The organism is Amycolatopsis stemonae (assembly GCF_054781455.1).
The window spans coordinates 221,060-275,608 of the sequence record NZ_BAAGUJ010000008.1; the positions used below are offsets into that span (position 1 = coordinate 221,060).

At 70.3% G+C, this 54,549-nt stretch carries 56 protein-coding genes and 1 tRNA gene (2 of these 57 only partly in view); 26 read left to right on the plus strand and 31 right to left on the minus strand.

The window, feature by feature from the left end; translation table 11 throughout:
* On the minus strand, positions 1 to 1,013 hold the 5' portion of the coding sequence (locus ACYVLJ_RS28535) for a TROVE domain-containing protein (RefSeq protein WP_460440975.1). It extends 565 nt beyond the left edge of the window; 1,013 of the gene's 1,578 nt are visible here — the first part of the coding sequence; it begins with the start codon at positions 1,011 to 1,013; its stop codon lies beyond the left edge, outside the window.
* A gap of 99 nt (positions 1,014 to 1,112) precedes the next feature.
* Positions 1,113 to 1,181 (minus strand) — tRNA-OTHER (locus tag ACYVLJ_RS28540).
* Positions 1,182 to 1,431: 250 nt separating this feature from the next.
* Between ACYVLJ_RS28540 and ACYVLJ_RS28545 the strand changes: the two genes are divergently transcribed.
* The 5 genes from ACYVLJ_RS28545 to ACYVLJ_RS28565 all read left to right on the plus strand — a co-directional run bounded on the left by ACYVLJ_RS28545 (position 1,432) and on the right by ACYVLJ_RS28565 (position 5,343).
* Positions 1,432 to 2,055, plus strand: a complete 624-nt coding sequence (locus tag ACYVLJ_RS28545) for a nucleotidyltransferase domain-containing protein (protein WP_460440976.1) — start codon at positions 1,432 to 1,434, stop codon at positions 2,053 to 2,055.
* Position 2,056: 1 nt separating this feature from the next.
* Positions 2,057 to 2,458, plus strand: a complete 402-nt coding sequence (locus ACYVLJ_RS28550; RefSeq protein WP_460440977.1) for a hypothetical protein — start codon at positions 2,057 to 2,059, stop codon at positions 2,456 to 2,458.
* Positions 2,459 to 2,531: 73 nt separating this feature from the next.
* Positions 2,532 to 3,425, plus strand: a complete 894-nt coding sequence (locus ACYVLJ_RS28555; RefSeq protein ID WP_460440978.1) for an LLM class oxidoreductase — start codon at positions 2,532 to 2,534, stop codon at positions 3,423 to 3,425.
* A 9-nt stretch (positions 3,426 to 3,434) separates the two neighbouring features.
* A complete protein-coding gene (locus ACYVLJ_RS28560) occupies positions 3,435 to 3,887 on the plus strand; it encodes a MarR family winged helix-turn-helix transcriptional regulator (RefSeq protein ID WP_451977545.1) in 453 nt (150 codons plus the stop codon).
* Between the two features lie 67 nt (positions 3,888 to 3,954).
* Entirely contained in the window at positions 3,955 to 5,343 is a 1,389-nt protein-coding gene (locus ACYVLJ_RS28565; protein ID WP_460440979.1) for a hypothetical protein, read from the plus strand.
* Here ACYVLJ_RS28565 and ACYVLJ_RS28570 read toward each other — a convergent pair.
* Both ACYVLJ_RS28570 and ACYVLJ_RS28575 read right to left on the minus strand, forming a co-directional pair.
* The gene (locus ACYVLJ_RS28570; RefSeq protein ID WP_451977540.1) at positions 5,340 to 5,558 is read right to left on the minus strand and encodes an acyl-CoA carboxylase subunit epsilon; all 219 of its coding nucleotides are present in this window, start codon (positions 5,556 to 5,558) and stop codon (positions 5,340 to 5,342) included. The two genes, ACYVLJ_RS28565 and ACYVLJ_RS28570, sit on opposite strands and share 4 nt — an antisense overlap.
* On the minus strand, positions 5,555 to 7,192 hold the full coding sequence (locus tag ACYVLJ_RS28575) for an acyl-CoA carboxylase subunit beta (protein WP_451977538.1): 1,638 nt from the start codon (positions 7,190 to 7,192) through the stop codon (positions 5,555 to 5,557). The genes ACYVLJ_RS28570 and ACYVLJ_RS28575 overlap by 4 nt, the downstream gene beginning before the upstream one ends.
* A 54-nt stretch (positions 7,193 to 7,246) precedes the next feature.
* Between ACYVLJ_RS28575 and ACYVLJ_RS28580 the strand changes: the two genes are divergently transcribed.
* Entirely contained in the window at positions 7,247 to 8,032 is a 786-nt protein-coding gene (locus ACYVLJ_RS28580) for a GNAT family N-acetyltransferase (RefSeq protein WP_460440980.1), read from the plus strand.
* On the opposite strand, the gene ACYVLJ_RS28585 is transcribed toward ACYVLJ_RS28580, so the two are convergent.
* From ACYVLJ_RS28585 to ACYVLJ_RS28605, 5 genes are all read right to left on the minus strand, one after another.
* Complete coding sequence (locus tag ACYVLJ_RS28585) at positions 8,013 to 8,726, minus strand: hypothetical protein (protein ID WP_460440981.1); 714 nt, start codon at positions 8,724 to 8,726, stop codon at positions 8,013 to 8,015. The genes ACYVLJ_RS28580 and ACYVLJ_RS28585 overlap by 20 nt on opposite strands.
* 84 nt (positions 8,727 to 8,810) lie before the next feature.
* Positions 8,811 to 9,458: a transcriptional regulator gene (locus ACYVLJ_RS28590; protein ID WP_460440982.1), complete on the minus strand. Its 648-nt coding sequence runs from the start codon at positions 9,456 to 9,458 to the stop codon at positions 8,811 to 8,813.
* Complete coding sequence (locus ACYVLJ_RS28595; protein WP_460440983.1) at positions 9,455 to 10,558, minus strand: sensor histidine kinase; 1,104 nt, start codon at positions 10,556 to 10,558, stop codon at positions 9,455 to 9,457. The genes ACYVLJ_RS28590 and ACYVLJ_RS28595 overlap by 4 nt, the downstream gene beginning before the upstream one ends.
* A gap of 34 nt (positions 10,559 to 10,592) precedes the next feature.
* Positions 10,593 to 11,384, minus strand: coding sequence for an SRPBCC family protein (locus ACYVLJ_RS28600; RefSeq protein WP_460440984.1), 792 nt, complete (start codon positions 11,382 to 11,384; stop codon positions 10,593 to 10,595).
* 31 nt (positions 11,385 to 11,415) lie between these two features.
* Positions 11,416 to 11,832: a MarR family winged helix-turn-helix transcriptional regulator gene (locus tag ACYVLJ_RS28605; protein ID WP_460440985.1), complete on the minus strand. Its 417-nt coding sequence runs from the start codon at positions 11,830 to 11,832 to the stop codon at positions 11,416 to 11,418.
* Between the two features lie 79 nt (positions 11,833 to 11,911).
* On the opposite strand from ACYVLJ_RS28605, the gene ACYVLJ_RS28610 reads away from it, so the two are divergent.
* Positions 11,912 to 12,469, plus strand: coding sequence for an NADPH-dependent FMN reductase family protein (locus tag ACYVLJ_RS28610; RefSeq protein WP_460440986.1), 558 nt, complete (start codon positions 11,912 to 11,914; stop codon positions 12,467 to 12,469).
* Here the strand turns inward: ACYVLJ_RS28610 and ACYVLJ_RS28615 are convergent.
* Positions 12,466 to 13,038: a TetR/AcrR family transcriptional regulator gene (locus ACYVLJ_RS28615; RefSeq protein WP_460440987.1), complete on the minus strand. Its 573-nt coding sequence runs from the start codon at positions 13,036 to 13,038 to the stop codon at positions 12,466 to 12,468. The genes ACYVLJ_RS28610 and ACYVLJ_RS28615 overlap by 4 nt on opposite strands.
* 86 nt (positions 13,039 to 13,124) lie before the next feature.
* Here ACYVLJ_RS28615 and ACYVLJ_RS28620 point away from each other — a divergent pair, with 86 nt between their 5' ends.
* Positions 13,125 to 14,309, plus strand: a complete 1,185-nt coding sequence (locus ACYVLJ_RS28620; RefSeq protein WP_460440988.1) for a Rossmann-fold NAD(P)-binding domain-containing protein — start codon at positions 13,125 to 13,127, stop codon at positions 14,307 to 14,309.
* Here ACYVLJ_RS28620 and ACYVLJ_RS28625 read toward each other — a convergent pair.
* Entirely contained in the window at positions 14,281 to 14,640 is a 360-nt protein-coding gene (locus ACYVLJ_RS28625; protein ID WP_451977515.1) for a winged helix-turn-helix transcriptional regulator, read from the minus strand. The genes ACYVLJ_RS28620 and ACYVLJ_RS28625 overlap by 29 nt on opposite strands.
* 82 nt (positions 14,641 to 14,722) lie before the next feature.
* Here ACYVLJ_RS28625 and ACYVLJ_RS28630 point away from each other — a divergent pair, with 82 nt between their 5' ends.
* Together ACYVLJ_RS28630 and ACYVLJ_RS28635 are read left to right on the plus strand one after the other, a co-directional pair.
* The gene (locus tag ACYVLJ_RS28630; RefSeq protein WP_460440989.1) at positions 14,723 to 15,574 is read left to right on the plus strand and encodes an NAD(P)-dependent oxidoreductase; all 852 of its coding nucleotides are present in this window, start codon (positions 14,723 to 14,725) and stop codon (positions 15,572 to 15,574) included.
* On the plus strand, positions 15,571 to 16,311 hold the full coding sequence (locus ACYVLJ_RS28635; protein ID WP_460440990.1) for an SDR family NAD(P)-dependent oxidoreductase: 741 nt from the start codon (positions 15,571 to 15,573) through the stop codon (positions 16,309 to 16,311). Before ACYVLJ_RS28630 ends, ACYVLJ_RS28635 begins: the two co-directional genes overlap by 4 nt.
* 15 nt (positions 16,312 to 16,326) lie before the next feature.
* On the opposite strand, the gene ACYVLJ_RS28640 is transcribed toward ACYVLJ_RS28635, so the two are convergent.
* Positions 16,327 to 17,103 carry an NAD(P)H-dependent oxidoreductase gene (locus ACYVLJ_RS28640; protein ID WP_460440991.1) on the minus strand — a complete coding sequence of 259 codons (777 nt, stop codon included), beginning with the start codon at positions 17,101 to 17,103 and terminating at the stop codon, positions 16,327 to 16,329.
* A 71-nt stretch (positions 17,104 to 17,174) separates the two neighbouring features.
* On the opposite strand from ACYVLJ_RS28640, the gene ACYVLJ_RS28645 reads away from it, so the two are divergent.
* Together ACYVLJ_RS28645 and ACYVLJ_RS28650 are read left to right on the plus strand one after the other, a co-directional pair.
* Positions 17,175 to 18,173 (plus strand): GlxA family transcriptional regulator, encoded by a 999-nt coding sequence (locus ACYVLJ_RS28645; protein WP_460440992.1) that lies wholly within the window; start codon positions 17,175 to 17,177, stop codon positions 18,171 to 18,173.
* A 19-nt stretch (positions 18,174 to 18,192) separates the two neighbouring features.
* Positions 18,193 to 19,059: a transglutaminase-like domain-containing protein gene (locus tag ACYVLJ_RS28650; RefSeq protein ID WP_460440993.1), complete on the plus strand. Its 867-nt coding sequence runs from the start codon at positions 18,193 to 18,195 to the stop codon at positions 19,057 to 19,059.
* Here the strand turns inward: ACYVLJ_RS28650 and ACYVLJ_RS28655 are convergent.
* The 4 genes from ACYVLJ_RS28655 to ACYVLJ_RS28670 all read right to left on the minus strand — a co-directional run bounded on the left by ACYVLJ_RS28655 (position 19,016) and on the right by ACYVLJ_RS28670 (position 22,442).
* A complete protein-coding gene (locus tag ACYVLJ_RS28655; RefSeq protein WP_460440994.1) occupies positions 19,016 to 19,915 on the minus strand; it encodes a LysR family transcriptional regulator in 900 nt (299 codons plus the stop codon). The two genes, ACYVLJ_RS28650 and ACYVLJ_RS28655, sit on opposite strands and share 44 nt — an antisense overlap.
* 124 nt (positions 19,916 to 20,039) lie before the next feature.
* A complete protein-coding gene (locus ACYVLJ_RS28660; protein ID WP_451977495.1) occupies positions 20,040 to 20,660 on the minus strand; it encodes a TetR/AcrR family transcriptional regulator in 621 nt (206 codons plus the stop codon).
* 15 nt (positions 20,661 to 20,675) lie between these two features.
* A complete protein-coding gene (locus ACYVLJ_RS28665) occupies positions 20,676 to 21,494 on the minus strand; it encodes a class I SAM-dependent methyltransferase (RefSeq protein WP_451977492.1) in 819 nt (272 codons plus the stop codon).
* Between the two features lie 96 nt (positions 21,495 to 21,590).
* Complete coding sequence (locus tag ACYVLJ_RS28670) at positions 21,591 to 22,442, minus strand: sigma-70 family RNA polymerase sigma factor family protein (RefSeq protein ID WP_460440995.1); 852 nt, start codon at positions 22,440 to 22,442, stop codon at positions 21,591 to 21,593.
* 64 nt (positions 22,443 to 22,506) lie between these two features.
* Here ACYVLJ_RS28670 and ACYVLJ_RS28675 point away from each other — a divergent pair, with 64 nt between their 5' ends.
* Positions 22,507 to 23,535: an alkene reductase gene (locus ACYVLJ_RS28675; RefSeq protein WP_460440996.1), complete on the plus strand. Its 1,029-nt coding sequence runs from the start codon at positions 22,507 to 22,509 to the stop codon at positions 23,533 to 23,535.
* On the opposite strand, the gene ACYVLJ_RS28680 is transcribed toward ACYVLJ_RS28675, so the two are convergent.
* Positions 23,536 to 23,871, minus strand: coding sequence for a VOC family protein (locus tag ACYVLJ_RS28680; protein ID WP_451977483.1), 336 nt, complete (start codon positions 23,869 to 23,871; stop codon positions 23,536 to 23,538).
* A gap of 37 nt (positions 23,872 to 23,908) precedes the next feature.
* Complete coding sequence (locus tag ACYVLJ_RS28685; RefSeq protein WP_460440997.1) at positions 23,909 to 24,934, minus strand: C40 family peptidase; 1,026 nt, start codon at positions 24,932 to 24,934, stop codon at positions 23,909 to 23,911.
* 81 nt (positions 24,935 to 25,015) lie between these two features.
* Between ACYVLJ_RS28685 and ACYVLJ_RS28690 the strand changes: the two genes are divergently transcribed.
* The 5 genes from ACYVLJ_RS28690 (at position 25,016) to ACYVLJ_RS28710 (ending at position 28,702) form a co-directional block, all read left to right on the plus strand.
* Entirely contained in the window at positions 25,016 to 25,816 is an 801-nt protein-coding gene (locus tag ACYVLJ_RS28690; RefSeq protein WP_460440998.1) for a biotin--[acetyl-CoA-carboxylase] ligase, read from the plus strand.
* A gap of 85 nt (positions 25,817 to 25,901) precedes the next feature.
* Positions 25,902 to 26,483, plus strand: coding sequence for a PH domain-containing protein (locus tag ACYVLJ_RS28695; RefSeq protein WP_451977474.1), 582 nt, complete (start codon positions 25,902 to 25,904; stop codon positions 26,481 to 26,483).
* Complete coding sequence (locus ACYVLJ_RS28700) at positions 26,483 to 27,412, plus strand: hydroxymethylglutaryl-CoA lyase (RefSeq protein ID WP_460440999.1); 930 nt, start codon at positions 26,483 to 26,485, stop codon at positions 27,410 to 27,412. Before ACYVLJ_RS28695 ends, ACYVLJ_RS28700 begins: the two co-directional genes overlap by 1 nt.
* Before the next feature lie 100 nt (positions 27,413 to 27,512).
* The gene (locus tag ACYVLJ_RS28705) at positions 27,513 to 28,442 is read left to right on the plus strand and encodes a TNT domain-containing protein (protein ID WP_460441000.1); all 930 of its coding nucleotides are present in this window, start codon (positions 27,513 to 27,515) and stop codon (positions 28,440 to 28,442) included.
* Positions 28,442 to 28,702, plus strand: a complete 261-nt coding sequence (locus ACYVLJ_RS28710) for a hypothetical protein (RefSeq protein WP_003105220.1) — start codon at positions 28,442 to 28,444, stop codon at positions 28,700 to 28,702. The genes ACYVLJ_RS28705 and ACYVLJ_RS28710 overlap by 1 nt, the downstream gene beginning before the upstream one ends.
* Positions 28,703 to 28,725: 23 nt before the next feature.
* Here ACYVLJ_RS28710 and ACYVLJ_RS28715 read toward each other — a convergent pair whose 3' ends face one another.
* Together ACYVLJ_RS28715 and hisN are read right to left on the minus strand one after the other, a co-directional pair.
* Positions 28,726 to 31,968: a GH92 family glycosyl hydrolase gene (locus ACYVLJ_RS28715; RefSeq protein WP_460441001.1), complete on the minus strand. Its 3,243-nt coding sequence runs from the start codon at positions 31,966 to 31,968 to the stop codon at positions 28,726 to 28,728.
* Positions 31,969 to 32,103: 135 nt separating this feature from the next.
* Entirely contained in the window at positions 32,104 to 32,889 is a 786-nt protein-coding gene (gene hisN / locus ACYVLJ_RS28720) for an FIG domain-containing protein (RefSeq protein ID WP_460441002.1), read from the minus strand.
* Positions 32,890 to 32,931: 42 nt separating this feature from the next.
* On the opposite strand from hisN, the gene ACYVLJ_RS28725 reads away from it, so the two are divergent.
* Both ACYVLJ_RS28725 and ACYVLJ_RS28730 read left to right on the plus strand, forming a co-directional pair.
* Positions 32,932 to 33,627, plus strand: coding sequence for a response regulator transcription factor (locus ACYVLJ_RS28725; protein WP_451978149.1), 696 nt, complete (start codon positions 32,932 to 32,934; stop codon positions 33,625 to 33,627).
* Between the two features lie 3 nt (positions 33,628 to 33,630).
* Entirely contained in the window at positions 33,631 to 34,914 is a 1,284-nt protein-coding gene (locus ACYVLJ_RS28730) for an ATP-binding protein (RefSeq protein WP_451977459.1), read from the plus strand.
* On the opposite strand, the gene ACYVLJ_RS28735 is transcribed toward ACYVLJ_RS28730, so the two are convergent.
* The 8 genes from ACYVLJ_RS28735 to ACYVLJ_RS28770 form a co-directional block, all read right to left on the minus strand.
* On the minus strand, positions 34,911 to 35,333 hold the full coding sequence (locus tag ACYVLJ_RS28735; protein WP_460441003.1) for a Pvc16 family protein: 423 nt from the start codon (positions 35,331 to 35,333) through the stop codon (positions 34,911 to 34,913). The genes ACYVLJ_RS28730 and ACYVLJ_RS28735 overlap by 4 nt on opposite strands.
* Positions 35,334 to 35,336: 3 nt before the next feature.
* Positions 35,337 to 35,969: a response regulator transcription factor gene (locus ACYVLJ_RS28740; protein ID WP_451978146.1), complete on the minus strand. Its 633-nt coding sequence runs from the start codon at positions 35,967 to 35,969 to the stop codon at positions 35,337 to 35,339.
* A 122-nt stretch (positions 35,970 to 36,091) separates the two neighbouring features.
* Positions 36,092 to 36,736, minus strand: a complete 645-nt coding sequence (locus ACYVLJ_RS28745; protein ID WP_451977453.1) for a response regulator — start codon at positions 36,734 to 36,736, stop codon at positions 36,092 to 36,094.
* A gap of 19 nt (positions 36,737 to 36,755) precedes the next feature.
* Positions 36,756 to 37,610, minus strand: a complete 855-nt coding sequence (locus ACYVLJ_RS28750; protein WP_460441004.1) for a Rossmann-fold NAD(P)-binding domain-containing protein — start codon at positions 37,608 to 37,610, stop codon at positions 36,756 to 36,758.
* On the minus strand, positions 37,607 to 38,911 hold the full coding sequence (locus tag ACYVLJ_RS28755) for an MFS transporter (protein WP_460441005.1): 1,305 nt from the start codon (positions 38,909 to 38,911) through the stop codon (positions 37,607 to 37,609). Before ACYVLJ_RS28755 ends, ACYVLJ_RS28750 begins: the two co-directional genes overlap by 4 nt.
* Before the next feature lie 240 nt (positions 38,912 to 39,151).
* Positions 39,152 to 39,679 carry a GtrA family protein gene (locus ACYVLJ_RS28760; RefSeq protein WP_451977445.1) on the minus strand — a complete coding sequence of 176 codons (528 nt, stop codon included), beginning with the start codon at positions 39,677 to 39,679 and terminating at the stop codon, positions 39,152 to 39,154.
* A gap of 38 nt (positions 39,680 to 39,717) precedes the next feature.
* Positions 39,718 to 40,215: a GtrA family protein gene (locus ACYVLJ_RS28765; protein WP_451977442.1), complete on the minus strand. Its 498-nt coding sequence runs from the start codon at positions 40,213 to 40,215 to the stop codon at positions 39,718 to 39,720.
* 10 nt (positions 40,216 to 40,225) lie between these two features.
* Positions 40,226 to 42,397 carry a sigma-70 family RNA polymerase sigma factor gene (locus ACYVLJ_RS28770; protein WP_460441006.1) on the minus strand — a complete coding sequence of 724 codons (2,172 nt, stop codon included), beginning with the start codon at positions 42,395 to 42,397 and terminating at the stop codon, positions 40,226 to 40,228.
* Positions 42,398 to 42,664: 267 nt separating this feature from the next.
* Between ACYVLJ_RS28770 and ACYVLJ_RS28775 the strand changes: the two genes are divergently transcribed.
* The 5 genes from ACYVLJ_RS28775 (at position 42,665) to purE (ending at position 47,910) form a co-directional block, all read left to right on the plus strand.
* Positions 42,665 to 43,504, plus strand: coding sequence for a GGDEF domain-containing protein (locus ACYVLJ_RS28775; protein ID WP_460441007.1), 840 nt, complete (start codon positions 42,665 to 42,667; stop codon positions 43,502 to 43,504).
* 71 nt (positions 43,505 to 43,575) lie between these two features.
* A complete protein-coding gene (locus ACYVLJ_RS28780; protein WP_451977434.1) occupies positions 43,576 to 44,928 on the plus strand; it encodes a glycosyltransferase 87 family protein in 1,353 nt (450 codons plus the stop codon).
* Entirely contained in the window at positions 44,903 to 46,099 is a 1,197-nt protein-coding gene (locus ACYVLJ_RS28785; protein WP_460441008.1) for a glycosyltransferase family protein, read from the plus strand. The genes ACYVLJ_RS28780 and ACYVLJ_RS28785 overlap by 26 nt, the downstream gene beginning before the upstream one ends.
* 114 nt (positions 46,100 to 46,213) lie before the next feature.
* Complete coding sequence (locus ACYVLJ_RS28790; RefSeq protein ID WP_451977428.1) at positions 46,214 to 47,398, plus strand: 5-(carboxyamino)imidazole ribonucleotide synthase; 1,185 nt, start codon at positions 46,214 to 46,216, stop codon at positions 47,396 to 47,398.
* Between the two features lie 14 nt (positions 47,399 to 47,412).
* Positions 47,413 to 47,910 carry a 5-(carboxyamino)imidazole ribonucleotide mutase gene (purE, locus tag ACYVLJ_RS28795; RefSeq protein WP_451977425.1) on the plus strand — a complete coding sequence of 166 codons (498 nt, stop codon included), beginning with the start codon at positions 47,413 to 47,415 and terminating at the stop codon, positions 47,908 to 47,910.
* A 73-nt stretch (positions 47,911 to 47,983) separates the two neighbouring features.
* Here purE and ACYVLJ_RS28800 read toward each other — a convergent pair whose 3' ends face one another.
* Positions 47,984 to 50,536, minus strand: coding sequence for an NACHT domain-containing protein (locus ACYVLJ_RS28800; RefSeq protein ID WP_460441009.1), 2,553 nt, complete (start codon positions 50,534 to 50,536; stop codon positions 47,984 to 47,986).
* Positions 50,537 to 50,816: 280 nt separating this feature from the next.
* Positions 50,817 to 52,493, minus strand: a complete 1,677-nt coding sequence (locus tag ACYVLJ_RS28805) for a class I adenylate-forming enzyme family protein (protein WP_460441010.1) — start codon at positions 52,491 to 52,493, stop codon at positions 50,817 to 50,819.
* A gap of 105 nt (positions 52,494 to 52,598) precedes the next feature.
* On the opposite strand from ACYVLJ_RS28805, the gene ACYVLJ_RS28810 reads away from it, so the two are divergent.
* Positions 52,599 to 53,756 carry an acyl-CoA dehydrogenase family protein gene (locus tag ACYVLJ_RS28810; protein WP_460441011.1) on the plus strand — a complete coding sequence of 386 codons (1,158 nt, stop codon included), beginning with the start codon at positions 52,599 to 52,601 and terminating at the stop codon, positions 53,754 to 53,756.
* A 97-nt stretch (positions 53,757 to 53,853) separates the two neighbouring features.
* Here ACYVLJ_RS28810 and ACYVLJ_RS28815 read toward each other — a convergent pair whose 3' ends face one another.
* Positions 53,854 to 54,549: the 3' portion of a tyrosine-type recombinase/integrase gene (locus ACYVLJ_RS28815; RefSeq protein ID WP_460441012.1), read on the minus strand. The gene runs 558 nt beyond the window's last position; only the last 696 of its 1,254 coding nucleotides appear in the window; the start codon falls outside the window, past its right edge — the gene reads right to left on this strand; its stop codon occupies positions 53,854 to 53,856.

Consider the following 54,549-nt stretch of genomic DNA (forward strand, 5'->3'; position numbering starts at 1 on the left):
TGCTCCAGCGCCCACGCCCACCGCAGCGACGGCGCCGCCCGGTAGGCCGACAGGAACCGCATCGGCAGCTGCCGCGACTTCGCGACCTGGGCGGGATCGGCGAGCCGCGCGGCGACGCCCTGCGCGACCTCGTCCGAGACGCCGGCCTCGTCGAAGTTGCGCAGGTTGCGCAGGGTTGCCATGTAGCCCATCGACGGGATCAGCGCCTCCCAGACGCGCGCGTCCAGCGGGCCCTGCAGCCAGCCGGCGACCGACTCCCACGTCATGCCCGCCGCGCGGAGGACGTCCGCGGCGTCCGGCCGCGCGAACAGCTCGCGGCGGCGCGGCACGTCCCACGCCATCAGCTCGGCGCGGGCGCGCAGCACGCTCAGTTCGGCCGGCAGCGGGTTTCCGCGGTCGTGGCGCTCGTCGAGGATGTGCTTGAACAGCGCTGTGTCGCCGTTCGCCGGGTGGGTCAGCTCGAGGACGTCGGCGAACCGGAACGCCCGGGCGGCCGAGTCCCACTTGACGTACGCGCGCTCGTCGTAGAGCCTCCGCGCCGCATCGGCGACGCCGCGCTTGACCGGCTTCGGGATGTTCCTGCCGTGCACGGAAGTCCAGTAGGCGAGCAGCTCCCCGGGCTCGTCGGCCCGCTGCAGGACGTCGGCGACGACCTGACGGCCGAGCCCGTCGAGCCCGGCATCGAGGCGCGCCTTGGCGAACTCGGCCGCGCCGGCGAGCGACGCGCTGCGCAGGTTCGCCTCGGTCCGCAGCCAGCGCAGGAACCGGGCCGTCCACTGTGGATCCTCAAGGGTCGCGACATGGACGAGCTCGGCGTAGCGCGTGTCGCGCGCGCCGGCGGACTCGTAGTAGGTGTGCTCGCCGACCATGGTGGTGACGGCGAGCAGGAAGAGCTCGGACCGCGCGTCGCGCGCGTAACCGGCACCACCCTGGTGGGTGACGCCGGACGGCGTGGCCTCACTGCGGACCGGCGACGTCGCTGCGGGCGCGCGTGCGGTGGTGAACTTGCTCATTTTCTCCCCCTCTCGCGGGGAGCCGCGGCCACAGCGATGCCCGAGATCGAAGTCGGTGAAGGTACGTAGCTGCTCTGGCCACTGAGCTACCGGACCACGTGGTCCGGGAGGGATTCGAACCCCCGACCCGCCCATTAAGAGTGGAAGTAACCTTCGCCTGCGCACCGGGCATCGGTGAAGCCGCGGCTCCCGAGTTCGTGCTCGCACCGGGAGTGCGTCTTGAAGCTGGTGTGCCCGAGATCGAAGTGGTGAAGGCTTTCGGGAGTCGAACCCAAGGGATACCGGAGAAGTAACCCTCACCGCCGCACCGGGCGAAGACCACGGTAGCCGTCGTGCCGGGGTAGCGGAAACCAATTTCCGGCAACGGGCTAACCCGTACTATAGTTGATGTAGACGTACTAAAATACGGGTGAGGGCGATGGAGCTGAACAGGCCGCTGGCCACGGTGACGCCAACTCTGGACGGCGATGTGCTCGCCGTCCTGGCCGGTTTCGGCGGGACGTTCACGACCGGGCAACTGCACCGCGTGCTGGGCAAGCACTCGGAAGAGGGGATCCGGAAGGTCCTCCAGCGGCTGGTCCGGCAGGGCGTCGTGCACGCTGATCGGGTCGGCAACGCTTTCGCGTACCGGTTCAACGGCGACCATCTCGCCGCGGAGTACATCACCGGGCTGGCGGGCCTGCGGGGAAGGCTGCTGGAGAGGATCGAATCCACTTTGGAGTCTTGGCGGCCACGTCCGAAGTACGCCGCGGTGTTCGGGTCGGCCGCCCGGGGCTCCATGACGCTCGAAAGTGACATCGACCTGCTCCTGGTTCGGCCGGACGATGCGGACGAAGATCGCTGGGCCCTTCAGGTCGACGGCTTGGCTGCCGATGTTTCCCGGTGGACCGGCAATGACACCCGGATCCTCGAATTCACGGTGGCCGAGGTCGTGGCACGGGGCCGCGACGAGCCCGTGCTCGGCGACGTCCTGCGCGACGGTCTCACCGTGGCCGGTCGCCACGCCTGGCTGGCCGGGCAGATCCGGAAGAGAAAGAGCTGAAGTGCGCACGAAGAGATGCACCGCCGAAATCCAGCGTGGCCGCTTGGCCAAGGCGGAGCAGTTCTGGGAGGTGGCAGGCTTGGTGCGCGACCTCGCGGACGAGCACGACCCCAGCGAGATCGGCGACGCGTACGTGACCCTTTGCGTGCATGCGGGAATCGCCGCCGCCGACGCGCTGTGCTGTGCCGGTCTCGGCGAGCATGCGCAAGGCGAGAAGCACGACGACGCGGTCCAGCTCTTGGCGAAGGTGGACGTGGAGGCGAGCCGCGCTCTTCGCGCGTTGCTGGGACTGAAGACCAAGGCGGGCTACAGCCACACGTCGGCCACGGCCGAGGAGTTCAAGCGCGCGGGCCGGAGCGCCGAAGCGCTCGTCATACGAGCTCGCCGGCGGACGATGGGCTAGCGCCGCCCGCAAGTAGTTCGTGCTAAGAACTATGTATAGTCAGTTCGTAGCACGAACTAAACTGGGAGGAACCATGGTCCACTTCGGTATCGGCGTGTCCACGGCGGTCGCCGCCGTTCCGGACAGCCTGAAGCTCGCCGTCCAGGTCGATCGGGCCGGGCTCGACCTGCTCACCGTGTCCGATCACCCCTACCACGCCGACCGGCTCGACGCCTACGCCGAACTTGGGGTACTGCTGGGGCGGACGACGCAGATCTCCGGCCTGGTCAGCGTCACCAACCTGCCGACGCGCCCGGCGCCGATGCTCGCGCGCACCATCACGAGCCTGAACGCTCTGACCGGCGGCCGGATCGTGCTGGGCATGGGGGTCGGTGGCCTCTGGGACGACATCGCGCGGCTCGGGTTCACCAAGCTGACTCCCGGCCAGGCCGTCCGGGCCTTCGAAGAGGGGATCCGGCTCGTCAAGATGCTCGGCGGGGGTGGCGGGCCCGTCACCTTCGACGGCGAATTCCACCAGGTCACGAACCTCGAGCCCGCCGCGGCGAAGATCCCGCCCGTGTGGACCGGGTCCGTCGGGCCGAAGTCCCTGGCCGTCACCGGGCGGGTCGCCGACGGGTGGATGCCCGGGCACGCCGCCGACTGGCTCAGCGAGCGCTACCGCACCTCGCGCCCGGTCATCGACAAGGCCGCCGTCGACGCCGGGCGCGATCCCGGCGAGGTCGTCACCGTCTACAACTTTCCCGGACGCATCACCGCGGAGCCGCTGCCGAAGACCCGCGCCGACGACGGGCGCTGGATCGGCGGCTCGCCGGACCAGTGGGTCGAAGAATTGACCGGCGCGGTGCTGGAGCACGGCGGCGCCGGGTTCGTCCTGTTCGGGCCCGGCGGCAGCACGCCCGACGAGACCGCCGCCGCGCGCTGGGCCGGGGAGATCGTGCCCGCCGTGCGCGAAGCCGTCGCGAAGTAGGCTGGCGCGATGGGGAAACGCGGGGAGGACCTCGGTGTCGTGGCCGGGCTTGTGCGGGCGTCGTTCCTGGTGAACGCCGTCTACGCCGAATCGGCGCGCGAGTACGGCCTGACCGTGCCGCAGGGGCAGCTGCTGTGTGTGCTGATGGGCCGGCCGTACGGCATGGGCGACCTCGGCGCGACGCTCGGCCTCGAGAAGTCCAGCCTCACCGGTCTGGTCGACCGCGCGGTCCGGCGCGGGCTCGTCCGCCGCGAGCCCGACCCGGACGACCGCCGCGCGGTCCAGGTGGTCCTGACGGACGAGGGCCGCGAACTGGCGGAGGAGTTTTACGCGGCAACGTGCCGGCGCGTGGACGAACTCGCGGCGGGCCTGTCCACCCCGGACCGCGACCGGCTCGCGGCGCTGCTGGGCCGGGTGGTGCGGGACAACGAAGTGCCGACTGTTTTCCTCGACGTCATCTGATCCCGACTTTCGTCGGGCCATCGCCGGGTGACAGTGGGAGCACCAGGTTCCCTGCCCGAGGAGCACCATGAAGCGCCTCATCCCGTTCGCCGCCGCTGTCCTTTTCGCCGGATTGGCCGCCGCTCCCGCACACGCCGCCGCCGTGCACCGCGTCCTGTTCGACAACACCAAGGCCGAGACCGCGGGCAACGCCGACTGGATCATCGGCACCTCGCAGCCCGACCCGACGGCGCAGAACTCCGCGCCGCAGAAGGAAACCGACTGGACCGGCGCGCTCTCGGCGTGGGGTGTCGCGCTGCAGAAGACCGGGCAGTACAGCCTCAAGACGCTGCCCGCCGGCAACACCATCACCTACGGCACCGGTGGCGCGCTCGACCTCCAGAACTTCGACGAATTCGTGCTGCCCGAACCGAACGTCGTGCTGAGCGCGGCCGAAAAGTCCGCCGTCATGCGGTTCGTCCAGAACGGCGGCGGGCTGTTCCTCATCTCCGACCACACCGGCAGCGACCGCAACAACGACGGCTGGGACTCCCCGGCGATCATCAACGACCTGATGACGAACAACGGCGTCGACAACACCGACCCGTTCGGCTTCTCGGTCGATCTCAAGAACATCTCCAGCGACCACCCGGTGGCCATCAGCGACAGCACGAACCCCGTGCTCAACGGTCCTTTCGGCACGGTCAAGCACAGCCTGATCGCCAACGGCACGACGTTCACCCTCAAGCCGGCGGACAACGCGAACGTCAAGGGGCTCGCGTACCTCAGCACGTCGTCGCCGGGGAATTCCAACGCCTTCTTCGTGACCAGCACGTTCGGCTCCGGCCGCGTCGCGATCTGGGGGGACAGCTCGACCATCGACGACGGCACCGGCCAGTCCGGCAACACGCTCTACAACGGCTGGACGGACCCGACGGCCGACAACGCGGCGCTCGGCCTGAACGCGACGGCATGGCTCGCCGGCGGCGGCACGACCACCCCGCCGCCGCCCCCGGGCACCTGCACCGCCGGACAACTGCTCGCCAATCCGGGCTTCGAGTCGGGCGCGACGGCCTGGACGGCTTCGGCGAGCGTGATCGGCCAGCACGGCACCAGCGAACCCGCCCGCACCGGGACGTGGAGCGCGTGGCTGGACGGCTACGGCTCGGCGCACACGGACACCGTCAGCCAGACGGTGACGCTGCCGAGCGGGTGTTCGGCGTACACGTTCTCGTTCTGGCTGCACGTCGACACGGCCGAGACAGGCACGACCGCCTACGACAAGCTGACGGTCAAGGCGGGCAGCACGACGTTGGCGACGTACAGCAACCTCAACGCGGCCAGCGGGTATCAGCAGCGAAGCTTCTCGTTGTCCTCGTACGCGGGCCAGTCCGTGACGCTCAGCTTCAGCGGCGTAGAGGGCTCACAGCTGCAGACGTCCTTCGTCGTCGACGACACCGCCGTCACGGTGAGCTAGCTGGGGAAGCCTGAAGCGCGCCAAGCACCTTCGCCGGGGTGGAGCGGTCTACGCAGCGAAGCAGCGTGATCGCCCCACCACGACGTACGCGGCTTCGGCTTCTCCGGCGCCTTCGCTGCCGACGCCGCGGCGACGACCGCCGTCAGCGCCGCCAGCTCGGCGTCGCTCGGGTTTCCGCGGACCACCCGCAGCAGGGGCTTCTCGTCGCTGCTCACAGCGGGATGTTCCCGTGCTTCTTGGGCGGCAGCGACTCGCGCTTGTTGCGCAGCAGCGACAACGCGCGCGCGACGTGGCCGCGGGTGTGCGCCGGCACGATGACGGAGTCGACGTAACCGCGTTCGGCCGCCGCGTACGGGTTGAGCAGCGTGTCCTCGTACTCCTGGATCAGCTCGGCGCGCAGCGCGTCCACGTCGCGGCCCTCGTTGGCCGCGTTGGCCAGCGTCTTGCGGTGGACGATGTTCGCCGCGCCCTGGGCACCCATCACCGCGACCTGCGCGGTCGGCCAGGCGAGGTTGATGTCGGCGCCGAGGTGCTTGGAGCCCATGACGTCGTACGCGCCGCCGTAGGCCTTGCGCGTGATGATCGTGACCAGCGGGACGGTCGCCTCCGCGTAGGCGTAGATCAGCTTCGCGCCGCGGCGGATGATGCCGTTCCACTCCTGGTCGGTGCCCGGGAGGAAGCCCGGGACGTCGACGAAGGTGAGCACCGGGATGTTGAACGCGTCGCAGGTGCGGACGAACCGGGCGGCCTTCTCGGAGGCGTCGATGTCGAGGCAGCCGGCGAACTGCGTCGGCTGGTTCGCGACGACGCCGACGCTCTGGCCGTCGACGCGGCCGAAGCCGACGATGATGTTCGGCGCGAACAGCTCGTGGACCTCGAGAAACTCGCCGTCGTCGACCACGCGGTTGATGACCTCGTGCATGTCGTACGGCGTGTTCGGCGAGTCCGGGATGAGCGTGTCGAGCTCGCGGTCGGAGTCGGTGACATCGTCGAAGAACCCGGCCGGGGCGTCCGACGGCTCGAACACCGGCGCGTCCGACAGGTTGTTCTGCGGCAGGTAGGAGAGCAGTTCCTTGACGTAGGCGATCGCGTCTTCGTCGTCGGAACCGAGGTAGTGCGCGACGCCGGACTTCGTGTTGTGCGTGCGGCCGCCGCCGAGCTCCTCGAAGGTGACGTCCTCGCCGGTGACCGTCTTGACGACGTCCGGGCCGGTGATGAACATCTGCGAGGTCTCGTCGACCATCACGACGAAGTCGGTGAGGGCGGGGGAGTAGACGTGGCCGCCCGCGTTCGCGCCCATGATCAGCGAGATCTGCGGGATCACGCCGGACGCCTTGACGTTGCGGTTGAAGATCTCGCCGTAGAGGCCGAGCGAGACGACGCCCTCCTGGATGCGCGCGCCGCCGCCTTCGTTGATGCCGATGATCGGGCGGCCGGTCTTGATCGCCAGGTCCATGACCTTGACGATCTTCTCGCCGTAGACCTCGCCGAGGCTGCCGCCGAAGACGGTCACGTCCTGGCTGAACACGCACACCGGGCGGCCGTCGACGGTGCCGTAACCGGTCACGACGCCGTCGCCGTAGGGGCGGTTCTTCTCCTGGCCGAAGTTGGTCGAGCGGTGCCGCGCCAGCTCGTCGAGCTCCACGAACGAGTTCTCGTCGAGCAGCAGCTCGATCCGCTCACGCGCGGTCTTCTTGCCCTTGGCGTGCTGTTTCTCCACGGCGCGGGCCGAGCCCGCGTGCACCGCCTCGTCGTAGCGGCGATAGAGGTCGGCGAGCTTGCCGGCCGTGGTGTGAATGTCCGGTTCGTCCTCGGGCGGCGTCCCGAGCGGCTCCGTCGCACTGCTCATTCCCGGGAGCTTAACTACTTGTCGGTCACTTCGCGTGTGGCGTAGGCAACGTCCATGAAGATCCGGACGCTGGCTGCCGCCGACCTGCCCGCCTGCGCCGACCTGGCCGAATCCCGGTCATGGCCGCGCGAGCCGCCGAAGTGGCGGCTGCTGCACGAGGTCGGGCAGGTGTTCGGAGTGGACGCCCCGGACGGCGCGGGGCTGGCGGCCTGCGCGGCGCTGGTGTCGTTCGGGACGCTGGCGTCGATCTCGATGGTGCTGGTCGCGCCGCGGTTCGAGCGCCGGGGCCTGGGCCGCGCGATCACGGAGCACGCCGTGGCGGCGGCGGGCGACCGGGTGGTCTTTCTCCACGCGTCGAAGTTCGGCCGCCCACTCTACGAGTCGATGGGCTTCGCGGCCGACGGCGGGTGCCAGGGCCACACGGGAAAGTTCGCCGACGACGGCGGGCCGGGTGCCGCGCCGGGGTCGTTGTCCTCGGCGCTCGAACTGGACCGCCGGGCCCAGGGCGTGGACCGGCGGCCGCTGCTGGAACGGCTCGGCACGCCGTTCGCGGTGGCCGGCGGCTTCGCGTTCGGAGCGGACATCGGCCACGTGACGGTGATCGGCCCGGTGGTCGCGGAGTCGGAGGCCGCGGCGAAGGCCGTGATCCGCGGGGTCGCGCGCTCGGCGACCGGCGAGGTGCGGGTGGACCCGGACTTCCGGTTCCCGTCGCTCACCGGGTGGGTTCGCGAGCGGGGCCTCGTCCCGGGTCCCCCGGCACCACGGCTGGTCCTGGAGGGCCGCGCATTGCCGGGCGACGCCTCGATGCGGTTCGCCCCGTTCACGCGGGCGGTGGGCTGACCGGTTCGCTCGGCGGCCGCGAGATCGTTCCCTGGACGGCCTTCGTCTCCAGTTCCGTCAAACTGAACTCGTAGGTCTTCACGAGCCAGTAGATGCCGAACACCCACAACGCGGCGGTCTCGACCCAGAACAGGGAAACGAAGTTCAGCCAGTCGAGGATGGCCACCAGCAGGGGGAGAGCGATCATCGCGAGACCGATCACGCGGTAGGCGACGCGCAGGATTTTTTGCTTGTTCGCATCGGTGACCATTCCGACGGTGTTGCCCGCGTAATGGAAGGCGACCACGCCCATGCAGGCAAAGGTGACGAAGGCGCAGATCCCGTGGCCCAGCGGGAAGGTGAAATCGGACGCATACCCGGTCGTCCCCTTGGCGACGGCGCACGGCAGCAAGGCGACGCCGATCGCGGCCAGGCCGGCGACGTTCAGCAACAGGTTCTCGGCCCGTTTGAAAATCTTGTACAGGAACAGAAAGGTCCCGGTCGTGATGAGCGCGCCGACGAGCACGTCGCGCAGGGGCGAGTGGTAGTAGCCGCTGATCGAGTCCGGTTGCGGCCCGGAGATCGTCAGGTTGCCGACAAGGAGCAGGAAAAGGGGCAAGAGGAGGGCGATCAAGGCCATTGCCCACCGCAATGCGAAGTACGTCTTGGCGATGTAAGCCTGCAGGGTCTTGCTGTTCGGAAGATTGTCGTTCATGGTCCAGCACCTCGAAAGCATCTCGTGTGCCGGAAAGTCGCACTCGATCTGAGCGCGGTTACGCCTGTCACTCGGATGGCCGATTTAGTGCGGAGCGGGCCGGACCAGCCCCGACTCGTACGCCGCGATCACCAGCTGGGCTCGGTCGCGGGCCGCGAGTTTGTGCAGCAGTCTGCCGATGTGGGTCTTCACCGTGGCGATTCCGACGTGCAGCCGGGCGGCGATCTCGTCGTTCGACAGCCCTCGCGCGATCAAAGCCAGGACCTCCTGCTCGCGTGCCGTCACGCCGTCCAGGCGCTTCACCGGGCCCGTCGGGAGCCGGGTGAATTCCGCCACCAGGCGGCGCGTCACCGAGGGGGCCAACAACGCGTCGCCCGCAGCCACGATTTCGATCGCCGACAGCAGGTCCGCCGGGCGGGTGTCCTTCAGCAGGAACCCGCTCGCGCCCGCGCGCAAGGCCGCGTACACGTATTCGTCCAGGTCGAACGTCGTCAGCATCAGCACCCGGACGTCCGAGGACGCGCAGATCCGGCGCGTCGCCTCGATGCCGTCCATCGACGGCATCCGGACGTCCATCAGCACGACGTCCGGATTCTCGCGCCGCGTCAACGCCACCGCCTCGACGCCGTCCGACGCCTCGCCGACGACCTCCAAGCCCGGCGCGCTGTCGACCAGCACGCGGAAGCTGCCGCGCAGCAACGCCTGGTCGTCGGCGATCAGCACGCGCGTCACCGGGCCGCCGCCGTTTCGTAGGGGAGCCGGGCGAAGACGCGGAAGCCGTTGCCGGCGGGCTCCGCGGAGAACTCGCCGCCGTAGACCGCGACGCGTTCGCGCATGCCGATCAGGCCGTGGCCCGGGGTCGCGACGCCGCCGCGGCCGTCGTCGCGCACTTCGATGCTCACCTCGCCGTCGCCGCCCGTGACGCTGACCCGGCACGTCGTCGCGCTCGCGTGGTTGACCACATTGGTCAGTGCCTCCTGCACGATCCGGTACACCGACTGGCCGATGCCGCCCGGCAACTCGTCGAGGCCCTCGATGGCGAGAACGACCGAAGGGCCCGCCAGCTCCGCGCGTTCGGCCAGCGCGCGCAGGTCGTCGAGCGTCGGGGCGGGGGCCAGGGCCGGGACGCCGGTGCCGTCGCGCAGCACGCCCAGCACCCGCCGCAGCTCGGCCAGCGTCTCGCGGCTGGTGTCTTCGATGACGCGCAACGCATCCCGCGCTTCCGCCGGCTGGTCGAGGGCGACGTGGTTGCCGACCGCCGCCTTGACCGCGATCAGGCTCATGCTGTGCGCGACGACGTCGTGCATCTCGCGCGCGATCCGCAGCCGTTCCGCCGAAACCGCTTCCCGCGCGTGGTTTTCCCGCTCGATCGCGGCGTATTCGCGGCGGCCGTGGACGGCGATGCCGAGCGCGAACCCGACGATCAGCGCCGACGCGCCGAGGTTCACCGTGGTGGCCGTGCTCGGGTTCGGCACCCCGACCCCGAGCAGGCCGATCCCGAGCAGCCCGAGCGCGAACCCGACCCGCGACGCGCGGCTGCCCCGCTGCACGACGAACGTGTAGAGCGCGCACCCGGCCGAGACGACGGCGATCGCGAGCACCGGCCCGCCGATCGGCACGGCCGTCGCGGTCAGCACGAGGGCCAGGACGTAGGCGGGCCGCGGCCACCACCGCCGCAGCACGATCGGCACGACGCTCGCGATCAGGATGGTCCAGCCGAGCCACGCGGGCAGCCACGACGGCAGCGTCCAGGCGCCGGCGGCGAGGTTGCCGCCGGACCCGATGGCCAGGACGACCACGGCCAGCAGGTCCAGCACGACGCGAATGCGCATGAACCGAACGTAATGCGGACGTCCGCGCCGCGCGTCAACCCTGGGTCGGACGCTCCGCGTAGTGCTTCTTCGCGGCCTCGACCTGCTCCGGTGTCCAGTCCGGCAGGTCGACACCGTGGGTGGCGGCGAACAGCTTGTCGAGCTGCTCGTGGCGCTTGGCCAGCTCGGCTTCGACGTCGGCGGGCGCGGGCTCGGTGAACTCGACGCGCGTCCCGTCCAGGGGATCCTGCTGGACGTGCCAGCCGGGTTCGTCCGGCAGCAGCGCGCGGACCTCGTCGACGGGCTTCCACACCAGGTCGCGGCGGAAGCGGAGGGTGCCGTCGGGCAGCACCTCGCCGTCGCCGAGGCCGAACTCGTCCACATAGGACGCCATCGGCCCGTGCCAGTCCTTCGGGGGCTCGAAGTCCCGGCCGGCCAGGCGTGCGCCGAGGGCGTCGAGGCAGACGTCCCAGCCCGCGGCCGTGCGGCCCGCGGCGAGCTTCGCGATCGCCGGTTCGCCGCGGCCGAAGGTGTGCGTGAACTCGATGAGGCTGCCGTCGCCGTCGGGCGAGATCAGCCAGCGCAGGGTGTCGTCGTTCCAGACGAAGGTGAATTCGCGCGGCGGGTCGGCCGTGACGACCCGGCCGGTCGTCGAGGTGTCCTCGCCGGGGAACGTGAACCGGATCGCGCCGCCCTCGCGCAGCTCGACGGCCACCCGCGCGGGGAACCAGTGCTCGAGCTCGGCCGGGTCCGTGATGGCCTGCCAGACCTTCTCGGGCGCGTGCTTCAGGCGACGTTCCAGCCGCAGGACGGGGCGGTCATCGACGGTCAGCAGCTGTGCGGGCATGCCTGTATATAACCACTGAGGCATATACGGGTCAAGCGCCGCGGACGGCGGCGACCGCGGCGGCCAGCGCCGGGTCGCCCGCGGCCTTGTCGAGCGCGGTCCGCAGCACCGCGCAGTACGTCGGCTCGGTTTCGGCGTAGCGCTTGCGGCCCGTGTCGGTGACCACCGAGTAGACGCCGCGGCGGTCGTCTTCGCACAGGTCGCGGACGGTGAGGCCGGCGTCTTCGAGGCGCGCGCACATCCGGCTGACCGAGCTCTGGTTGAGCCCGATCGCCTCGGCGAGCTCCTGCATCCGCAGGCCGCCGCGCGGGCCCGCGACCAGCTTGCCGAGCGCGCGGTATTCGGACAGGCCGAGCCCGTGCCGCCGTTGCAGCGCCTTGCCCAGCTCCTGCTCGATGCGGGCGTGCAGCACGAGCATGCGCCCCCAGGACAGTTCGTCGACGGTCATCTCCGCGCCTCCTCTTGACGCCAGGATAGTCCAGGGACAGTATTTATATGTACATGCAACTACCTGAGGGGACTCGGAGATGACGCGGAACTTCCTCTTCCTGGTCGGCGCGGCGCGGGCCGGCGGGAACACGGAAATGCTGGCCCGGCGGGCGGCGAAGGAACTGCCCCGCGACGCCGGGCAGCAGTGGCTCCGGCTGCCCGAGCTGCCGCTGCCGCCGTTCGAAGACCGCCGCCACGGCTCCGGCGATCACCCGGCGCCGGGGGAGAACGAGCAGCTGCTGATGGACGCGACCTTCGCCGCGACCGACATCGTCATCGTGTCGCCGGTGTACTGGTACTCGGTTTCGGCGAGCGTGAAGCAGTACCTGGACTACTGGTCCGGCTGGATGCGCCTGCCGGTCGAGTTCAAGGCGAAGATGCGCGGCAAGACGCTGTGGGGCGTGAGCGTCCTGAGCGAGACCGCGCGCGAGGCCCAGCCGCTGATCGGCACGCTCGAGCTGTGCGCCGAATACCTGAGCATGAACTGGGGTGGCGTGCTGTTGGGGAACGGCAGCCGCCCGGGTGACGTGCTCCTGGACGCCGACGCGATGGCCGCGGCGGAGACGTTCTTCCCGCGGGCGCTCGTGGCCGCCTAGTCCAGGACGTCCGTCGCGATCAGGCGCAGGCCGCGGACCAGGTCGGCGCCCGACGGTGCGCGGTCCGGGTCGATCAGCCACTGGAGCATCACGCCCGACAGCAGGGCCTGGTGGACGGTGCCGATCGCCCGGGCCGTGTCGCTGCCGTCGTCGAGGCCCTGGAAGAGGTTCGCCAGGCCGAAGCGGGCGAGCTCGAGGGCGTTCGCGAGCTGGGTGCGGACCTCGGGGTCGAGGTCCGGCTGGGCGTAGGCCTCGATGCTCACCGCCCACATCCGGCGGTGCTCCTCGAACGAGCCGATCACGCGCTGCCAGATCAGCTCGAACCGCTCGGCCGGTGACGCACTCGCCGGCGTCTCGACCTGCAGCACCTTCGCCAGCGTCTCGCCCCACTCCTCGTTCGCCTCGATCAGCGCGGTGTTGAGCAGTGCCTCCCGTGAGCCGAAGTGGTAGCCGATGGCCGCCATGCTCACGTTCGCCGCCGAGGCCAGGTCCCGCACGGTCGTGCGGGCGTAGCCCTTCTCGTTCAAGCAGCGCTTCGCGCCGGCCAGCAGTGCTTCCTTGTTGCCCATGCCCGGAGAGTAGCACGAATGCCTTAGGCGATCGATTTAGGCGAACGCCTTGCGCGATCGCCCAAATCGGGGTTACGGTTCTCGCCATGAAGAACCGACGAGTCCTCATCTCCGGCGCGAGCGTCGCCGGCCCCGCCCTCGCCTTCTGGCTCCACCGCCACGGCTTCACGCCGACGGTCGTCGAACGCGCACCCGAACTGCGCGGCGGCGGTTACGCGGTCGACTTCCGCGGCGCGTCCCTGCGCGTCCTCGACCGGATGGGCCTGCTCGGCCAGGTCGAAGCGGCCGCGACCCACATGGGCGACGTGACCTATGTGGACGGTGACGACCGGCCGCTGGTCGTCACGCCTTCGACGGTCCAGAGCGGCGAGCTGGAGATCCTGCGGGGCGACCTGTCGCGGATCCTCCACGACGCCACGAAGAACGACGTCGAGTACGTCTTCGGCGACTCGGTCACCGGCGTGCTCGACCGCGGCGCCGGGGTAACGGTGACCTTCGAACACGGCGAGCCGCGGGAGTTCGACCTGGTCATCGGCGCCGACGGGCTGCACTCGAACGTGCGCTCACTGGTCTTCGGCGACGAGTCCTGGTATCGCCGCGACCTCGGCTACTACGTCTCGATCTGCACGGTGCCGAACCACCTCGGCCTCGACCACGCCGGCCGGTTCTACAACGAGCCGAACCGCACCGTCGGTGTCTACAGCGCGCGGGACAACACCGAGGCGAAGGCGCTGTTCTGGTTCGGCGCCGATGCGCTCGACTACGACCACCGCGACGTCGAGCAGCAGCGGCGGATCGTCGAGGAGAAGTTCGGCGACGTGGGCTGGGAGACGCCGGCGCTGCTCGAGGCGATGCGCGAGGCGCCGGACTTCTACTTCGACTCGGCCAGCCAGATCGTGCTCGACACGTATTCACGCGGCCGCGTCGCGCTGGTCGGCGACGCCGCGTACTGCGCCGCGCCGCTTTCGGGCATGGGGACGAGCCTCGCGATCGTCGGCGCGTACGTGCTGGCCGGGGAGCTGGCCGCCGCCGACCACCGCTCCGCGTTCCGCGCGTACGAAACCGGGATGCGCGGTTTCGTCGACGCGTGCCAGAAACTGGCGCAGGGCAACGGCAAGTGGTTCGTCCCGCCCACGCGCGGCTGGATCCGGATGCGCAACCTGAACTACAAGCTGCTGCCGTACCTGCCGTGGCGCAAGGTGATCGAGGAGATGCCGCTCAAGGCGGGCAACGCGATCACGCTCAAGGAGTATGCGGCGGCGCGGGCGTGACGCCCCGGCGCTTCGCGATGCCGGTCATGTTCTCCTCGCCCCAGTCGCCCAGCGGCAGCAACGCGGTGTTCAGCCGCTGACCGAGCTCGGTCAGCGAGTATTCGACCTTCGGCGGGACCTCGTGGAACACCTTCCGGTGCACGATCTCGTCCGCCTCCAGCTCCCGCAGCGCCTGGATCAGCATCTTCTCGCTGATCCCGGCCACCTTCCGCTTCAGTTCGCCGAACCGCAGCGGCTCGGCGTGCAGGGCCCAGAGGATCAGGGCCTTCCAGCGGCCGCCGATCACGTCGACGGCCGCGTCCAGTCCGCAGCGGTAGGTTCGCGCCAGCATGCCGGATCCTTACGTTTTGGTGGGTACCTGACTTATTAGTCGGTACTTGTCCATCGTAAAGCGGCCCCGCAGCATGATCGCCATGGGAGAAAGCAAAAAACAGGTGGGCGTGCTCGGCCTGGGGCGGATGGGCGCCGCCCTCGCCGGCGCGCTGCTGGGGGCGGGCCACGACGTCGTGGTGTGGAACCGGTCGCCGCTCAAGGCGGGCCCGCTGCTCGACCGCGGCGCGCGGCTCGCGGCCACGCCCGGGGAAGTGGCTTCGGCGGACGTCGTGCTCAGTTGTCTGTCCACCTACGACGCTCAGCGGCCGGTGCTCGAAGCGGTTTCGCCGAAGGTGCTGGTCAACCTGACGTCCGGGACGCCCGCGCAGGCCCGTGAGGTCGCCGAGTGGGCGTCTTCGGCCGGTGTCGGCTACCTGGACGGCGTCATCATGGCGGTGCCGCAGGGCATCGGGACCGCGCAGTCACGGATTCTGTACAGCGGCTCGGCTTCCGCGTTCGACGCGCAGCGTGACGTGCTGTCGGTGCTGGGCGAGCCCGTGTTCCTCGGCGAAGACGCCGGGCTGGCGGCGCTCTACGACCTGGCGCTGCTGGGCATCATGTGGTCGACGATGGCCGGCTACCTGCAGGCGCTGGCCCTGGTGGGCACGGAGGGCGTCGCGCCCGCGACGTTCACGCCGATGGCCCGGTCGTGGCTGTCGTCGGTCGGCGGGTTCCTTCCGGGGATCGGCGCGCAGGTGGCGAGCGGGAACTACGAAACGGAAGTGTCCGCTTTGGACATCAACGCGGCGGGCCTGGCGCTGCTCGTCGAGACCAGCCGCGCGCAGGGGATCGACGCGTCGGTCCCCTCCGCCGTGCGGGAGTTGTTCGACCGGGCGGTGGCGGCGGGCCACCGCTCGCACGCGATCGCGAGCGTCATCGAGGAGATCCGGTGAAGTACGAGGGCAAGAAGGCGGTCGTCACGGGCGGCACGCACGGTATGGGACTGGCGGTGGTGCGGGCCCTGCTGGACGGCGGCGCGGAGGTGCTGGTCACCGGCCGGGACGTCTCGGGGATGAGCCTGCCGGGGAAGGCGCACCTGCTGTCGTCCGACGCTTCCCGGCTGCCGGACATCGAGGCCCTCGGCGTCGCGGCCTCGAAGCTGGGCGAGCTGGACCTGGTGTTCGTCAACGTCGGGTTCGCGACGTTGACGCCGTACCAGGAGACGACGCCAGAGGTCTACGACCGGACGTTCGACGTCAACGCGAAGGGCGCCTACTTCACGGCCCAGCGCCTGGCAGGCCTGGTCCGGCCGGGCGGCTCGTTCGTGTTCACGACCTCGGTGGCGGCCGGCGCGGGCATCGCGGGAATGGGCCCGTACTCGGCGGCGAAGGCGGCGGTCCGGTCGTTCGCGCTGTCGTACGCGGCCGAGCTGGCACCGCGCGGGATCCGGGTGAACGTGGTCAGCCCGGGATACACGGACACGCCGACGATGGGCGTCACCGGAGTGCCGGACTCGGTGCTCGAGGCCTTCAAGGCGACCGGCGACGAGGTGACACCCCTGAAGCGGCACGCAACGGCCGACGAGGTCGCGGCGGCGGTGCTGTTCCTGGCCTTCGAAGCGACGTTCACGACGGGCGCGGACCTCCCGGTGGACGGCGGCCTCGGCCAGCGCCTGACAGTGCCGGCCTGAGCGGGCTTTCGTGTGTCAGCTCGGGTGGGCCAGGTGCACACCCAAGCCCGTCGCGCCCGGGGCGTGGGACGGCTTCAGCACCAGGTCCTCGTCGTAGTCGCCGCCGTTCTGGGTGCGGAACGGGATCGGCTCGGCCGTCTCCAGGGTGCGGAGGCGTTCGCGGAGCCGGGCTCGTGCCCCGGTGAACTCCTCGTCCGAAACGCGGTCGGCGCCGTGGACCGGCAGTGGTGGCAGGACCGACATCCCCGCGTAGAACAGGGTTCCGTGGTGCAGCGCGAACAGGACTTCGTCCAGCTCGCCGTTCACCCCGCGGGCGCTCATGGACGGCTCGCGGGCGCCCGCGGTGAGTACCACCATCGCGCGCTTGCCCGCGAGCCGGCCTTCGCCGTAGCGCAGGGTGCGGCCGTCCTCCGCCCGGACGCCGTAGCCGAAGCCCTTCACGAAGACGCGGTCGAACCAGCCCTTCAGGATCGCCGGCATGCCGTACCACCACAGCGGGAACTGCACGACGAGTGCGTCCGCCCAGTCGAGTTTTTCCTGCTCCGCCACGATGTCCGGGCTCAGCTCGCCCCGCGCGTGCGCCCGCGCCGACGTCGCCCCGACGACCAGCCGCTCGTCGCCCGCCGCGGCGCCGAAGTCGGCGGCGTCGACCACCGGGTTCCACTTCATCGCGTACAGATCCGACTCCCGGACATCGTGCCCGAGCTCGCGGAGCGTCCGCAGCCCGTCGTCGCGGAGGGCCCCGCTCAGCGACCGCGGCTCGGGATGCGCGAAAACCCACAACACGTTCATGAACTCGATGATCACGCCGGCCGCGGGCTCGATCCAGTGGCCTGATAGCCAACATGTGCAAGAATCGAGCCATGGCCGAATTCGCGTACCCCGCCCGCCACCACGTCGCGGTGCTGGTCAGGCACGGCATGCTCGTGATGGAGCTGGGCATCGTCCACCGGCTCTTCGGGCAGGCGCGGTCGGCGTCGGGCGAGCCGCTGTACGAGGTCGTGACGTGCACCCTCGAGCCCGGCCCGGTGCGCACCGACACCGACTTCGCCATCCCGGTCGACCGCGGGCCGGAGGTGCTCGCGGAGGCCGACACCGTGATCGTCCCGGCGTCCTCGGCGGAGTACGAGCCGATGGCGCGCGTGCTGACGCCGCCGCTCGCGGCCGCGCTCGCCCGCATCCCGGGGGACGCGCGGATCGCGTCGATCTGCACGGGCGCCTTCGTGCTCGCCGCGGCCGGTCTGCTCGACGGCCGCCGCGCGACGACCCACTGGCGTTCCGCCGACGAGCTCCGGGACCGGTTCCCCGAGGTCGAGGTCGACCCGTGCGTGCTCTACACCGACGACGGCAACGTCCTGACCTCCGCGGGCGTCGCGTCGGGGATCGACCTGGTGCTGCACATGATCCGCCGCGACCACGGCACGGCCGTCGCCAACGAAGTCGCCCGCGGCACGGTCGTGTCGCCGCACCGCGAAGGCGGCCAAGCCCAGTTCGTCCGGCGGCCGGTGCCGGAACCCCGGACGTCGTCGACGAAGGCGGCAAGGGCGTGGGCCCTGGAAAACCTGCACCGGCCGCTGACGCTGCGCGAGCTGGCCGCTCGCGAGGCGATGAGCACCCGGACCTTCACCCGCCGCTTCCGCGAGGAGGTCGGCGTCTCGGCCCTGCAATGGCTGACGCAGCAACGGATCGAGCGTGCCCGCCAGCTCCTGGAGGAGTCGGACCTGCCGGTCGACCGCGTCGCCGCCGAAGCCGGGTTCGGGACGGCCGCGTCCCTGCGCCAGCACTTCCAGGCCGCGCTCGGGGTGGCTCCGAGCGCCTACCGGACGACCTTCAGGGGCGAGCTGGCGGCGCAGGCGGGCTGAAAATCGTAAGGTCGTCGCCATGGACTGGTATGTCGGCCACAGCCGGTTTTCCGACCCGGGAGCGCAGGCGTCCTGGCTCGACGACGCCCCGCGCGACCTCGCCGCGCTGCGCCTGGCGGCGTCCCAGCTGGTGTTCCACTACTGGGCCAACGGCGAGATCACGCAGCACGGCTTCCCGGCCGCGCGCCGCGAAGAGATCAACCTGCGGTACGCGGCCGACATGTTCGCGCGCCTGCGAGAACTCGACCCCGCCCCGCCCGGCGCACCGCGATCGGTGCCGAACCGGATCGTCGGCTGCTGCCGCGACTTCACGCTCCTGTTCGTTTCGATGGCGCGCCACCACGGCATTCCCGCCCGGGCGCGCGTCGGATTCGCGAGCTATTTGATGCCGGGCTGGTACCTCGACCACGTCGTCGCCGAAATCCACGACGGCGTCGGCTGGCGGCTCGTCGAACCGCAGCTTCCGCCGGATTTCCCCGCGGATTTCGACCTTTCCGACGTGCCGCGCGACCAATTCCTGGTGGGCGCCGACGCGTGGGCCGCGGCCCGGTCGGGCGAACTCGACGCGGACCGGCTGGTCGTGTCGCCGGACCTGGACGTGCCGTTCCTGCGCGGTTTGCCGTACGCGCGGCACAACCTCGTGCTCGACCTCGCCGCGCTGAACAAGCACGAGATGATCCTGTGGGACCTCTGGGGCGGCCTCGACGCCGCCGCGCCGCTCGCCCCGGCCGCGCTCGCCCGCGCGGACGGGCTGGCCGAGCTGATGGCCGACGCGGACCTCGAGCAGCTGCGCATCGCCTTCGAGGCCGACGACGTCCGAGTGCCGCCGGTGATCCGGTCGGTCACCCCGCCGGGACAGCTCCCGGTCGAGGTAGTGCTTCGCTGACCTCGATCGCGGTCCCCACGAACCGCGCTATCCGCAGGTCTCGCGCCCCGGCCGGCCAGGCGAGGGCCAGCGAGTACGGTGTCGCGTCCAGCACCGGCAGGTAGACGACGTCGGCGCGCGAGTGCCACTCCGCGACCGACGCCGGCAGCAGCGCGATCGCCCGGCCGAGCGCGACCGTCTCCAGCAGCTGGGCGCTGTCGTGCACCACCGGCCCCGGCGTGACCGCCCCGCCGGCGACGTCCTGGCCCGACCAGTACGCGCGGTCCACCGCGGACGCGTCCGGCCACGACGGCGTCGCCCGGCCGGCGAAGTCCGCGCACGTCAGCGCGATCCGGTCGGCCAGCTCGTGCCGCGCCGGGAGCACCGCGACCCGCGGCCCGGTGAACAGCACCTCGACGTCGAAGTCGCCGTGGTCGCCCGGGCAGCCGAGCACCGCGACGTCGGCCTGGCCTTCGCGCAGCATCTTCGCCTGCTCGCCGAAGCCGCTGACCCGGATCTCGACCGGGTCCGGGTGCCGGTCGGCGATCCGCCGCAGCAGTTCGGTGGCCACGCCGGGTTTCGCGGTGACGACGAGCGCCACCGGCTCCTGCGCCGCCCGCCGCGTGCGCCGGACCGCGGTCGTGACCGCGTCCAAGGCCTTCGCCGACTCCGTGAGCAGCACTTTCCCGGCCGGTGTCAGCTCGACGTGCCGGCTGGTGCGTTCGAAGAGCTGGACGCCCAGCCGCCGCTCCAGCAACCGGATCGCGCGGGAGAGGGGTGGTTGCGCCATCCCGAGCCGTTCGGCGGCGCGCGAGAAGTTCAGCTCCTCGGCAACCGCACGGAAGTACCGCAGTTCGCGGACCTCGACGTCGTCCATACCGCGAGGGTATCGCGCCGGAGTCGTCCGGTCTTTCCCTTTCTCTCTGGCGAATGGTGGGCCGGTTGTCGAGAATTCCACAATGGACGGACGTGGCGCGGGTGCGGGACGGCCGGGGGCTCGGTCAGTCCACGTGGGGTGCGATGCCGTGGAGGACGGTCGCCACGATCGACTCCACCGGCGGCGGGTCCAGTGGGCCCGTGTGCGGGAAGACCGTCGCCATCACCGAGGCGTGGCAGTAGCCGACCAGCATGGCCGCCGCCGCGTCCACTTCGGACTCCGGGCGCAGCCGGCCGAGGGTGCGCTCCTGCTCGAGGTACGCCTGGAGCCGGTCGCGCCAGTAGCCGGAGCGCTCGCTGATCTCCGCGAACCGCTGCAGCACCTTCGGCTGCCCGACCAGGCCGCTGAACGCCGGCACGATCACCCGGTGCAGCGCGAGGCCGAACTCCAGGTGGCGGCGGAGGTTCCCCGCGAGGGTGCCTTCGCCCGCCACCGGCAGCTCGCCCAGCTCCGCCTCCGTCGCGCGCACGTGCTCCAGCAGGGCCCTGGCCACCAGCTCCTCCTTGTCGGAGAAGTGGTTGTAGAGCACGCCGTCGGCGACGCCCGCCATGCGGGCGATCTCCCGCACGGTCATGCCGGTCGTCCCGTGCGTGGCGATCATCTTCTGGGCGGTCTCGACGAGCAGGTCGTGCAGGGACTGCCCGTCCCGCTGAGCCGCGGCTTTCCTCGGTGACATCACCGCCATCGTAGGACCACTGCCCTAGGACCTCCTTCCCGTGACCAGCCACGCCGTGCCGCGCAGGCGAACAGAGTCTGGGCCGGCGAACGGCCGCAGGGCCGCCGTCAGCGCTTCGGTCGCCTTGGCCGCCGTCGCCGCGTCGGCCATGCCCAGGTGGTGGCGGACCGGGCCCCAGTCGCCGATGAACCGCGCCGCGTCGGGGACGTCGCGGCCCCAGACCTGGTCGGCCTCGACGCGGGTGCACTCCACGTCCGCGAAGCCGGCTTCGGTCAGGACCGCGGTCGTCCGGTCCGGGTCCGCGAACGACGTCGGCCCGCTGCCGTCCGGGCCCGTCGGCTGGGGCAGGTACGCCGCCATCGCGCCGAACACCCGGCCCAGGTCCGTGCCGGCCAGCGCGGTCATGCACAGGAACGCCAGGCGCCCGCCGGGGCTCAGGGCCCGCCGGACGTTGGCGAACGCCGCCACGGGGTCGGCGAAGAACATCACCCCGAACCGGCTGACCGCCAGGTCGAACCCGCCGTCGGCGAACGGGTGCACCTGCACGTCACCCTGCTCGAACGTCACGTTCGGCACTTCCGCCGCGCGCTCCCGGGCGGTCGCGAGCATGGGCCCGGACAGGTCGACGCCGGTCGCCGATCTGGCACGCACCGCCGCGAGTCTCGTCAGCTGACCGTTGCCGCAACCGATGTCGAGGACGCGGTCGCCCGCCCCGACCCGGTCGAGCAGGTAGCGGTTGAAGCCGCTGTTCACCGCGTCGTAGCGGTCGGCATGCGACGCCCAGTGCTCCCCCTCGTACCCGTTCCACGCCTCGGCCTGTGCGGTGTTGACGATCCCGGTCATCCCTGCCCCTTCTTCATGAACACACGTTCATGAACATGCGTTCATCGTGGCGCGCACCGGAGCACCTGTCAAGCAACCGGCTGTCCCGTCACCGGGTCAGGTGAGGAGCGTGATGTGCAGCGCGGCGAGGCGCCCGGGGTCGGCGATCACGTCGTAAGCCGCCACGCGCTCACCCTCGACCGTGACCGCGAGGGCGAGCAGCAGCCGCCCGCGCGGGGCCACGACGACGCCGACCGCGCCGTCCAGCAGCGCCGCTTCGGCGAAGTGGGCCCGTTTCCCGAACACCTGCGTCTCCTCGGCGACGGCCCGCGCGCCGCGTGCTTCGAGGGCCGCTCCCACCGGCAGCGCGGCCGCGTCGGCGCGGCGGACGACGTCCGGCGCCAGCACGTCCAGGAGCTCTTCGAGGTCGCCACCCCGGGCCGCCGCCAGGAACGCGTCGACCACCCGGCGGTGCCGCGTCAGGTCGGCGGGCGGCAGCGGGGACGTGCCGCGGACCCGTTGCCGGGCGCGGCTCGCGAGCTTCTTCGCCGCCACCGGCGTCCGGTCCAGCACCGGCGCGATCCGGTCGAACGGCACCGCGAACAGGTCGTGCAGCACGAACGCGATCCGCTCGGCCGGCCCGAGCGCGTCCAGCACCACGAGCAGCGCGCGCCCGACCGATTCGGCCAGCTCGGCCTCGCCGGCCGGGTCGGCGTCGCCCGCCGGTTCCGGGACTTCGTCGAAGGGGTCTTCGCGGCGCGTTTTCCGCGAGCGCAGGACGTCGAGGCAGACGCGGGACACGACCGTCGTCAGCCAGGCCGCCAGGTTGTCGACCGAATCCACGCGGTTCAGCCGCAGCCAAGCCTCTTGGACGGCGTCGTCCGCTTCGGCCGCCGAGCCGAGCATCCGGTAGGCCAGCCCGCGCAGGCGCCCGCGCTCGGCCTCGAACTCCGCGGCCAGCTCGTCCATCGGTCACCTTTCGCCCGCCTCCACCGTCGCACCCCCGACGTGTCCCGGCGACCAGAGGTGACCGATGAGCTTGCTGACCCCTGCCGAACTGGGCGGATGGCGCCTGCCGAACCGCGTGGTGCTGGCCCCGACGACCCGGGCCCGCGTGCCCGGCGGCGTGCCCGGCGAACTGCAGGCCGCCTACTACGCGCAGCGCGCGAGCGCCGGCCTGCTCATCACCGAAGGCACCTGGGTGAGCGAACGGGCCGTGGGCTTCCTGAACGTCCCCGGCCTGTACACCGAGGACCACGTCGCCGGGTGGCGGCCGGTGACGGACGTCGTGCACGCGCTCGGCGGGCGGATCGTGGCGCAGCTGTGGCACACCGGCGCGGTTTCGCACCCGGACGTCCTGGGCGCGCGGCCGGCCGGCCCGTCGGCCGTGAACCCCGAGGAGCCGGTGTACACCGCCGGTGGACGGCGCCGGACCGGAACTCCGCGCGCACTGACCGCGGCCGAGATCCGCGCGACCATCGCGGACTACGCCACGGCGGCGGACAACGCGCGGCGCGCCGGGTTCGACGGCGTCGAGCTGGCCGCCAACGGCGTCTACCTGCTCGCGCAGTTCCTGCACCCGCGGCTGAACCGCCGCACCGACGCCTACGGCCGCTCGCGCGGGAAGCTGCTCCTCGACGTCGTCGACGCGGTGAGCGCGGCCGGGATCGCCGTCGGTGTCCGGCTTTCGCCGTGGTGGACCGGCGGACTGTTCACCGTGGACGACGCACTGCGCGCCGAGTACGACGAGCTCGTCGCCTTGCTCGAGGTGGCTTACCTCCATCTCCGGGGCCCGGACCCGGGTCCGGACTTCACCGGCTTCGCGCGGTACCGGCGCCTGTTCGACGGCCCGCTGATCGTGAACAACGGCTTCGACCGCGACTCCGGCGACGCCGTGGTCGAGGCCGGGATCGCCGACGCCGTGTCCTACGCGAGGCACTTCGTCGCCAACCCGGACCTCGTGACGCGCTTCGCGCTCGACCTGCCGCTCAGTCCCGGCGATCCCGCGACGTACTACGGCGGTGGCGCCGCCGGTTACGTCGAGCAGGCCGTGGCCCGGTAGCTACGCCGGGCACCACACGGCCAGTTCGCTCCCGCCGGGTTCACGGAAGTGGAAGCGCCGGCCGCCGGGGAAGGAGAACGGTTCCGCGGTCACCTTCCCGCCCGCCGACTCGACGGCGACGCGGGCCGCCGCGAGGTCGTCCGTGCGGATCGTGACCAGCGGCGCCCGGGCCTGCTCGGCCGGGTCGGCCTGGAAGCCGAACGTGAGCCCGGCCGCGCGGACGTCCGCGTACGCCGGGCCGTACGGTGTCGCTTCCCAGCCGAACGCGCGCGCGAAGAACTCGCCGGACGCGCCGGCCGAGGTGGACGGGAACTCGACGAAGTCGACTTCGAACATGCCCCGGACGGTAGCGGCGACCACCGACAAAACCGGCTCAGGCGGGACGGCCCGCGCCCGCGTAGTCGTCGCCCTTCGAGTGGTACGTGTGGATCTGGATCGCCTGGCCCTCGGTCGGCGCGTTGATCATCAGGCCGTTGCCCAGGTACAGGCCGACGTGGTGGATGCGCGTCGCCGGGCTGCCGTAGAACACCAGGTCGCCCAGGCGCGGTTCCTCCGAAGCCGGCACCGGCGGGAGGGCCCGGAACTGGCTGTCCGCCGTCCGCGGCAGGCTCACGCCCGCGCTGTCGTACGACGCCTTGGTCAGGCCTGAGCAGTCGAAGCCCGCCGCACCCGCGTCGGGCCCGTTGCCGCCCCAGACGTACGGGAGGCCGAGCTGGCCGAGCGCGAACCGGGTCGCGCGGACGCGCGGCGACGAAGCCGACGCCGGGTCCAGCGAGAGCGTCGCGTAGAGCTGGGCCATGCCCAGGACGCGCTGGCGGAACAGCTCGCTGTCGGAGCCGGGGTGGTAGGCCGCGATCGCCTTCCACCAGCCCGGGCCGGCGCCGAGGTCCGTGCCGCCCGCGCACAGCGCCCGCCCGGCCGCGACCGGGTCTTCGCCGCCGTACTTCTTGGTCTGGGCCGGCGTCAGGCCGAGGAGGCTGCCGTCGCCGCGGCCGTGGTTCGACGCCGCCGAGCCGACGCCGGCCAGCGTGACCCACGAGAGGTGGCACGACGGGTCTTCGTTGCGCAGCGCCAGCTCGCCCTTCGCGTAGCCGATCAGCGCGTCCGCCGGGATGTCGAGGGGGCCGGCCAGCTGGTCGGCCCACTGCTGCAGCGGGTTCTTGCCGCCCTGGCCGGACGCGCCCTGGCCCGGCTCCTGCGCCTTCACGGGTGCGCTGACTTCGAGGACCGACGGGCCGGACGCGGCGTCGCGCGCCACCGGCACCGCGGTCGCCGGGGCGGGCTCGGGCGACCGGTCGGCGAGCAGCCAGCCCGCGGTGGCCAGACCCGCGACGAGCGGGAGCGCCACGAGGCCGCGCAGGGCCGCGCCGCGAGCCCAGGAGGCCGGCTTGGTCGTCACGGGGTCCAACTTAGAAGAGCGCACCTCTTAGTGAACGACTGAGTAGCTTGCACGTTAGGGGGACTCTCATATGGTGGACACATGACTGAGATCGACGCTGCCCGCCTCACCTCGGCTCTCAAGGATCGGTACGCGAAGATCGACGTCGTCGAGCGCACCGGCTCCACCAATGCCGACCTGCGCAAAGCCGTCGAAGACGGGGCCGCGGACCGGACCGTTCTGCTCGCCGAGGAGCAGACCGCGGGGGTCGGTCGCCGGGCTCGGAGCTGGAGTTCGCCGAAGGGCGCCGGGCTGTACCTCAGCGTGGCGCTGCGGCCGGCGGGCGTCGCGTTCTCGGCCCTGGGCTCACTCTCCGTCGTCGCCGGGCTCGCCGTCCGGGCGGCCGCGGCGGGCGTCGGGGTGGAGGCCGCGCTCAAATGGCCCAACGACGTCCTCGCCGGCGGCGCCAAGTGCGCCGGGATCCTCGCCGAGGCCGTCGCCGGGACCGACCCGTCGATCGTGCTCGGCATCGGCCTCAACGTCCTGCCGCTCGGCGACGTCCAGCCGGGCCCGGGCGGCCTGCCCGCGACGTCGCTCGCGGAGCGCGGCGCCACGAACACCGACCGCACCGACGTCGCGATCGCGCTGCTCACCGAGTTCGACGAGCTGGAGAAGCGCTGGCGCCTGGCCGGCGGCGACCTCACCGAAGCGGGCCTGCTCGGCGACTACCGCGCCCACTGCGCGACCCTCGGCCAGGACGTCGAGGTGCAGCTGCCGGACGGCACGTCGCTCACCGGCCGGGCGGCCGACATCGACGCCGCCGGGCAGCTGCAAGTCGACATGGCGGGCGGCCAGCGGCACACCGTGTTCGCGGGTGACGTGGTCCACGTGCGCCCGGCCTGATTCTTCGGGGCGTTGCACTCACCGGCCGGGCGTCTCGCCGGTACGGTGAAGCGACATCGCCGCACCGACCTTGGGAGCGTCCGCCGTGGCTTATCCGGACGATTTGCTCAGCGAGCAAGAGCACGTCGTGGTGCACAGTCACCCGCACTTCAAGATGCTGATCTTCCCGACGCTCGCGTTCCTGGTCACCCTGGGCGCCGGCATCTGGCTCGCGATCCTGGCCAAGGACGCGTCCTCGCCGTGGAACTCGGTCGGGCTGATCGCCATCGGGGTCGTGGCGCTCGTCCTGATCGTGTGGCTGTTCCTGGCGCCGCTCGTGCGCTGGCGGACCACCCACTTCATCGTGACCACCGACCGCCTCATCGCCCGTGAGGGCGTGCTCAAGCGCACCGGCATCGACATCCCGATGGGCCGGATCAACAGCGTCCAGTTCGAGCACGGCCTGCTCGACCGGGTCTTCGGCTGCGGCACGCTGATCATCGAGTCGGCGTCGGACGAACCGCTGCGGTTCGAGGACATCCCGCACGTGGAAAAGGTGCACACGGTGATCTACCGCGAGGTCAACGACAACCCGTACGACGACTACCGGCCGGCGGGCGGGCCCCAGCAGACCGAGCCGCTGCCGCCGCAGGACCGGCGTCCGCAGCGCGGCGACCGACGCCGCTGATGGGCACGCGCGAACTGGGCCTGCCGGACCGGGTCCCCTCGACGGGGGAGCTGCCGGAGCGGGTCACGATCTGGGAGGTCGGCCCGCGGGACGGCCTGCAGAACGAGAAGACGATCGTCCCGGTCGAGGTCAAGCTGGAGTTCCTCGACCGGCTCGCGGGCGCCGGGCTGACGACGCTGGAGGCGACCAGCTTCGTGCACCCGACGTGGGTGCCGCAGCTGGCCGACGCCGAGCAGCTGCTCGCCGGGCTGGACCGCCGTGAAGGCGTCCGGTACCCGGTGCTGGTGCCGAACGAGAAGGGCCTGAACCGCGCCCTCGACGCCGGTGTCGAGCACATCGCGATCTTCGCGAGCGCGACGGAGACGTTCGCGCAGAAGAACCTCAATTCGTCGCTGGACGACCAGTTCGCGATGTTCGAACCGGTCGTGACGCGGGCCCGCGAGGCCGGCCTGGACGTGCGCGGCTACCTCTCGATGTGCTTCGGCGACCCGTGGGAAGGCGCGGTGCCGGCGAAGCAGGTCGCCGACGCCGGCCGCCGCCTGCTCGACATGGGCTGCTCGCAGCTTTCGCTGGGCGACACCATCGGCGTCGCGACCGCGGGCCAGGTGGAGAACCTGGTCGGCCTCTTCGGCGATGTCGGTACTTTGGCCGTGCACTTCCACGACACCTACGGTCAGGCTCTGGCCAACACCCTGGCGGCGCTCCGATGTGGAGTGTCGACAGTGGACTCTTCGGCGGGCGGGCTCGGCGGCTGCCCCTACGCCGAGTCGGCGACGGGCAACCTGGCGACCGAGGACCTGGTCTGGATGCTGGACGGCCTCGGCGTCGAAACCGGCGTCGACCTGGACACGCTGGTGGCGGCCAGCGCGTGGATGGCGGGACAGCTCGGCCGCCCGAGCCCGTCCCGCGTGGTCGCCGCGCTGAGCTGACCTCGCCGCGCCCGCACCGGGCGGGTGCGGTATCAAGGGGGACCGGCAGCGCCGCGGCCGCGTCGAACCGAGTGCCCGAGGGCACCGACCGAGCCGGAGGATGTGTGTGACCGAGCCTTCCGACGCGGGCTCCGAACCGGCCGAGGCGGACCTCGACACCGGGCCGATCCGGCTGCCCGGCTACGAGGACGCTCCGACGCCGCCCTCCGGCGGTCCCGCCGCTTGGCCGCACGCCGTGTCGCCGCTGCTCCCGCCGTTCCCGCTGCCGCCGGCGCCACCCGCGCCGGCCGGGCCGCCCCCGCCGGTGGCGGGCCCGCCACCGAACCCGGGTTCGCCCGCGCCGCTGCCGCCGCTGGGCTCGCCGCGCACCGAGCGGGAAAGCGTTGTCGCGCTGTTCCTGGTGCACATGTTCCCGATCGGGCACCTGCCCGTGGCGATGGACAAACCGGCGGTGCAGCTGCCGCTTCCCGACGACCCGGACGGCTTCGGCCCCAACGACCACCCGGACGCCCGGCTGATCTTCGACGACCAGGCGCTCACCAACGTCACCGCGGGCTTCCGCCGGTCACCGACCGCGCCGTCGCGGCCGGTGCCGCGGCACCTGACCGACGGGTACGTGCCGTACGCCCACGCGACGCAGGCGGTGTGGATCCGCCGGTTCGTCGTCGGGCACAGCGACCTCGGGCCCGAATACGCGTGGCCGCCCGGCGAGCACTACCCGGAGGGCGGTGTCGACCACGCCGAGCCGGTGATGGTCCCGGCCAACACCGTGCTCGACCGCTTCGGCCCGGCGTACGGCCGGGTGTTCTTCGCCGACGGGACGCCCTTCGCGGAACGCTCACTGCCGCCGGGGATGCTGGACGCCGAGTACCGCCGGTACGTCGTGGTGCGCGCGGTGCCGATGTGGCGCTCGGAGACCGCGAACTGGTTCGGCCAGGTCGGCGGGGGTACCCGGTACCGTGCGCTGCTGGCGGCCGACGAGCTCGTGACCCTCGGCTACCTCGCCGAGGCCAAGGGGGAAGAGGACTGATGAACACGCAGTCGATCCAGCGCTGGCTCGGCGTGCTGGGCGTGCCCCCGGAGGTCGTCTCGCTCGGCGCCGAAGTCGACAACGCCTGGTGCCTGATGCAGGGCGAGGACGAGGCGTGGGAGGTGTTCTGGCGGGAGCAGGGCAACCGCTACGACTGGGCGCGGTTCACGAGCGAACAGGTCGCGTGCCACTACCTCTTCGGCCGGCTGGCCTGGGCGCAGGTCGCCCGCGGCGCCGTCGGCCTGCTGCCCGGGTCGTGACGGGTCACGACCCGGGCAGGCCGTCAGCTCACGGCGTAGGTGAACACGTGCGCCGCGCCTGAGCCGGTCGACGCCGGCAGCGTGACCGACTTGACCTGCTTCGCCGGGTCCAGCGCGATCGGGGCCGTCGCGAACAGGTACGACGTGAACGGCCGCTGCAGCCGGAACATGTACCGCGGGAACGCCGAGTTCACGTACGGCACCTTCGCGACGACGGTGTTCCCGAACTGCGGCGTCTCGTCACCGCCCTTCAGCAACCATTCCGACAGGCCCAGAGAAGCCTGCTGCGTCGAGCCGTCGGTGTAGGTGACGGTCACGGCGCCCTGGGCGTCGCCGCCGGTCGCCGAACCGAGGAACGACAGCTTCGTCGCGCCCTTGGCCGCGGTCACCGCAAGCGTTTGCCCCGCCGCGATCACGTTGTCCGGCGACCCCGCCGGACTTGAGGGCCAGGTGAACTCGCCGACCTTCGTGCCCGGCGCGACGCCGCTCTTGGCGAGGCCCTGCGCGGAGTAGGCGAACTGACCGGGGTAGAGGTCGGTCTCGCCGAAGTCGCCGTACTGGACGAACCGGTCGTCCGTGACGCCGACGTTCGTGTTCGCCGCGGGCAGCGTCCCCGGCGTTCCGACGGTCACGGGCAGGTACGCCGGAAGCTGCCCGCCGAACTCGACCGGCACGCTGGTGTACGTGTCCGCAGTCCCGGCCGCGGCGGTGACGCGGACCTGCTGCGACGCGGTTCCGTGCGCGCCCACGGTGAGCGTGCCGCTCGACGGCGTCACGGTGATCCCGGCCGGCGGTTTCGCCTGCCACGTCACCGTGCCGGCGCCGGTGATGCCTTCCGCGACGACGTTGGCCGTGGTCGCGGAGCCGGGTGCCACGACGACGCGACCCGGGCCGACGCGGCCGCGCACCGGTACTTCCCCGTCGCGGAAGGACGGCGGTGCGTCAGCCTTGGCGGATCCCCACGACGTCGGCTGCGCGCCGAGCGTGAAGTCGAGGCGGCCGCCCTCGACCGCGAAGGACTCCGGCAGCCACGGCTTCGTGCTCGCCTGCCCGTCGACCTTCAGCGCGCTGACGTACTTCACCGAGCTGGACGCGCCGGGCGCGGTGATCGTGATCCGCTGCCCGGTCGCCCGGGTCAGCGTGATCTTCGGGAACATCGGGCTGGCCAGCACCATTTCCGCGCGGCCGGGCGCCTCCGGGTACATGCCGAGCGCGGCGAAGACGTACCACGCCGACGTCGCGCCGAGGTCGTCGTTGCCGGGCAGGCCGTCCTCGGCCGGCTTGAAGAGCAGCTCCGCCGAGCGGCGCACGATGTCCTGCGTCTTCGACGGCGCCCCCGCGTAGGCGTACTCCCAGGGCACCTCGAACGACGGTTCGTTCGACATGAACGCGTACGGCGAGTTGGCGTCGCTGTTGAGCTTCGTGAAGAAGAAGTCGAGCCGCTTCTTCACGGCGTCGTCGCCGCCCATCGCGTCGAAGAGCCCGCGGACGTCGTAGGGCACCATCCACGTGTACTGCGCCGCGTTCCCTTCCTGGTAGCGCATTTCCTGGTACTGGGCGGGGTCGAACGGCGACAGGAACTGACCGTCGCGCATCCGTGTCTGCAGGTAGCCCGTCGCCGGGTTGTAGACGTTCTCCCAGTACTGGGCGCGGCTCATGAACTGCTGGTGGTTCTTCTGGTCGCCGAGGCGCTGGGCGAGTTGCGCGATGCCGAAGTCGGCTGTCGTCTCCTCGAGCATGTCGGAGACGTTGTTGGGGTGGTAGCCGAGCGTCAGGTAGTCGGACAACCCCGGCCGTTCGAGGGCGCGTTCGCCGGCCTGCTGGACGCGCGTGGCGCCGTTGACCATGGACTTCAAGGCGCTCCGGGCGTCGAAGTCGGTGGCGCCGAAGGCGTACGTGCTGGCGATGATCGAGTGGTACGGGTCGCCGCCCATCACGCCCATGAAGTCGTTGTTCTGCGACCAGCGGTCCCAGATGCCGCCGGCCTGGTCCGCCTGGTTGAGCATCGACTGCGCCATGTCCGCGGCCTCGTGCGGGGCGAGCATCGACAGGAGCTGGACCTCGTCGCGGTAGGTGTCCCAGCCGGAGAAGTTGGCGTACTGGGCGTGTCCCGGCTTCGCGCGGTGGATCGCCTTGTCGAACCCGGCGTAGCGACCGTCCACATCGGAGAAGACGTTCGGCTGCATGAACGTGTGGTAGAGCGCGGTGTAGAACGTCTTCGTGGCCGCGTCGGCGCCGCCTTCGACGGTGATCTGGCGCAGCCGGTCGTTCCAGGCGCGGCGGGCGTTCTCCTTGACCGTGTCGAAGGAGTCCTGCCGCTGCTCGGCGCGCACGTTCGCGCGAGCGCCGTTCGCGTCTACATAGGACAGTCCGACGCGGACCTGGACCGGCTTGGCCGGGTCGAACGTCAGGTAGGCGCCGGACCCGCCGTCGGCCGTGACGACCTGCTTGTCCCAGGTGTCCTTGTTCAGGTCGCCGCCGCGGGCACTGGTGCCGCCGGGCGTCACGGCGGCGTTCTGCCACGTCCCGGACGTCGTGAACGGCTGGTCGAAGGACGCGGTGAAGTAGACCTTGTACGTGTTGGGGCCGCGGCAGAAGTGCCCGCTGGACACCCAGCCTTCGACGGTCCGCTTGGCCGGGTCGACGGTCACGGACGCGTCGTCGCTGCCCATCGCCGACTGCGCGACGTCGACGAGCAGCGTCGCGGGGGAGTTCTTCGGGAACGTGAACCGGCCCATGCCGGAGCGCTGGGTCGCGGTCAGCTCGGTGGTGATGCCCGAGTCGGTGGTCACCTTGTAGGTGCCGGGCGACGCGGATTCGTTGCGGTGGCTGAAGGTGGGGAAGTACTTCGTCGCGTCCACCGCGGGGGACGTCGTGATGGTCCCGGCGAAGGGGAGGAACGGGACGTCGCCGGCCGCGCCGCCGCAGCCCGCGCCGTTGAAGTGGGTGAGGCTGAAGCCGCGGAGCTTGTTCTCTTCCCAGGCGTAGCCGCCGTCGCGGTCCCGGGCGTAGTAGCGGCCCTGCCCGGCGGGCGGCTTGGGCTGCAGCGGTGTGTCGGGGCTCCACTGCACCATGCCGAAGGGCACGTCGGCGCCGGGGAACGTGTCGCCGGCGTAGGTGTTGGTCTCGGGGGTGTCGCCGGCCTTCGCGCCGGCGAACGGGTTGACGTAGGCGGCGGGATCGGTCTCGTGAGCGGCGGCCGGAGTGGCCGCCGTGATGGCCGTGAACAGGGGAATGACCAAAGCCGTGGTGACGACTCTGCGCATGCTCTTCCTCCCGGGGTGAGCGGGGCACTCCGGGCTGACAACGTTGTCAGAAGACGGGGTGACCCGGCGAGCACTGGGAGTGAACCACCGGTGGTTCAGACCGGTCAAGAAGTGCCCGCCAGGCGGCCTATCCCGTCAACGCTTGAGGATCGCCAGGGCCTCGTCGTGCAGGCGGCCGTTGGTCGACAGCGCGCTCCCGTTGTCGTACCGCGCGACGCCGTCGAGGTCGCTGAAGCGCCCGCCCGCCTCCGTGACGATCACCTGGGCCGCCGCGACGTCCCAGGGGTTCACGATGCACTCCGCCGCGACGTCCAGCGCGCCCTCCGCCACCAGGACGTGGTGCCAGAAGTCGCCGAACGCGCGGGTCTCCCAGCAGGCGTCCACCAGGTCCAGGTACTTCTCGCGCGAGTGGTACTCGATCCACGAGTTCAGGTCCGTAGTGGACAGATAGGCGTCCGAAAGGGAAGAAACACCGGAAACCGACAACTGCCGCGTGCCCGCGGAGTCCGACGAGAACGCGCCGGACCCCGAAGCCGCCCACCAGCGGCGGCCCAGCAGCGGGGCGCTGATCATGCCGACCACCGGGTCACCGTCCGCGACCAACGCGATCAGCGTCGCCCAGACGGGTACACCGCGGAGGAAGTTCTTGGTGCCGTCGATCGGGTCGAGCACCCACGCCCGGCCGGTCGCCGCGGACCCGCCGCGCTCCTCGCCGAGCACCGCGTCTTCCGGCCGCTCGGCCGCCAGCAGGGCCCGGATCGCGTCCTCGACCGCGGTGTCCGCGTCGGTCACCGGGGTGCGGTCGGGTTTGCGCTCCACCGCCAGGTCCAGGGCGCGGAACCGCGCCGTCGTGATCGCGTCGGCGGCGTCAGCCAGCCGGGTGGCGAGGGCCAGATCATCTCCGTAGCGAGGCACGGTCACGATGGTTTCACGCCTCCTCGCCGTAGAGTTGACCAGGTGAGCATGGTCCTACTTGCCGAAGACGATCCGGCCATCGCCGAACCGCTCTCCCGCGCCCTCGAACGTGAGGGATACGAGATCCACGTCGTCACCGACGGCCCTTCGGTGCTCGACGCCACCGCCGCCCAGCGCGTCGACCTGCTCGTGCTGGATCTCGGCCTGCCCGGGATGGACGGCCTGGAGGTCTGCCGGCGCCTCCGAGCCGGGGGCACCGAGCTGCCCGTCCTGATGCTCACCGCCCGCACCGACGAGGTCGACTTCGTCGTGGGCCTCGACGCGGGCGCCGACGACTACGTCGCCAAGCCGTTCCGGCTGGCCGAGCTCCTCGCCCGGATCCGGGCGCTGCTGCGGCGCCGGGTGCCCGAGGTGCTCGAGGCCGGCGGCGTGCGGATGGACCTCGGTGCCCGGCTGGTCACCGTCGACCTGCACGAGGTGCAGCTGGCGAACAAGGAGTTCGAGCTGCTGCGCGTGCTGATGAGCCGCGCCGGACAGGTCGTGAGCCGGGACGAGATCCTCGCCGAGGTCTGGAACGACCTCGAGTCGAAGACGTCCAAGACGCTCGACATGCACATGTCGTGGCTGCGGCGGAAGCTCGCCATCGCCGCCGACGAAGCCGCCGGGCGAACCAGCAAGACCCACGACGGCGAACGGCGGATCGCGACCGTCCGGGGCGTCGGCTTCCGGTTCAACGCCGAATAAGCCGTGCGCCGCCGCATCCTGCTGGCCATCCTGCTGGCCGTCGCCGTCACCGCGGCGGTCCTCGGCATCCCGCTGGGCATCGTGGCGAGCTGGCAGATCGAGTCGAGCTACCGCGAGACGCTCGCCGAGAACGCCCGCGCGGCGGCGGCGATCCTCGACACCGAGATCGCCAACGGCCAGGAGATCGACCTCGACCAGGTGCGCGCGGCGGTGCCGGCGAACGGGATCCTGACCGTGCAGGTCCCGAACCAGCAGGAAAAGCGCTACGGCAACGACCCGGGGCCGGACACCGTCACCGAGACGGCCGACCTCGCGCGTGACGGCAAGGTCGCGATCGCCGTCCCGGCCGGCCCGATGCACGAACGGCAGACGACGGTCACCCTGGTCGTCGTGCTGCTCGTACTGCTCTCGGTCGGCACGGGCGCGGTGGTCGCGATCGCGACCGCGCGACGGCTGGCGAAACCCCTGCGGCACGTCGCCGAACGCGCGTCCCGCCTCGGCGGCGGCGACTTCCGGCCCGACCCGAGCCGCTACGGGGTCGGCGAGCTCGACATGGTCGCCGAGGCGCTCGACGCGTCCGGCACCGCGCTGGCCCAGCTCGTGCAGCGGGAACGCCAGCTCGTCGGCGACGTCTCGCACCAGCTGCGCAGCCGGCTGACGGCGTTGCAGCTGCGCTTGGAACCGCTCACCGTGCACCCGGACGAAGAGGTGGCCGACGAGTCGAAGGCCGCCCAGGAACAGGCGGACCGGCTCGCCGAGGCACTGGACGAGCTGCTGGCGGCGGCGCGCGCGGCCCGCGAGGTCGGCGCGGAACCCGTCGACCTGCCGAAGCAGTTGCCCGAGATGGCGCAGGAATGGCGTGAACTGCTCCGCTCGGAGGGCCGCAACCTGCGGATGCGCGTCGCCGACGGCCTGATGGCCCGCGCGACGCCGGGGCGGCTGCGCGAAGTGGTCGGCGTGCTGCTGGACAACGCGCTGCGCCACGGCTCGGGCACGGTGAACGTCGTCGCCCGCCGCGGCGACGCCGAGGGCACGGTGGTCGTCGAGGTCAGCGACACCGGCTCGGGCGTCCCGGACGAGCTGGCCCCGCACATCTTCGAACGCGGTTTCTCCGGCGGCGGCTCGACCGGCGTCGGGCTGGCGTTGGCGCGAGCGCTGGTGGAGGCGGACGGCGGCCGGCTCGAACTGTCCAACCGCCGCCCGGCCGTGTTCAGCCTATTCCTGAAGGTGCCGCGGCCCAGCGACGTGCCCGAGGTGCGCTGGCCCGCCGAGCGCGTCCCGCGCTAGAGGTCGGTCGTCACCTGGAGGACGAAGCCGGCCCGGGCGGGCATGCCCAGGCTCGTCCACAACGCCGACGGATCCGTTGCCGCCAAAGCCATCCGCACCGGGGAAGCGCTTTCGGTGGGCAGCTGCTCGCTGGCGAGCACCGCGCTCAGGGTGGCGTCGAGCAGGTCGTGCTCCTCGGCGACCTGTGCGGCCCGCGCCGTGACGAGGTAGGAAAGCGCGCAGCGGCGGGCCGCGCGCTTTCCTTCCCCCTCTTCTCCCTCGCCGACGGCGTCGCGCAGCGCGAAGAGGAACAGCTCCACGCTTCGCCCCTGCGACTCCGTCTGCCAGGTCGGTTTCGGCGGGTCGAGACGGATCTGCGTCCCCGCCGGCAAGCGGGGCCGCAGCAGCCGGCACAGGGCCTCGTCGACCTGGGCGATCATGGGTCAGATCAGCCCTTCACGCAGCGCGTACGCCACCGCGTGCGAACGGTTGCGCAGCTGGAAGCGGTTGGTCACGTCGTGCAGGATGCTCTTCACCGTGCGCTGCGAGTAGCACAGCTCGTCGGCGATCTCCTGCGTCGAGTGGCCCGCCGCGACGAGCCGGAGGACCTCCGTCTCCCGGTTGCTCATCCCGCCCAGGTGTAGGCCGCGCGGCTGGAGCACCTGGCGCTGCAGCCGGGAAACCCGGTTCAGCAGCCGGCCGAGCAGGTCGGGCGGCAGCGCGCCCTCCCCGGCGGCGGCCGCCTTGATCAGCCGGACGAGCACCTCCGGCCCGGCGTCGGCGCGGCGGGCGACCGCGCAGACCCCGTGCTCGACCGCGCCCAGGATCTCGTTGTCGTCGACCTCGCCCGCGACCAGCACGATCCGGGTGAAGCCCTGGTGGTGCAGCGCGGACAGCAGCTGGGTCATCGTTTCGTCGAGCCGGTCGGCCACCAGCAACGCGACCATGGCCGAGTCGGCCGCCTCCCCGTCGACGACCCGGACGTCGTCACGCGAACGCAGCGCCACGCAGACGCCGTTGTGCAGGATCGGATCGGTGGCGCGGACCACCACCGGAGTCCGGTCGGTTTCGAACATCGTCACCCATTCCCCTCGAACGGTGCGAAGGGGGATCCACCCCTCACCCTGACCACAGTGCCCGCCGGGGTGTCCCGGGCGCATGGGACCGGCGTCCCGATGTTGCCCGGACAGGCTGCCCGTCAGGACCGGCCGAGACCCGCGTCCCGGGCCCGGACGATCGCCTCGGCGCGGTCGGCGACGTGGAGCTTGGCGAAGACGTTCGAGATGTGGTTGCGCACCGTCTTGGGGCTCAGGCACAGGGTGGTCGCGATGACGGCGTTGCTGTGCCCGGCCGCGATCAGGGACAGCACTTCGCGCTCGCGCCCGGTCAGCTCCGGGAACACCGGCTCGCTGGCGGCCGGCGGCTGGTTGAAGAAGCCGAGGACGCGGTTCGCGATGTCGGGGCCGAAGATCGCCTCGCGCCGCGCGACCGCCTGCACCGCGCGGATGATCTCGTCCGGCTCGGCGTCCTTGAGCAGGTAGCCGCGGGCACCGGCGCGCATCGCCGCGAAGACCGACTCGCTCTCGTCGGCCATCGTCAGCATCAGCACGCCGGTGTCCGGGCTCGCCTGGGCGATGTGGCGGGTCGCCTGGATCCCGGACAGGTCGGGCAGGTGGAGGTCCATGACCACGACGTCCGGGCGGAGCGCGCCCGCGGCGTCGACGGCGGCGGCGCCGCTGGCGGCCTCGCCGACGATCTCGATGCCCGGTTCGGCGTCCAGCAGCGTGCACACCCCGAACCGGAACAACGGATGGTCGTCCACGACCAGGACGCGCAGGCTCATCCGGCTCACCTCCCCGCCGTCACCCCCGGTAATGGTAGGTGAACGCGGCCGCGTTCTCACGTGCCCAGGTCGCGAAGGTCAGCGGCGGCCGGCCGAGCACCCGTCCGACGGTGTCGAAAACGACGTGCTCGTGCTCGGCGGACGCCCGCTTCAGCGCGAAGAACCCGTCGACGGCTTCGGCCGGCCAGCCGTACTTCCGCATCATGCGTTCGCGCGCGGCGCTGTGCGGCTCTTCGACGTACTCGACGGGCCGGTCGATCGCGTCGGCGAGGATCGAGACCTGCGCTTCGGTGGTGAGCGCTTCTCCGCCGGTGAGCTCGTAGGTCGCTCCTTCGTGGCCGGACGTCGTCAGGGCGAGGGTCGCGACCGCGGCGATGTCGCGGACGTGGACCAGCGCGGACGCCGGGTCGCCTTCGGGCACGTACACGGCGTTCTCCTCGCGGATCGACTCCAGCCAGGCGAACCGGTTGTCCATGAAGGCGCCGGGACGCAGGATCGTCCACGCGGGCCCGGCTTCGCGGATGGCCTGCTCGGCCTCGGCGTGCGCGCGGGTGATCGGATCGGACTGTCCGAAGTGGACGCCGGTGGTGGACAGCTTGACGACGTGGGTGACGCCGGCGCGGGCGGCGGCCCGCGCGACCGCCGTCTCACGCTCGGCGGTGGCACCCTGCGTCAGCACGAAGACGCGGTCCACGCCGTCGAAGAGGGCGGCCAGGTCCGCGGTGTCGAGGTCACCCTGGACGACTTCGGCGCGTGGGTCGATGCGCGCCCTGGCCGGGTCGCGGGTCAGGGCGCGGACGGCGGCGCCGACGTCGAGCAGGGCGGGGACGAGGGCGCGGCCGACCTTGCCGGTGGTGCCGAGGACGAAGATCATCGGGGTTCTCCTTCTCCGCGGAGCGGGACGTGCGGGAGCGCGAACGCCGTGAGGAGGGCGAGCGCGAGGACGGGTAGCAGGGCGAGGAAGACGCCGTGCGTGCCGGACTGGTAGGCGAAGCCGAGCGCGACCGGGCCGAGGGCCGAGCCGAGCGCGCGGGCGAGGTTGACCGCCGCGGCGACCGCGCCACGGTCGTCCGCCGGCGCGGTGTTCTGCGTGGCGAGGGCCAGGACCTGCAGGTTGAGCCCGGCGGCGAGGCCGAAGACGACCAGGCAGCCCAGGACGAGCGGCAAGGCGTCGAAGGTGAGCAGGCCGAGCACCGCGAGCAGGCCGAGCGCCATGCTCAGCCGCGGCGCCCAGCGGTACGCCCCGGTGCGGGCGATGACCTTGCTCGCGACGACGGAGGAGACCGACACGGCGAGCGTCATCGGCACCAGCCGCAGCCCGCCTTCGGCCGGACCGGCGTCGGCCTGGAGGTAGACGGCGATGTAGTTGACCGAGCCGAGGAACGCGAACCCGGCGAGCACGCTGAGGAGCACGGAGACGCTGAAGGTCCGGTCCTTGACCAGGCGCGGCGGCAGGACGGGTGCTTCGGCCCGGCGTTCGACGAGGACGAACGCGACGGCCGCCGCCGCGCCGACGGCGATCGACCACGGCGTGAGCAGGGTGAACCCGGTGACCGTCACGCCGAGCAGGACGACGCCGGCGAAGTCGAACGGCGCGTCTCGCCGTCGTCTCGGCAGTTCGAGGCGCCTGAGGAACGCGACGGCGACCAGCCCGAGCGGCAGGTTGACCAGGAAGATCGACCGCCACCCGGCCACCCCGGTGAGCAGGCCGCCGATCGCCGGCCCGGCGAGCGAAGCGACGGCGAAGCAGATCGAGAACCACCCGAAGTACTTCGCGCCTTCGCGAGGCGTGAACATTTCGCCGAGCGAAGCGCCGACGGAAACGAAGAGCCCACCGGAACCGGCGCCCTGCAGGACCCGGCCCGCGACGAGCGCGGCGGCCGACGACGCCAGGCCGCAGGCGAGCGAGCCGAGCAGGAACAGGGCGAGAGCGCCCAGGAGCACACGTTTGCGGCCGTGGACGTCGCCGAGCTTGCCGAAGACCGGCGCGGTGACGCTCCCGGCGAGCAGGTAGGCGGTGGTGACCCAGGCGTAGGCCCCGGTCCCGCCGAACTCGGCGGCGACCCGGGGGAGTGCGGTGGCGACGACCTGGGCGTCGAGCATCGCGAGGAAAACGGACAGGAAGAGGCCCGTGAGGGCGCGTTTTCGAACGCGCTCGGGCGCGAGGGAAATCAAGGAAGGTCCTCGTGTCGTCAGAAGGGACGAGAGATGCGGACGTGCTTCACGCACGTCCCGTCGAGTCGGGAAAAGGCTCCATCGTCACCCGCGGACGGGTGCGACCTCTTCGCGCTCGGAAACCACCTCGAATCGTCCCGCTCGCCCGGCCGAACCCGGACGGCGTCACCACGAAGGAACACTGACGAGGATGACTCTAGACAACTACATGTCAGAAGACAAGTAGTTTACGGCGAGAGCTCAGCGCAGGCGGGTCACGTCGCCGGTGTCGCGCCGGCGCTCGCCCAGTTCGTCCGGGAAGACCCACTTCTTGAAGCCCCAGAAGCGGAAGAACATCGCCAGCAGCATGCCGATGATGGACCCGCTCGCGAAGTCCGCGATCTCCTGCACCAGCCGCGTCACGTGCGGCATCTCCAGGTGGAGCACGTACCGCGAGACGTACAGCGGGATCAGGTTGACGATCACCGCGATGCCGCTGATCACGAAGAACAGCGCGGCTTCGTGGTGGCGTTCGCGGCCGCCGCGGGTGCGGAACGACCATTCGCGGTTGAGGATGTACGAGACGATCGTCGCGACGATGATCGCGATCGCCTTCGCCGTGGTGGGTTTCGACTCCAGCACCGACAGCTTGAGCAGGTACCAGACCCCGTTGTCGACGAGGAACGTCGTTCCGCCCACGATGCCGAACTTCAGCAGCTCCCGGTGCTTGATCAGCACCGAACGCAGTGGTTCCGGCGTGCGCTTGAGCACGGTTTCCACAACGGTCACATCTCGCAGTCTAGGAGCACACCGCGTTGACCTGTGGTTCAGGCGGCCTTGCGGTCCTGAATGTCCGGATCTTCCGCGACCTCGAGAACCCGCGCGCCTTCGTCCGGGAACACCCACTTCTTGAAGGCCCACCAGCGGAACACCGTCCCGAGCAGGGTGCCGATGATGATGCCGCTGACGAAGTCGGCCACCTCGACGCCGAACGGCGAAAGCCGCGGGGCCTGCAGGTCCAGCACGTACCGCGAGAACCACTGCGGCAGCGCGTTCAGGCCCAGTGCGATGCCGCTGATCAGGAAGAACAACGCGGCTTCGTGGGCCCGTTCGCGGCCGCCGCGGGTGCGGAACGACCACTCGCGGTTGGCGACGTACGAAAAGATGGTCGCGACCAGGACACCGACGATCAGCGCCGTGACCGGGTGGGTCCGCAGCACGGTGAACTTCAAGCCGTAGTTGACCGACATCGTGATCACGAAGCTGATCCCGCCGACGACGGCGAAGCGGAGGAGCTCGCGATGCTTTTTCAGCAGCTCGCGCACCGCGCGGACGCTACCCGGTCAGCCAGCCGAATCCCCGCTCGGGGGTGGTGGTCGGCCGCTGGTCGCCCGGTCTGGTGCCGGGGTTCGGCGGCGCGCTCGTCGTGGTCTTCGACGTCGGTGGCGTGGTCGTCGGCCTGCTCTCCGACGTCGTCGTCGGCGGGGTGGACGACGGCTTGGCCGGCTTGCTCGGCGTGGGCTTCGAAGGCGTGGTCGAGGGCGAAGTCGTCGGCAGCGGGTCCTTGCCGCACCACTTGTGCCAGCAGCCGAAGTCCACGGTCACCGGCGCCGCCGACGCCTTGCCGAGCTTCGCCGTGATCGTGACGCGGCCGTCGTCGGGGCGGCCCTTCAGCCGCACCCACAGGTTGACGTGCTGGCCGGGGGCCAGCGCGGTCGTCGTCGTGCAGGTCGCGCCCTCGCCGGTGTTCGTGCAGGGGAAGCCGCGCAGGCTCCACCACTGCCCCAGCGGGTGGTCGAAGGCGACGGTGACCGGCTTGGTCGTCTCGCCGGTGTTGCTGACCCGCACGTAGACCAGCGGGTTGCGGGTCCAGGGGAACGCGGAAAGCCCGTCGCCCTGGGCTTCCAGGACCACCGCTTCCGGCGGCTGCTTCACGGTGACCTTGACGCTCACCGCGACGTTGATCTTCACCCCGGCCGTGACGGACCCGGTGACCGTGCCGCCCTGGGCGTCTTCGTCGGCCTGGAGCCGGAAGTTCAGCGTCGCGCTCTGGCCGGGCTGCAGGCCGGTGCCGGTCTTGCAGGTGACCGTGCCGTCGCCGCCCGGGCAGTTGACGGTGATCGGGGCGGGGCCGTTCTGCGCGAACGCCATCGGCGCGCCGCCGCCGCCGGTGTTGACCGCGTGCACGCCCGGGGGCAGCTTCAGCGCGACGGCCACCGGGTCGGACGGGCTGCCGCCGTCGTTGCGGACGGTGATCGGCAGGTTCGTCGCGGCGCCGGGGCTCAGCTCGACGCCGCCGGGCGGGGTCGTCGCGGACATCGACGGGGGCGCCGGGGCCGGCGGGGCGGGCTGCGGGGCCGGCGGCGCGGGCGGCGGGACGGCCGGCGGCGGTGGGGCGACCGGCGGAGCCGCGGGCGGGGGCGGGGGCTGCGGCGGCGCGGGTGGCTGCGGCTTCGGCGCGGGCGGCTGGACCGGCTGGACGGCCGGGGGCGGCACCTGGGCCGCGACCGGGATGTCCTGCGACCCGCCGCCGGCGGTGAGCGCGATGACGACGGCCGCGTCGACGGCGGTGCCGGACGCGTCGACCCCGGCGAACTGGCGGGGGCCCGCGGCGGCGGCACCCGCCGCCGCGCCGGCCTTGCCCGAGGCCGCGGTGACGACGGCGGCCGCGACGGCGGTCGCCGCCGTGGCCGCGCTCGCCTTGGCGGCGCCGATGGTGGCGAGGTACCCGAGGGCCGCGCCGCCCAGGACGATCGGGGCGATGATCGCGCGCAGGCCGCCGTTGACGTCCGCGAGCTCCGCGGCCAGGGCCCGGCAGTTCTCGCACTCGTCGAGGTGGGCCTCGACCTGGGCGCGTTCCCGCTTGGACAGCCCGTCGCGGGTCCACGCGCCGAGCCGTTCGGCGCAGGCGCGGCAGCGTTCCTCGGCGTTCTCCTGCAGGTGGACCTGCAGGTACGCCTGCCGCAGCCCTTCCCGGGCGCGGTACGCGAGCGCGGAGACGCCGTTCGCGGTCAGCCCCAGCAGCGGCGCGACCTCGGCCGGGCTCTGCTGCTCGATCTCGGTGTGCCAGAGCACGGCCTGCCAGCGTTCGGGCAGCCGGGCGAACGCCTTGGCCGCCATCGTCCGCTCGAGCCCGGCGACGGCCGTGTCGGAGAACGGGACGGTGAGGGCCTCGGCCGAGACGTCGGTCATGTCCTCGTTGAGGTCGACCCGGCGTTCCTTGCGGGTCCGGTCGTACGCGGTGTGACGCAGCGCGGTCAGCAGGTACGCCCGGAAGGCGGTGTCCGGCCCCTTGCCACCACGCAGCGTGTCGAGCACCTTCGCGAACGCCTCGGAGACCAGGTCGTCGGCTTCCGAGCTCGACCGGGCCAGCTGACGGGCGAGGTTGTGTGCCGCGCCGGTGTGCCGTTCGTAGAGCGGCCCGTACGACTCGATCTTCCCCGCGCGGACCTCGGCGATCAGCTCGGCGTCACTCTTTCCGCTGAGATCGGCGGGAACGGTGGACACGGCACTCCTCGGTCGGCTAGGGCCAGGACCTGCCATTACAGGCAAGTCCGCGACGCGACACAAGTGTGACTGACCCACCCTTGGCCGTCACGTCGTGGTGGGGGTGTTGACTCCGACGGCGGAGCGAATCACCCACTGCCGGGTCACGGCGAGAAAGCTTCCTAACAAAAACTCGCCAGTACGCGTCACGGGTCCCGGTGGGGCACGTCCTCACCGTGAAGCACCGAGCAAGATCGACACGGACCGGACGAAAGGGGCGGGTGGCCAGTGGACGTTCCGGCTGTGCGCCCCGGCGCTGCTGACGCCCCGACCGCCGACCGAGACCGGTCCCTGCGGGCGTTGCGGGCCCGCTGGCGCACCGCCAGCCTGGCCGCAGGCTGGCGCTTCCCCAGCGACTGGGCCCTGCCCGAGGTCGACGCGGTCTGCGCGGCCGTGATGGCCAAGGGCCGTGTCGAGGCCGCCGAGACCGCGCTGGCCGGGCTGGCCAGGGCGCGGGCGGCGGCCGGCGCGGGGCTCGCCGAAACCCTCGCCGACATGGCCGCGCTGCACGCGGTGGTCGACCACGAAGGCGACGGGTTCGTCTCGCCGGACGTCGACGCGGCACCCGCGCGGCTGCTCCGGACCACCGCCCTGGCCTGGGCGGACGTCGCCACCGACCAGCTCGTGCACACCGAGGTCACCGACCCGCTGACGGGCCTGCCCTCGGCCGCCTACCTGCGCACCCGGCTCGTCGAGGTCTACCGCGCCGCCGCCGCGCGCGAGCGGCCGGCCGCCGAAGACTTCGTGCTGCTGGTCGTCTCCCTGGACCTCCGGACGATCACCGGGTTCCCGCGGCTGACCGGGATGATCCTGGTCGCGGACGCGCTGCGGGCCGTGTTCGACAGCGGGCAGAGCGTCGCTTCGCTCGGGCCGTCCGTCGTGGCCGCTCTGGTGCCGAAGGACGAGCGCGTCGCTTCGCAAGGTGTCGCGCTGCGGCGAGCGTTGCACGAGCGGCTTTCCGTCGACGCGCAGCTCGCCGACGCCGGCCGGCCGCGGGTGTCGGCCGTGCGGCTGCCCGCCACCCACGAAATGGCGTGCGACCTCCTGGTCCGTCTCGCCCGGGCGTAGAACGGGCGAAAAGTCCGGTTCCGCCCGGACCCTCGCGCCCCGGAGGAGACCGGTCATGATTTCCTGGTGCGGTGACCAGGACCGTATCCAGCGACGTCGACGGCGAAGTCGTGGCCCGACCCCAGCACCGACTGGCCCTGCGGAGGTCACTCGCCCGCCTGTCCGTGCGCCCGCGGTCGATCCTGATCCTCGCGGTGATCCCCCTGGTCGCGATCGGGTACGGCATCTACGGCTGGCAGCACGACTGGGTGCTCGGCGTCGACAGCGCGGTCTACCGCGCCGGCGCGCTGACGCTGCTGCACGGCGACTCCCTCTACGACGCGAACACGCTGGCCGACGAGCCGTGGTGGGCGCTGCTGCCGTTCACCTACCCGCCGACGGCGGCGCTGATCTTCGTGCCGCTCGCGGCGTTCCCCACGCAGATTTCGTGGGGCCTGATCACGGCGATCTCGCTGATGGCGATGGCCCTGTCGATCCGGATCGCGATCGGCGCCCTGCCCCGCCCGGCCGAGGACGGGCCGCGCTGGTGGGCCTCGCCCGCGCGCTCGACGATCGTGTTCTTCCTGGTCTTCCTCGGCCTCGAGCCGGTCTGGCGGACGATCTTCCTCGGCCAGATCAACCTCGTCCTGATGGCGATGATCCTGCTGGACATGCTGGTCATCGGCGCGCGTGGCAGCCGCTGGGGCGGCGTGCTCGTCGGCGTCGCGGCGGCGATCAAGCTGACGCCGCTGGTGTTCCTCGGGCACCTGTTCGTCACCGGCCGCCGGATGGACGCCCTCCGCGGGCTCGCGACGTTCGTCGTGCTGCAGGGCCTGATGTTCCTGGTCAACGCGCACGACGCGGCCAAGTACTGGACGGTCACGCTGCCCGACACCGGCCGGATCGGGCCGGTGCACTGGGCGGGCAACCAGTCGCTGAACGCGCTGATGAACCGGGCCACCGACCTCGCGCCGTGGGCGTCGAAGGCGGCGATGGGCATCGGCTTCCTGCTCGCGATCCCGGCGCTGTGGCTGCTCATGCGGTTCCACCGCAAGGGCCAGGCGCTGGCCGCGCTGCTGGTCACCGCGTTCTGGACGCTGCTGATCTCACCGATCTCGTGGACGCACCACTGGGTGTGGGTGATCCCGCTGATCGTGCTGCTGGTCTCGCGGCTGCCCAAGACCACACCGAAGACGGCCTGGAAGCGCTGGCTGGGGACGTTCCTCGCGGCGTTCGTGTTCGTCAGCTGCGTGCTGCTGATCCTGCCGAACGGCCGGAACGTCGAGCTGCACTGGACGGTCTGGCAGAACATCCTGGGCGACGCCTACATCCTGATGCCGGTCGTGCTCGCCGCGGCGCTGGTCCTGCGCTGGGGCCTGCAGCGGCGGGCGCGGAAGCGGGCCGCGACTTCGGACGAGCATGTCGACGTCGCGTCCGGCGTCTGAGGCGCGCACCGGCCGCCTGCTCGCCGGGGTCATCGCGCTGCTGGTGCTCGGCTTCGGCGTCGTCGTCTGGCTGGCGGGCTGGCACTTGGGCGCGGACAGCGCTGTCTACCGCGCGGGCGCGTTGACGCTGTTGCACGGCGACCCGCTCTACACGCGGGACGTGCTGACGGCGCTGCCGGACTGGGTGCGGCTGCCGTTCACCTACACCCCCGCTGCCGCGCCGCTGTTCCTGCCGCTCGCCCTGGTGCCCTCCGGCCTGGTGTGGGGCGTGATCGCGGTTTTGTCGGTGGTCGGCCTTATCGTCGTGATCACGGTGGTTTCGTCGTCGCCGGGGCGCTCGCTTTCGTGGTGGGCGCTGCCGGCGGGAACGGCCGCCGCTCTGGCGCTGGAGCCGGTGTGGAAGACGCTGTTCCTGGGCCAGATCAACGTGATACTGATGGCGTTCGTGGTGCTGGACGTCCTGGTGCTCTCGGCCAGGGGGTCGCGGTTCGCGGGTGTGCTGATCGGCGTGGCGGCGGCGATCAAGCTGACCCCGCTGATCTTCGTGCCGCACCTGTTCTTCACGGGCCGGTGGAAGGACGGGCTGCGGGCCCTGGGCACGTTCGTGGCGCTCGAAGCGGCGATGTTCGCGGTCATCCCGGTGGACGCGGCGCGGTTCTGGCGGGATTCGGCGACCGACCCGAGCCGGGTCGGGTCGGTGCACTGGATCTTCAACCAGTCGCTCAACGGGCTCGTCAACCGGGCTTCGGAGCTGGCCCCCTGGTCGCTGGCGGTGGCGGTCGGGGTGGCGGCGGTGCTCGCCGTGCCCGCGGTGTGGCTGGTCGTGCGGCTGCACCGGCGCGGTGAAGACGCGGGTGCGTTGCTCGTCACGGCGTTCTACGGGCTGCTGCTCTCGCCGGTGTCGTGGTCGCACCACTGGGTCTGGTGCGTGCCCTTGATCACGCTGCTGGTGGTGAAGGCGCGGTGGTGGGCCGCGGCGGCGGTGGCCGTGCTGTTCGCCTCCCAGATCGTGATGCTGGTGCCCAACGGCGGCGACACGGAATTCGGCTGGGGCCTGGGCTGGTCGGTCCTCGGCAACGTCTACGTCCTCGCGGCGGCGGCCGGGATCGTGGGCCTCGCGGCACGCGAGCTACGCCTGGTCCGGCGGTCACCCCAGGTCGTGACCGTTTGACAAGCCGGCCGAAAGCAGGCGGATGCGGTTCCGGCGCCGGCGTGCTCACCGCACCTGTCCGCCGTGACTGCCCGTCGGATTGTCAAAAATCCGCGCAGTAGGCTGACTGGCGCTATGGACAAACACACCGGTCTGCCCGTCGTGGGCATGGTGGGCGGCGGACAGCTGGCCCGGATGACCCACCAGGCGGCGATCTCCCTCGGCCAGTCCCTGCGCGTGCTCGCCGCGGGCGAGAACGAAGCGGCGGGGCTCGTCGCGGGCGACGTCACCCTGGGGCACCACACCGACCTCGAGGCGCTGCGGAAGTTCGCGGCGTCGGTCGACGTGCTCACGTTCGACCACGAGCACGTGCCGGGTGAGCACCTGCTGACGCTGGCGATGGAGGGCTTCGTCATCCGGCCGGCGCCGAGCGCGCTGGGCTTCGCGCAGAACAAGCTGGTGATGCGCGAAATGATGGCCGGGCTCGGCGTGCCGGGTCCCGCCTTCGCCGAGGTGTCCGCTGTGGACGACGTGCTCGCGTTCGGCGAGGCGCACGGCTGGCCGGTGGTGCTCAAGGCGTCGTCCGGGGGCTACGACGGCCGCGGCGTCTGGATGCTGGACACCGCGCAGCACGCCCGCGAGACGGTGCCGGAGCTGCTGGAAGCGGGCACGGCGCTGCTGGTCGAGGCGAAGGTGACGATGCGGCGGGAGCTGTCCGCGCTCGTCGCCCGCTCGCCCTTCGGCCAGGGCGCGGCGTACCCCGTGGTCGAGACCGTGCAGACCGGCGGCATCAACACCGAGGTGCTGGCCCCGGCGCCCGGCCTCGCGCCGGAGCGCGTGCACGAGGCGCAGGACCTGGCGCTGCGGATCGCGTCGACGCTGGACGTCACGGGCCTGCTGGCGGTGGAGCTGTTCGAGACGGACACCGGGCTGCTGGTCAACGAGCTGGCGATGCGCCCGCACAACTCCGGGCACTGGACCATGGACGGCGCGCGCACGTCGCAGTTCGAGCAGCACCTGCGTGCGGTGCTCGACTACCCGCTGGGCCGGACGGACCTGGTCGCGCCGGCGTGCGTGTCGGCGAACGTGCTGGGCGCGTCGGAGCTGCCCGAGATGGGGCCGGACGAGCGGCTGCACCACCTCTTCGCGCGGTACCCCGAGGCGCGGGTGCACCTCTACGGCAAGCAGGAGCGGCCGGGGCGCAAGCTCGGGCACGTCAACTTCACGGGCGACCGCATGGCCGAGCTGCGCGACCGCGCGCTGCTGGCCGCGCACTGGCTGTCCCACGCCGTCTGGCTCGACGGCTACGAGATCCACTGACGGGAGTAACCGGTATGGCGCCGCAGGTGGGCGTGATCATGGGCAGCGACTCGGACTGGCCGACGCTGGAGGCGGCGGGCGCGGCGCTGGACGAGTTCGGCGTCGAGTACGAGGTCGGCGTCTACTCGGCGCACCGCACCCCGCAGCGCATGCTGGACTACGCGACGTCGGCGGTGGCGCGGGGCATCCGCGTGATCATCGCGGGCGCGGGCGGCGCGGCCCACCTCCCGGGCATGGTGGCCTCGGCGACGGTGCTGCCGGTGATCGGCGTCCCGGTCCCGCTGAAGTACCTGGACGGCCTGGACTCGCTGCTGTCGATCGTCCAGATGCCGGCGGGTGTCCCGGTGGCCACGGTCTCGGTGGGCGGCGCGCGCAACGCGGGCCTGCTGGCGGTCCGCATCCTGGCGGCGTCCGACGAAGGCCTGCGCACGAAGATGTCCCGCTTCCAGGCGGACCTCGAGAAGCTGGTCCTGGACAAGGACGCGGCCCTGCGCGCGAAGGCCGGCAAGTAGCCCGCTGCCCGCGGCAGCAGGCTCTCGGACCAATCGCCTGGGGTTGGGAATGGGTAACGATTAATGTTATTCATTAATGAAAGTTTTCGACAAAGAACGGCAGAAGCGTTTGATCGATGTGAGCGTTCTCGCTCAGACGGGCCACGATCGGGCGGCCATTCGGAGTTGTGCTGACGACGCGTCCTCCGCGTCCGTTATTGAGCTGAACGTACCCAATGGAAATCAAAAACTGAACGAAACTCTTTGCGAGCTTAATGTTCCGTTCCGACGCGCCACGTTGTTCAAGTCCGTACCTTTGGTGCGGCGCGCCATCGAGTAGAACCTTGCATATCTTCTCGCAAATCTCAAAGTTCTTGTCAAAGCAGTACATGTAATATGGGTCGACCGGATCTGTTTTGGCGCCTCGCCGCCTGAGGTAGCCTCGAATTCTACTTGAGTCTAGAACGAGTACGTCTTTGCCCATCTTTGCGATCGCGGTCGAGTCCTTATCGAGGTTGGTGAAAATGGCTCCATTGCAACGCAGTCCAGTTATTTCGGTATCTAACATTAGTAAGTTCGAAAAATTTGCCTCACTGATGTTGGCATTTTGTAGTGAACATGCGTCGAGGGCGCAATCTGAAAAATCAGCTCCTGATAGATCGGCATTCGTGAATATAGAGTCAGTTAGTATCGAGCCGCGCATGTTCAATCCGCGTAAATCTGATGCTTCATCACCAAGGCTAAAGTCTATGCCCGTCAGTGTGCAGTTTGACAGATCGGGCCTACTTCCAACGAGGCTGTGAAGAGTCTCCCTTACCTTCTGGGTCCTTCTTTCGTTATGTCGCTTCGCGTTCCACAGTAAAGCGAGCATTTGGTCAAGCCCGGCGCGCGTCTTTCGCGATGGCCAAAGAGCTGAAAGTTGCGTGTAAGCTTCTTCTAGTTTTGTCCTTGGCATCGAGTTCGTGAAAGCGAGGACGGTATCTGTAATCGAAACAGACTTGGCTTCGGGGCGGCCTTCGATAAGTCTGTCGACGAGGTACCCGGCTAGCAAGAATTCGCGGAGGGAGTTGTGAGAAAATTGCCATTGTGCAATACCTTGATCTGAACACCGCGTTAGCGTTGTTGATGATCTCAAGTCGTCGAAGAAAGCATCCTCAGCATCAAGACCTCCCTCTGCTTTCTGTCGAACTATTTTCGACTCGAAAACCGACCGTACCACTTCGCGAAAACTAGATTCGTTGACCATTTTTCGTTGAGAATGAGAAGTATAAAGGGAGAGCTGCTGAAGGAACTGATACCGTTCAGTCGGTAGTAAGGTCGACGTTCGTGCCCAGTCGCGAAGCATAAGCTTGTTAATGATTAGATTGTATATGTCCCACTCGGACATTCGTTGATCTAGGTCGCTCTGCTCGTCTCGCTTCAGTTCCTCGACAACCTCTAATAGATATGTGATGATTACAGGTTTTCCAGAAAGTGATACGGCGCCATCTTCGTTGTTTCGGAAAACTTTCGATAATAATCCAGTGACGACTTCTGCGCCTTCGGTATCGTCTTGCAGGCGGCGACGGACGAGATCGATTGTCTGCTGGTAAGTGAGATCTCGCAAGCTCCGTTCGACGCGGTTGAGGACAAATCGTTCGAGTAGCGAATCGACTTCGCGCTCTTGTTCGACGACGGCGCGATCGAGAATATTAACCTGCTGGTGAGATGCAATCTTCTGGTACAGTACCTCAAAAACTCGGAGTTCTTCAGCTTCGGTAAAGTAGTTGGGACGGCTTGTAAGTATGCCTTTAGCTCCATTTCGGGCTAGATCTGCTAGAGCTTCCAGGCAAGCCCGACGCTCACGAACGTTCAGGTACTGGGCCATTTCGTCGTAGCCATCGAGTAATAATACCACGCGACCGTTGGAGATCATACTTTCGACGAATGATACTGGAAGATGTGATAGCTCGTTCTTGTCCAAAAAGTGGTGGAGTAGACCGCGGGAGTCAAATTGCTTTGCAAAGTCTCGCAGCTCAATTCGAAAAGGAATTCGTGGACTTCGTCCTAATTTGTATAGCTCTGCCCATCTTTTTTGAAGCACCTCGGTGAGTGCGGTCTTGCCGGTTCCGTACTCTCCTACAATTATGAGCCAGGAGCGGTCCTGGGCGTCGTCCTTGAGCCAGTCGGCAAGGTATTCGGTGGCCCACTCGTTCCCGTGCTTATCTTGAAAGTTGGGCTCCTCGTATACTGCATCTAGTGCCTTCAGCTCTTTGGCTTGGGGCGAGTTCCCTAGAATGTACGAGAGGTACGGTTGCACGCGCTCAAAGCTCGCGAAAAGCTCGTTGTAGGTGAACGTAAATATTCCCTCAACCTTGGCTCGTTCCTTAACGCTCGGCGTAAACCCGGCGGAAGATACGATGATTCTCTGAGCGCCAGGTTCGTTTCGAAACATGGTCAGTTTCGTGAGATCCTTGCCGTATTTTGTATTGTCGACGTACTGAATAGTTGCTTCAATATATACTTTTTGCTCGGTAAACCCGGAAAGCTGAGTTGCCACGAGATCAACTTCTGCGCCATGGATCTCGATTGGGCCGGATACCTCGTATCCGTTGGTTTCGAAGAGCCAACGTACCGCTATGGGAAGACTTTTTTCCGTGAACTCCATGACGCCCCCTTGTTGGCCTCTGGCTTCGACTCTCGAAATTCACATGATCTTAATCTCGGTTCGGCGTGGATAGAAGCCGTCGATTTGAGTCGATTTTTTGTTACTGTGTGCTCATTGAATCGAGTGATCGATGCTAAATCTTTATGAAGTGGCCGGTTCGCAAATGGCAATGCTGTCGAGCAGTTTGGTATTCGCAAACGTGACTTGCAATGTGGAGGTGCTACCCGTGAGGCCATGAGCTTCTGCGGAGAGCAGAGGTCGCCAAGTAGAGACTTATTGATCAGCCGTCGAGCTTGCCGATCAGCTGCTCCCGCAGCTGGCGCTTGAGCACCTTCCCGGCGGCCGAAACGGGAATCTGCTCGACGACGTGCACCTCCCGCAACCGCTTGTACGGCAGCACTTTCTCGTTGACCGCGGCCATCAGCTCGTCGGCGTCCAGCGAGCCGCGCGGCACCACGAACGCCACTGGCAGTTCGCCGACCTCGACGTCCGGGCGGCCGACCACCGCGGCCGCCGCGACGCCCGGCATCGTGATCAGCAGTTCCTCCAGCTCGCGCGGGAAGACGTTGTAGCCCTTGTACAGCAGCATGTCCTTCTTGCGGTCCACGATGGACAGGTAGCCGTCCGCGTCGAGGATGCCGACGTCGCCCGTGTGGAGCCAGCCGTCGACCAGGGCCGCGGCCGTCTCCTCGGGACGGTTGCGGTAGCCCTGCATGATCTGCGGGCCGCGCAGGCAGACTTCGCCCTTCTCGCCGGGCGGGAGCGGGTCTTCGCCGCCCTCGGCCGGGACGATCTTGACCTCCGTGTCGAAGATCGGCACGCCCACCGAGCCGACCTTGCGCGTGCCCGAGGTGTACGTCGGGGAGATCACCGCACCCATCGTCGCCTCGGTGAGGCCGTAGCCCTCGGTGACCACCACGCCTGGGAAGCGCTCGCGCAGCGCGGTGATCATCGCGTGGTTCATCGGCGCCGCGCCCGAGCCGATCGAGCGCACCGAGGACAGGTCGGCCGTGTGGAACGACGGCGTCGCGAGCAGCGCCGCGAACAGCGCCGGGGCGCCGCCGATGCCCGTGATGCGGAGCCGCTCGGCGTCGGCGACGTACGCCGGCGGGTCGAAGCGCGAGTGCAGGACGATCGACGTGCCCGCGATCACCGCCGCGTTCAGGCCGCCGATGATGCCCATCGCGTGGAACCACGGCGTCAGGTTGATCGCGACGCCCGTGCCCAGCCGCGTCGGCCACTCGGCTTCGCTGCCGATCTGGTCGAGCGTGACGTCGCCGCGCTCGTCGAGCGCCGGCACCGAGCCGGAGCCCCAGCAGGCGTGCTGGAGGGTGTTGACCACGACGTTGCGGTGCGTGAGCCGGACGCCCTTCGACCGGCCGGTGGTGCCGCCGGTGTAGGCGAGGTGGGCGAGGTCCTCGTGGACGTCGATGTCCACCGCGGGGTGCGTCTCCGGCCGGCCCGCGTGGAACGCCTCGAACTCGAAGCCGCCTTCGGGCAGGTCGCCGGTGGGGCCGACGACGACGGTGAGCCGCGCCGGGATGCGGTCGGCGACGCTCGCCAGCGCGCCCGCGACCGGGCCGAACGTCACGACCGCGGCGGCCTCGCAGTCGGTGAGCTGGAACGCGAGGTCGTCCGGCGGGAGCAGCGGGTTCGCCGGGCTGAAGGTGGCCCCGGCCAGCAGCGTGCCGTAGTACGCGACCGGGAAGGCCAGGCAGTTCGGCAGGTGCAGCGCCACGACGTCGCCGCGGCCGACGCCGTGGGCCCGCAGCGCGTGCGCGAACCGGCTGGCCGCGCGGTAGGTCTCGGTGAAGGTGAGGCTGCGGCCGTCGTGGGCGAAGGCGGTCCGGTCGCCCCAGCGCGCGGCGCCCGCGGCGAGGATCGAGCCGACCGGGACTTCGGGGTAGTCGAGGGAAACGGGCAGACCGGGCGGCGTCGTCGGCGCGGTGAGCGGCATCACTCGACCGTACGATTTCTGCGGTCAAGGACACAAGGACGCCGCCTGTGAACGAGCGCTAACATCGACAGAACCCTCCCGACGTCGTAGAGAAGGTGACCGGAAGTGACCGACGGCCTGTACCAGCTTGCCGAGGAGCACGAGGAGCTGCGGGCCGCGGTCCGGGCCCTGGCCGAGAAGGAGATCGCGCCGTACGCGGCCGAGGTCGACGAGAACGAGCGCTACCCGATCGAGGCGTACAACGCGCTGGTCAAGTCGGGCTTCAACGCCGTCCACATCGGCGAGGAGTACGACGGGCAGGGCGCGGACGCCGTCGGCGCCTGCATCGTGATCGAAGAGGTCGCCCGGGTCGACGCGTCGGCGTCGCTGATCCCGGCGGTGAACAAGCTCGGCACGCAGCCGATCATCCTGTCGGCTTCCGAAGACCTGAAGAAGCTCGTGCTGCCCTCGATCGCGTCGGGCGAGGCCTCGGCGTCGTACGCGCTTTCGGAGCGCGAGGCCGGTTCGGACACCGCGTCGATGCGCGCGCGGGCCCGGCTCGACGGCGACCACTGGGTGCTCAACGGCACCAAGTGCTGGATCACCAACGCGGGCGAGTCGTCCTGGTACACGGTGATGGTCGTGACCGACCCGGACGCGGAGAAGAAGGCCAACGGCATCTCGGCGTTCGTCGTGCACAAGGACGACCCGGGCTTCTCGGTGGGCCCGAAGGAGAAGAAGCTCGGCATCAAGGGCTCCCCGACGCGCGAGATCTACTTCGAGAACTGCACGATCCCCGCCGGCCGCATCATCGGCGAGCCGGGCACGGGCCTGAAGACGGCGCTGCGCACGCTCGACCACACCCGCCCGACGATCGGCGCGCAGGCGCTGGGCATCGCGCAGGGCGCGCTCGACGCGGCGGTGGCGTACGTGAAGGACCGCAAGCAGTTCGGCAAGACGATCGCGGAGTTCCAGGGCGTCCAGTTCATGCTGGCCGACATGGGCACCAAGATCGAGGCGGCCCGCCACCTGGTGTACGCCTCGGCGGCGGCCTCCGAGCGCGGCGACAAGCGCGCGGGCTTCATGGCCTCGGCGGCGAAGGCGTACGCGTCCGACATCGCGATGGAGGTCACGACGGACGCGGTCCAGCTCTTCGGCGGCGCCGGCTACACCCGCGACTTCCCGGTGGAGCGCATGATGCGCGACGCGAAGAGCACGCAGATCTACGAAGGCACCAACCAGATCCAGAAGCTCGTGATGGCGCGGGCCCTGCTGAAGGGCTGAGTTCGCGCAGCTCAGAGCGGGTTTCGCTGGTAGTCACGTCGTCTCCATCGGTTGACTATCGTTGGTCGTTACGGGTGGCTGTTCCGTCCATATTCCGTCAGCTGACGGCGCGCGGGCGGAACAGCCGCTTGTCGATCGCCTGCCGGGCGCGGTCGTGCGAGTCCGGCAGCATGTGCGAGTAGATCTTGAGGGTGAACGCCGGGTCCTTGTGCCCCATGAAGATCGACAGCTCCTTGATCGACACGCCGTCGGCGAGCATCACCGACGCGTAGTAGTGCCGGAGCTGGTGCGTGCCCTCGTGCCGGGTAGTGACGTAGTGGCGCCGGCCGCGCTCGTCCTTCGTCGGCTCGGGAATCACCTTCGCGGTCACCAGCGCAGGCTTCCAGGCCGTCTCCGAGTACGCGCGTGCCTTCAGGTGCCCGCCGTCCCGCCACCGGAACAGGACGTTGTGGGTGCGCAGCTCACCGCCCGGCTTCTCCCACGGCAAGGTGAGCGGCTGCGGAGGGAACGCCGCGATGTGCGCCTGCAGGCCCGCGGCGATCGACGGGGGGAGCGGGACCTTCCGCGTCCGGTCGCTCTTCGGCAGGGCGAACACGTAGTGCTTGCCCAGCTTCTTGATCTGCCGACGGATGTGGATCACGCCCTCGTCCTCGTCGATGTCCTCGACGGCGAACGCGAACACCTCACCTTCGCGGTGGCCACACCCGGCCTGGACCGTCGGCATCATCCGCAGGTAGTCCGGGTGGGCGTCGATCAGCGCGAACACCGTGCTGTCGCCCCAAGCCACGACCGG

Bases quoted from the DNA above. Each gene is read 5' to 3' on its own strand.
- ACYVLJ_RS28545 (WP_460440976.1), top strand. From the start codon at position 1,432: ATGGAGCTGAACAGGCCGCTGGCCACGGTGACGCCAACTCTGGACGGC.
- ACYVLJ_RS28555 (WP_460440978.1), top strand. From the start codon at position 2,532: ATGGTCCACTTCGGTATCGGCGTGTCCACGGCGGTCGCCGCCGTTCCG.
- ACYVLJ_RS28560 (WP_451977545.1), top strand. From the start codon at position 3,435: ATGGGGAAACGCGGGGAGGACCTCGGTGTCGTGGCCGGGCTTGTGCGG.
- ACYVLJ_RS28565 (WP_460440979.1), top strand. From the start codon at position 3,955: ATGAAGCGCCTCATCCCGTTCGCCGCCGCTGTCCTTTTCGCCGGATTG.
- ACYVLJ_RS28575 (WP_451977538.1), bottom strand. From the start codon at position 7,192: ATGAGCAGTGCGACGGAGCCGCTCGGGACGCCGCCCGAGGACGAACCG.
- ACYVLJ_RS28580 (WP_460440980.1), top strand. From the start codon at position 7,247: ATGAAGATCCGGACGCTGGCTGCCGCCGACCTGCCCGCCTGCGCCGAC.
- ACYVLJ_RS28585 (WP_460440981.1), bottom strand. From the start codon at position 8,726: ATGAACGACAATCTTCCGAACAGCAAGACCCTGCAGGCTTACATCGCC.
- ACYVLJ_RS28595 (WP_460440983.1), bottom strand. From the start codon at position 10,558: ATGCGCATTCGCGTCGTGCTGGACCTGCTGGCCGTGGTCGTCCTGGCC.
- ACYVLJ_RS28600 (WP_460440984.1), bottom strand. From the start codon at position 11,384: ATGCCCGCACAGCTGCTGACCGTCGATGACCGCCCCGTCCTGCGGCTG.
- ACYVLJ_RS28605 (WP_460440985.1), bottom strand. From the start codon at position 11,832: ATGACCGTCGACGAACTGTCCTGGGGGCGCATGCTCGTGCTGCACGCC.
- ACYVLJ_RS28610 (WP_460440986.1), top strand. From the start codon at position 11,912: ATGACGCGGAACTTCCTCTTCCTGGTCGGCGCGGCGCGGGCCGGCGGG.
- ACYVLJ_RS28615 (WP_460440987.1), bottom strand. From the start codon at position 13,038: ATGGGCAACAAGGAAGCACTGCTGGCCGGCGCGAAGCGCTGCTTGAAC.
- ACYVLJ_RS28620 (WP_460440988.1), top strand. From the start codon at position 13,125: ATGAAGAACCGACGAGTCCTCATCTCCGGCGCGAGCGTCGCCGGCCCC.
- ACYVLJ_RS28625 (WP_451977515.1), bottom strand. From the start codon at position 14,640: ATGCTGGCGCGAACCTACCGCTGCGGACTGGACGCGGCCGTCGACGTG.
- ACYVLJ_RS28630 (WP_460440989.1), top strand. From the start codon at position 14,723: ATGGGAGAAAGCAAAAAACAGGTGGGCGTGCTCGGCCTGGGGCGGATG.
- ACYVLJ_RS28640 (WP_460440991.1), bottom strand. From the start codon at position 17,103: ATGAACGTGTTGTGGGTTTTCGCGCATCCCGAGCCGCGGTCGCTGAGC.
- ACYVLJ_RS28645 (WP_460440992.1), top strand. From the start codon at position 17,175: ATGGCCGAATTCGCGTACCCCGCCCGCCACCACGTCGCGGTGCTGGTC.
- ACYVLJ_RS28650 (WP_460440993.1), top strand. From the start codon at position 18,193: ATGGACTGGTATGTCGGCCACAGCCGGTTTTCCGACCCGGGAGCGCAG.
- ACYVLJ_RS28655 (WP_460440994.1), bottom strand. From the start codon at position 19,915: ATGGACGACGTCGAGGTCCGCGAACTGCGGTACTTCCGTGCGGTTGCC.
- ACYVLJ_RS28660 (WP_451977495.1), bottom strand. From the start codon at position 20,660: ATGGCGGTGATGTCACCGAGGAAAGCCGCGGCTCAGCGGGACGGGCAG.
- ACYVLJ_RS28665 (WP_451977492.1), bottom strand. From the start codon at position 21,494: ATGACCGGGATCGTCAACACCGCACAGGCCGAGGCGTGGAACGGGTAC.
- ACYVLJ_RS28670 (WP_460440995.1), bottom strand. From the start codon at position 22,442: ATGGACGAGCTGGCCGCGGAGTTCGAGGCCGAGCGCGGGCGCCTGCGC.
- ACYVLJ_RS28675 (WP_460440996.1), top strand. From the start codon at position 22,507: ATGAGCTTGCTGACCCCTGCCGAACTGGGCGGATGGCGCCTGCCGAAC.
- ACYVLJ_RS28680 (WP_451977483.1), bottom strand. From the start codon at position 23,871: ATGTTCGAAGTCGACTTCGTCGAGTTCCCGTCCACCTCGGCCGGCGCG.
- ACYVLJ_RS28690 (WP_460440998.1), top strand. From the start codon at position 25,016: ATGACTGAGATCGACGCTGCCCGCCTCACCTCGGCTCTCAAGGATCGG.
- ACYVLJ_RS28700 (WP_460440999.1), top strand. From the start codon at position 26,483: ATGGGCACGCGCGAACTGGGCCTGCCGGACCGGGTCCCCTCGACGGGG.
- ACYVLJ_RS28705 (WP_460441000.1), top strand. From the start codon at position 27,513: ATGTGTGTGACCGAGCCTTCCGACGCGGGCTCCGAACCGGCCGAGGCG.
- ACYVLJ_RS28710 (WP_003105220.1), top strand. From the start codon at position 28,442: ATGAACACGCAGTCGATCCAGCGCTGGCTCGGCGTGCTGGGCGTGCCC.
- ACYVLJ_RS28715 (WP_460441001.1), bottom strand. From the start codon at position 31,968: ATGCGCAGAGTCGTCACCACGGCTTTGGTCATTCCCCTGTTCACGGCC.
- ACYVLJ_RS28725 (WP_451978149.1), top strand. From the start codon at position 32,932: ATGGTCCTACTTGCCGAAGACGATCCGGCCATCGCCGAACCGCTCTCC.
- ACYVLJ_RS28735 (WP_460441003.1), bottom strand. From the start codon at position 35,333: ATGATCGCCCAGGTCGACGAGGCCCTGTGCCGGCTGCTGCGGCCCCGC.
- ACYVLJ_RS28740 (WP_451978146.1), bottom strand. From the start codon at position 35,969: ATGTTCGAAACCGACCGGACTCCGGTGGTGGTCCGCGCCACCGATCCG.
- ACYVLJ_RS28745 (WP_451977453.1), bottom strand. From the start codon at position 36,736: ATGAGCCTGCGCGTCCTGGTCGTGGACGACCATCCGTTGTTCCGGTTC.
- ACYVLJ_RS28750 (WP_460441004.1), bottom strand. From the start codon at position 37,610: ATGATCTTCGTCCTCGGCACCACCGGCAAGGTCGGCCGCGCCCTCGTC.
- ACYVLJ_RS28785 (WP_460441008.1), top strand. From the start codon at position 44,903: ATGTCGACGTCGCGTCCGGCGTCTGAGGCGCGCACCGGCCGCCTGCTC.
- ACYVLJ_RS28790 (WP_451977428.1), top strand. From the start codon at position 46,214: ATGGACAAACACACCGGTCTGCCCGTCGTGGGCATGGTGGGCGGCGGA.
- purE (WP_451977425.1), top strand. From the start codon at position 47,413: ATGGCGCCGCAGGTGGGCGTGATCATGGGCAGCGACTCGGACTGGCCG.
- ACYVLJ_RS28800 (WP_460441009.1), bottom strand. From the start codon at position 50,536: ATGGAGTTCACGGAAAAAAGTCTTCCCATAGCGGTACGTTGGCTCTTC.
- ACYVLJ_RS28805 (WP_460441010.1), bottom strand. From the start codon at position 52,493: ATGCCGCTCACCGCGCCGACGACGCCGCCCGGTCTGCCCGTTTCCCTC.